This window comes from Streptomyces sp. NPDC016459 (assembly GCF_040632845.1).
Taxonomy (GTDB): Bacteria; Actinomycetota; Actinomycetes; order Streptomycetales; family Streptomycetaceae; genus Streptomyces.
Genome location: NZ_JBEYCR010000003.1, coordinates 54,603 through 110,750, shown reverse-complemented (window position 1 = coordinate 110,750; position 56,148 = coordinate 54,603). Strand labels below are relative to the sequence as shown.

The following is a 56,148-nucleotide window of genomic DNA, read 5'->3' as shown; positions in this document are numbered from 1 at the left end:
TGTTCGCGATGTTCGCCGGGTTCTACTTCTGGTGGCCGAAGATGACCGGCACGATGCTCGACGAGCGTCTCGGGAAAATCCATTTCTGGGCGCTGTTCGTCGGTTTCCACATGACGTTCCTCGTCCAGCACTGGCTGGGCGCCGAGGGAATGCCGCGGCGGTACGCGGACTATCTCGACGCCGACGGATTCACCGCCCTCAACACGATCTCGTCCATCGGCGCCTTCCTCCTGGGCATGTCCACCCTGCCGTTCTTCTACAACGTCTGGAAGACGGCCAGGACCGCCCCGCGCGTCACCGTCGACGACCCCTGGGGCTTCGGCCGCTCCCTCGAATGGGCCACCTCGTGTCCCCCGCCCCGGCACAACTTCGTCACTCTGCCGAAGATCCGCTCCGAGTCACCGGCCTTCGATCTCAACTACCCCGCCCTGGCCGCGCTGGACCCGGGCAAGTCGGGGCGCCGGGACGTGATCGACGAGCCCGGCGCGGACACCCATGGCGGCCCGGACGCCGGCCGGGAAGCATGACGACGCGGGGCGAAAGCCGCCATGGGTCCCAGGGATCCACGGAGATCGTGGCGGGGATCGCCCGGTTGGAGGGGTACCTGCTCGCCCAGCGGGCGAGGACGGAGGCCGCGGAGGCCGGCGAGGCCTTCGCCCGACGCTTCCCGTGGCTGGGCCCCCGGGAGGAGTCGGAGATCGCGCTGTCCTTCGCGCAGGAGCATCTCGCCGTGCGGCGCCGCATGCTCCAGGACGCCGTCGCGCGCGCGGACGAACTCCAACGCGAGTACAGCGACCGCTACGCACGCCTGCGCCGTCGCTCGGTCGCCACGGTCCTCGGCGTGACCGCCACGACGCTCATGGTGCTCCCGGTCGTGGTACGGGCCACCGGCTAGGACCTCGGCGCGGGCCGTCCGCTCGCGGGCGTGTCATGCCGGCGAGGCGTACAGGACCACGTTGCTGTCGTACGCCGCCGCGGCCGCGTCGTACGTCCCCGCGCAGGTGAGCAGGGCGAGGCGGTGCGGCCCCTCGCGGCTGAAGAGGTCGGTGGGCAGGGCGGTCCGGGCGTAGAGCCGACGGGCCGTGACCACGTACCGGTACACACGGCCGTTCGCCGCGCGCACCTCCACCCGGGAGCCCGGGCCCAGTCGGTGGAGGACGGCGAAGGCGCCGAGACCCGAGCGTCGGGAGTCGACGTGGCCGGCGAGCAGCGTCGTCCCGGCGCGGGAGCCGACCGGCGCCCCGAGCGCCCACCACCCTCCGAGGCGCACGTCCTCGGGGAGACCCAGGACGCCGTCCCGCCCGGCGGCGACCGGGACCAGGTCCGCGCGCAGGCCCAGGGGGCCGCGCAGTTCCCGCGGCACGGACGGATCGGCCGGGACCGGGGGCGGCGCGACCGGGACGACCGCCGCCGGTAGGGCTCCGAATCCCGGGGTGGTGGCCCTGCCGGCCGAAGGGCCGTCGAGGAGCAGCGCTCCGGCCGTGAGCAGGGTGACACCGAGCAGGATCGCGCCGCCGCCGGTGATCCGGCCTGCGGGAGGTGTCACCGAGGCTGGTTCCCCCGCCGTCGGCTGCGGATCAGCCAGACGGCACCGACGCCGGCCAGGAGCCCGCCGCCGACGAGACTCGCGATGCCGGCGGTGGTGAGCGCGTCGGTGTCCTGCGCCGCGAGGTGGCCGCCGCTTCCGGCCTTGACCATGTGCGCGTCCTTGCCCGCGTGACACGTGCCGCCCCGGACCATGTCGAGGTGCATGGCCACCACGGGGCGCGCGGCCCGGGCCGCGGCCATGACCTCGGCGTTCTTCCCGGTGTGCAGCTCGGTGTCGATCAGGGCGAGCGTCTTGGTGTGTGCCGCCTCCTGGCCCTTCAGCCAGGCGGCGTCGTACGCCGGCGTCCCGGCCTTCGCCCGCACCGCGGCGAGCTCGGCCTTCTGCTCGGCGGTCGGGGCGCCGGGCAGCGTGACGCCCAGTTTCGCCGCCAGCGCCTTCACGTCCGCGTCGAGCTTGCCGTGATCCCGTACGAGAACCCGCCCGACCTCTTTCACGCACGCGCTGGTGGCGTTGGCCTGCGCGTCCTGACCGGCCGCGATCTCGGCGAGATTCCCCTGGTGCGCCGCCTTCGTGAACGTCGTGTCCTGATCGCTCACGGGCGCCGCGACCGCGTACGGCCCCGCCGCCGCGGACACGGCTATGACCAGAGCGGCGACCGATGTCAGCCGGGTAACCCTCACAACGTCCTCCTCCATCCACCGTGCGGCCGGTCCGGCCGCACGGAGCGACGAGATGCCCGATAGCACCTCGACGGGAAGGAATCCCCCCGCCACGCCAGGAGCGGTCAGGAAGCGACGTCTTTCACCCGGAAGAGTTACCACTCGCCGTGGACCGGCCGCGGTACACCTCGCCGACGTCCTCGGGCCGCGTGGAGAGCCGCGGCTCCGGTGGGAGGCGTCGCGGATCGGGCGGGATGGTCCGGACGGACCCTAGGGGTTCGCCGCGAGGAGGACGTCGAGGTCGATCGTGTCGGCGATCGCTCGCATGCCGGCCGCGTTGGGGTGCAGATGGTCGCCGCTGTCGTAGGCGCTGTTCAGCATCGTGGTGTCGGTGCTGTCGGCGAGCGTCGTGGCCGTGTCGAAGTGCCCGTCGAAGTTGCCCGGCGTGCGGATCCAGGCGTTGACCTGTCGACGGATGGCTTCACCTGCCGTCGTGTAGTAGCCCGAGCCTCTGTACGGCAGGATCGTCGCGCCGAAGACCTTGATGCCCTTGGCGTGCGCGGCGGTGACGAGCGAGCGGTAGCCGTCGGTCAGGTGACGCGCGGTCAGGGGCGTGCCGTCGGGGCCGGCGAGGTTGCCGATGTCGTTGATCCCTTCGAGCAGGATCACGGCGCGGACACCCGGCTGGTCGAGTGCGTCGGCGTTGAAGCGCTTGACGCCGCTGACGCCCTGGACCGCCGAGGGCGAGTCGGTCACGACGCGGTTGCCGCCGATCCCCAGGTTGACCACGCCCCCGGCCCGATGGCCCTGTTCGCGGCGGAGTGCGGCGGCGAGGAGGTTCGGCCAGCGCTGGTTGCTTCCCGTCGGCGTGCTGGAGCCGTCCGTGATCGAGTCGCCGAAGGCGACGACCGTACCGTTCGCGGTGGTGGACACCACGTCCACGCCGGACAGGAAGTACCAGGAGGAGGCGGTGCTCGTGTAGTCCGTGCCGTCGTCGTCGGCGCTGTGGTCGCCGGTCCGTGAGATGTAGGTGGTCTCGTAGGCCAGGGCGTGCCAGGTCGAGGGGCCGGTCGTCCCGGGGAGGTACACGCTGACGAGCAGGTTCTGCCCGGCGGCCACCGGCAGGGGAAGCGGATCGGAGCGCAGTTCCGCGCCGGTGGCGACGGTGGTTCCGGTGGCGCCGCCGAAGGTGGCGGTGCGGTGCGAGCCGCCGACCGCGCGCGGTCCTGAGGACTGCACGGCGACGTCGACCGTGCCGATCGTCAGCGGACTGGTGCCGTACCGGTTGGACAGGGTGATCCGCGGCGCGGTGCCGGTCGCGTCCGCGTGCACGACCATGCGGATGGTCTGGCCGCTGAAGGAGCGGCCCTCTCCCACGACGGCGTTGGCCCAGGCGCCGACGCGTGGCGCGCGGTGATCGTGCCTCGGCCAGGGGATCACCGGCGGGCCCGGGGTGGGGGAAGCGTCGCTGATGTCGGTTTCGGCCTGGTCGGCCGTGTCGGTCGGTCGGTGGCCGCCGGGGTCGCCACCGGTTCCCGATCCGAGCGGCGGGCTCACGCACAGGACGGCGGCGACGGACACCATCGCCAGGCGAGCCGTCGCAGCTCTGCATCTGCGGAACACGAAGTCTCCTCGGGACACGCGTACAGGGGCCGGTACGTCGGGTCGGCCGTACGCGACCCGTCCTCACGGAGGCACGTTACGCGGACCGGCCGGCGCTCCCTGCACGCCGGTCCGGGCTCCGGCGGCGGAAGGTCACCCGGGAGACCCGCTCCCCTCCCCCAGTTCGGCCCAGACGGTCTTGCCCTCGTCGGTGTGGCGCACACCCCAGTTCTCCGCGAGGGTGGCGCAGATGAGCAGGCCGCGGCCGCCCTCGTCGACGGCCTTGGCGTGGCGGAGGTGGGGGGCGGCCTGGCCGGTGTCGCCCACCTCGCAGACCAGGGTGGTGGAGGTCCGGATGAGCCGGAGCGTGAGGGGCGGGGCGCCGTAGCGCACGGCGTTGGTGACGAGTTCGCTGGCGACGAGCGACACCGTGAACGGGTCGGCGGGGTGGTCCCACCGGCGGAGGCACTCCTCGACGTGGGCGCGTGCGGTGCCGACGGCGGCGAAGTCGAAGGGGACGTTCCACTGGGCGAGTTCGCTCGGCGGCAGGTGACGGGTCCGCGCGAGGAGGACCACACGGTCGCGGGCGAGGAGCCCTGCCACGGCGTCGGCCATCGCCTCCACGTCGCGGTCCGGGTGGCCGAGGGCGCCCAGGAGGTCCTCGGTCGGGGGGTCGGCGTCTCCCGAGGTGGCGGGTGAGGCCATGCAGAGGGTGCTGCCCTCGGGCAGGAGGTGCTCGGCGCAGGCGAAGGGCGGGCCTTCGGCGCCGAGGAGAGGGCCCTCGTCGACGGGTTTCATGTCGATCGCTCCGTCGGGCCGTACGACGGCGAGGAGCGAGGTGCCGGCGCGGGCGATGTCGAGGCGTCCGCCGACGGGGTCGTGGACGGCGACGGTGCAGCTCGCGGTCGGGCGGTCCTTCCCGGACGCGTCCGTGTGTTCGGCGGCGAGGCGGAGGGTGGTGTCGTGGAGGCGGGCGAGGAGTTCGTGGGGGTCGAGGTCGAGCGTGGTCAGGCTGTGGACGGCGGTCCGCAGTCGGCTCATGGTGGCGACGGCGCTGAGGCCCGCGTGCTCGACCTGGCCGACGACGAGCGCGACCCGCGCCCCGGGGAGCGGGACGACCTCGAACCAGGCTCCGGCGCCGCTGCCGCCGGGGCGGTGCCGCCGCGCCACCTCGACGGCACTCTGGGTGGCCTCCTCCTGGCGGAGCGGCCAGCTCTGCAGCGCGGTCATGATCACGTGTTCGCGGGTGAACCGCAGGGCGTTCTCCAGACACGTCGCCGTGCGGTCCGTCATGCCGTCGACGAGTTCGACGTCGTCCGGGCCGTAGGGTTCGGCGTCGGCCGTCCGCTGGAAGGCGACGACCCCGAAGATCTGCCCCCGTACGGTCAGCGGGGCGACCAGCCGGGTCGCGGCGGAACCGTCGTCCCCCTCGGACGGGAGCAGCACGGCCCGGGACGGCAGCGTGTCGCCGAAGATCCCCGGGAGGAGGGTGGCGCCCGGAGCCGGGACCGGCGGGCCGGTGCGGGTCCGGCCCGCCGCGGCGCAGCGCAGCAGGGGTGACGGGTTGCGGGACCGCAGGCCCGGTTCCCTCCCCCTGAGTACGGTGTCGGTGAGGGCTACCACGACGGAGTCGGCGAACCGCGGCAGCGTCAGGTCGACGAGCTCACGGGCCGTGCGTTCCACGTCGAGGCTGGAACCGATGCGCTCGTGGGCGTCCTGCAACAGCCGCAGCCGGGCCCGCGTGCGTTCGCGCGCGGTGACGTCCGTGCTCGTGATGACCAGGCCGAGCACGCGTCCGGTGGCGTCCTGGAGGCGGTAGACGGAGGCGGAGAAGACGTGCTCGGTGCGGGGGTCGGTGGGGGGCCGACCGGTGACGAGGTGGTCGAGTGCCGGGCGGCCGGTGGTGAGGACGGCGCGCAGGAGGTCCTCGTCGACGCTGACCCCGGCGAGGGCGTAGGCCTCGACCGCCGGCAGGCCGACGAGCCGTTCCGCCGGGATGCCGCGGATGCCGGCGGCGACGGTGTTGACGCGGACGACGCGCAGCTCCGTGTCCAGGACGTGCAGGCCGATGTCGGACTGGGTGAACACCGCGTCCAGGACCGCGTCGCCCCAGGGCCCCGGGGCCACCTGCTCCCGCGTCTCTTCGGGCTGCGTGTTCATTCGTGCCTCCCCCGCCTCAGGCGAAGGCGGTCTTCAGCGCGGACCAGGCGATCTTCGGATCGGAGAGGCCGTGGTACATGGCGGGGATCTCCCTGTCGACGCCGAAGTGGTGGTAGACGGCCAGCATGGCGGAGCGGACCGAGTATTCGACGGTGAAGACGACGTCGTCGGGGATCTCGACGAACTGTCCGAGGAAGGCGAAGTTCTGGGCGCCGTCCGGGACGACGAGGGGGCGGTCGGCGACGACGCGGCGCTGGAACTGGGCGTCGATGTAGGGCATCTGGACGGTGGTGACCTGGGTGGTGGCGCGTACCTCGTCGGCGATGTCGTCGAAGCCGAGGTGGCCGAGGAGCTCGTCGAGGATCTCGGCTCCGGTGCAGGCGTCCATCTTCTTGGGCACGTGGTCGCCGGGGACGTCGCCGAAGAGCGCGTACCCCCACAGCGTGTACGTGTCGTCCCGCTGCTCCCGGAAGTGGGGCTGGGCCGGCACCACGACCGACAGCAGCCAGCGGGAGTCCTTCCAGGTCATCAGGGCGCCCTCGCCGGGGACGTTGCCGGTGTACTCCTGGATGCGGTCCAGGAGGGTGCGGCCGGTCATGGTGAGGGTGAAGGACTCCCATTTGGTCTCGTCGATGTTGCCGCAGAAGGCGTTGGGGCGGCCGAAGTCCGGGGCGTTCTTGGCGATCGACTCCCACAGCCGCCAGGACCCGTCCCGCTTGTCGCGGATGAGCTCGGGGACGGTGGTGCTGTCGCCGTAGGCGGCGTCGGCGGTCATGGAGCCGATGGTCAGGAACGTGTAGTCGTCCTCCCCCAGCTCGATCGTGCCGTTCTCGGCGCCGTCCCGCTCCAGGTGGAGCCGGGAGATCCGGCGCGCGGCGGGGCCGGAGAAGTCGGCGTCGGCGACGGTCACCCCGAAGTCGGTCCGCACGCCCTGGGCGGTGAGCCATTCCTGGAGCGGGCGGATCACGGAGTCGTACTGGTTGTACCGGCTGCGCCGCACCCCGGAAAGGGTGTGGATGCGGTCGAATTCCTGGACGAAGGCGAGGAAGTACCGTTTCAGTTCGATCGCCGAGTGCCAGGTCTGGAAGGCGAACGTGGTCTGCCACATGCACCAGAAGTTGGTCGTGAAGAAGTGCGGCTGGAAGAAGTCGTCGATGCGCCGCGCCCCGATCACCCGCTCCGGCAGGGCGAGCAGACGGGTCAGGTCGGCACGGTCGCGCGTGTCCAGACCGAGCTGGGACGCGTCGGCGACGGTGCGGTCGCCGTTGATGATGCGGGCCCTGGCGTGGGTGGGGTGCTCGATGTTGAAGGCGAGCATCTCCTGCCGTACCGAGATCGCCGGGTCGTCCAGCGTGGGGACGGACTCCAGGAGGTTCCACAGGCACACGTAGTGCTCCTCCTCGAACATCCGGCCGCCCCGCGTGACGTACCCGCCTTCGCGGGTCGGTGCCGGGGCGCCGTCCATCGATCCGCCCGCGATCGGCAGCTGCTCCAGGATGTGGATGTTCCGCCCCGGCACGCCCGCGTCCCGTACGAGGAACGCGGCTGCCGCGAGCGAGGCGATACCACCGCCGACCAGGTGGACCTTGGAGTTCTTCGATGCCGGCACGGCGGGACCTCCGGTGGGGCGGGGCGGACGCGGAGCGGACGGTCGGGCAGGCGACGTGTCGACCCGACCGCCCAGCTGTACGAGCCTCACCCGGATCGGCTTGGGGCGCGAACGGAGCCCGCGCTCCGCTTGGACGATCCACGCAATGAATCCGGCCACGGATGCGTACCCCTGCGTGGAACTGCCCCTCAACGAACACCTATTGACATGTATCCGATCGCCCCGCCACAGTCGTCACGCGTCCGCTGCCGTACGCCTAGAGGAGCGATGAATCCATGACAGGAACCCCCGCAGTCTCACGCCGCCTGATCCTGGGAGGCGCCGTGGCCGCCACCGGGGCGTTGGCCGCCGGAGTCGGAGTCGCGGCCCCCGCCGCGGCCGCGACGGACGCGGCGGCGTCGACGCCGCGCCGGAAGGCGGGCCAGCGGTCGATGATCGACGTGCCCTACGAGGCCCACCGGACGGTCCGCGTCGGCGTCATCGGGCTGGGCAACCGCGGCTCCGGCATGACCACGGGCTGGGCCGTGGTGCCCGGCTGCACCGTGACCGCCGTCTGCGACATCCGGGCCGACCGCGCCAAGCAGGCCGCCGACCGGCTGGCCGCCGCCGGCAGGCCCCGCCCCGCCGAGTTCGGCGGCTCCGCCGACGCGTACGCCCAGATGCTGCGGCGCGACGACATCGACCTCGTCTACATCGCCACCCCCTGGGAGTTCCACTACGAGCAGGGGAAGGCCGCGCTCCTGGCCGGCAAGCACGTGATCGTCGAGCTGCCCGTCGCCACCGGCCTCGACGAGCTCTGGGACCTGGTCGACACCTCGGAGCTCACCCGGCGCCATCTGATGCTGGCGGAGAACTGCAGCTACGGCCGCAACGAGCTGGCCATGCTGAAGATGGCGCACGAGGGGCTCTTCGGCGACATCACCAACGGGCACGGCGGCTACCTCCACGACCTGCGCGCGCTGCTCTTCTCCGACACGTACTACACCGACGCGTGGCGCCGGATGTGGCACACCCGCAGTACCGCCTCCTTCTACGCCATGCACGGGCTCGCGCCGATCGCCGCCGCCATGGACATCAACCGGGGCGACCGCATGACCACGCTGCGCGCCACCGCGACCGCGCCGAAGGGTCTGGCCGACTACCGGGAGCGGTTCGTGCCGCGGAACCACCCCTCCTGGAGGGAGACGTACGTCAACGGCGACCTGGTCACGTGTCTGATCGACACGGCCAAGGGCCGGGTCATCCGCGCCGAGCACGACGTGAGCTCCCCCCGCCCTTACAGCCGCATCAACACGCTCGCCGGCAGCCGGGGGATCTTCGAGGACTACGCCGGGGTGCTGTCGGCCGGAGGCGGCCGGGTCTACGTCGAGCCGGACCACGGCGGACACGCCTGGCGGGACTTCGGCTCGTACCGCAAGGAGTTCGACCACTGGCTGTGGAAGAAGATCGGTGACGACGCGGCGAACAACGGCGGCCACGGCGGCATGGACTACGTCCTGCAGTGGCGGACGGTCCAGCTGATGCGGGCGGGCCTCGTCCCCGACATCGACGTCTACGACTCGGCGGCCTGGTGCGCCCCCGTCCCCCTGAGTGTCATGTCCCTGGCAAACAAGGGGCGTCCCGTGCAGATCCCCGACTTCACCCGGGGTGCCTGGGTCAACCTCCGCACGGGGCTCGACTCCCGCACCACCGAGATGCCTCCCGTCGTCTGACACCCACCGCCCCCTCCCCGCAGAGGAGCAGCACATGAGTTCAGCAGGACTGATCCGGTCACTCAGAGCGGTGGCCGTGGCAGGTGTGCTCGCCCTCCTCCCGCTCGCGGGGGCCGGGACGGCCGCCGCGGCGGAACAGGAGCCGGCGCCCGCCACCGCGCGGACGGCGGTCACGATCTCCCCCGTCGACCTGGCGGGCCCGGCCGTCTCCACGGTGAAGGTGACCGTCACCAACGCCGGGCCGGACCGGATGCGCTCACTCCAGGTGTCCTTCGGCGGCCCGACCGGCTGGGCCGTCCAGCCCTCGGTCGTCCGCGTCGACGGCTCCCTCACCAGAGGGACCTCCACCGCCGCCACCTTCCGCATCCAGGTGCCGGAGCAGCGCGCCGGCTTCACCGTCCGTACGTTCACCGCGACCGCGACCTACCAGGGGGGCGACGGGGCCGGGTCGGCCACGGCCACCAGGACCCAGCGCAGCGGCACGCCCCTCGCGAACCTGGCCGCCGCCTACAACAACGTGGGGGTGACCGACGAGAGCGACACGGGGCCCGGCGACTACGACGGCGAGGGCAACAGCTTCTCCGCCCAGAAGCTCGCCGACGTGGGACTGCGCCCCGGCGCGCCCGTGAGCGCCCTGGGCGCGGAGCTGCGCTGGCCGACCGTGCCGAGCGGCACCAGGGACAACGTCACCGCGGCGGGCCAGGCCGTCGCCCTGAGCGGCACCGGCGGCAAGCTCGTGTTCCTCGGTTCGGGCGTCACCAGCGGGGCGTCGGGTACGGCCACCGTGCACTACACGGACGGGACGAGCAGCACCGGCTCGTTCGGCTTCCCCAACTGGTCGTTCGACCCGGCGAACGCCCACGGGGCGACCCTGGTGGCGTCCAGTGACGGGCGCAACCGCCCGAGCGGGTACGGGAACGCCGGCATCGCGTACCGGGTCTTCGCCCACTCCATCCCCCTCGACAGGACCAAGCAGGTCGACTTCGTGGTGCTGCCGAGCAACGGCGGCATCCACCTCTTCGACATGGCCGTCGCTCCCTGAGCCCCCTCCTTGGCCACCGCCCGCCGCCTCGTCCTCGTGACGCGTCATCCCCCCGAGCACGGGGTCGAGCCCGTGCACGCCGAGGACGGCGATGTCGAGGACGACCTCCCTCAGCACCCTCTCCGCCGGAGAGCCCACCAGCTCGTATGACGTCCCCGTCGCCGACGGGTTCGACGACCGCGGCGGCGATGCGCTGTTACTCGGAGGTGCGCCGGAACGGGGGTCGGCCTTCCGCGCGACGTCACGGCCTGCCCCCTGGACCCCGAGCAGCCGTTCCGCCATACTTCCCGCATTAAATGTGCTTCTAGTTGATTGAAGCAAGCTCTTATCATGCGGTTTCACGCATCGCGTCCCGAAGTGCGTGGGCCTGTCCCCCGAAGGAGCCGTTTTCCATGACCACCACAGCGTCGTCCCGTACCTCGGTCGAGATCGCCTCGCAGCCCGGCACCTGGCTGCGGGTCCGGGAGTCGTCGGCCCGCTACGCCGACGTCCTGCCCCGCCGGGGCGAGCGCGTGGCCGTCGTCGGCTGCGGAACCTCCTGGTTCATGGCCCTGGCCTACGCCGAACTCCGCGAGCGCGGCGGTCACGGCGAGACCGACGCCTTCGCCGCGTCCGAGTTCCCCCACGGGCGCCGCTACGACCGCGTGCTCGCCATCAGCCGCTCCGGCACCACGACCGAAGTCCTGGACCTCCTGGCCCGGTTGAAGGGCACCACGCCGACCGGAGCGATCACCGCCGACCCCGAGACCCCCGTCATGCGGGTGGCCGACGCCGTCGCCGTGCTCGACTTCGCCGACGAGGAGTCCGTGGTGCAGACGCGCTTCGCCACCACGGTGCTCGCGCTGCTGCGCGCGCACCTGGAGACCGAGGGCGCGCTTCCGGCCGGCGTGCGGCCGCTCGACCGGGCGATCGCCGACGTGCGGCGGGCCCTCGCGCTGGACCTCGACGCCGACGTGTGCGCCGCCGAGCAGTTCACCTTCCTCGGCACCGGCTGGAGCTACGGACTCGCCCTCGAGGCAGGGCTGAAGATGCGTGAGGCCGCCGGCGCGTGGACCGAGGCGTACCCGGCCATGGAGTACCGGCACGGGCCGATCAGCATCACCGGTCCCGGCCGGGTGACCTGGGTCTTCGGCCCGACCCCGTCGGGTCTCGCCGACGACGTCGCCCGGGTCGGCGGCACCCTCGTCGCCGGGTCCGGCGACGAGTCCGGCGCTCTCGACCCGCTGGCGGACCTCGTCCTCGCCCAGCGGCTGGCCGTCCGGCTGGCAGAGGCCCAGGGCTTCGACCCCGACCGCCCGCGCAACCTCACCCGTTCGGTGATCCTCGACGGCCCCGCCGCCTGATACCGCGCGTCCGCACGACGCACCTCCCCGCCCCGTCCCGTACGTCTCCGTAGAGAGAAGCCATGCCCCTGTCAGCCACTGACGAGATCGTCGCTCCCGCGCACGCGCGGGCGTCCGGTGTCGGCGCGTTCAACGTCGTCCAGATCGAGCACGCCGAGGCGATCGTCGCGGGAGCCGAGAGCGCCGGACTGCCGGTCATCCTCCAGGTCAGCGAGAACACCGCCCGCTACCACGGCTCGCTCGCGCCGATCGGCCTCGCGTCCCTCGCGCTCGCCCGCGCGGCGGGCGTCCCGGTGGCCGTCCACCTCGACCACGCCGAGTCGGCGGACCTCGTCCGCGAGGCCGTCGACCTCGGCTTCACCTCCGTCATGTTCGACGCCTCCAAGCTGCCGTACGCGCAGAACGTGGCGGCGACCCGGGAGGTCACCGACTACTGCCACCGCGCGGACGTGTGGGTCGAGGCGGAACTGGGCGAGGTCGGCGGCAAGGACGGCGCCCACGCCCCCGGGGTCCGTACCGATCCGGACGAGGCCGTCGCGTTCGTCACGGCGACCGCCGTGGACGCCCTCGCCGTCGCCGTGGGCAGTTCGCACGCCATGCTCACCCGTGACGCCGTCCTCGACTTCGGACTCATCGCACGACTGCGAGCCGCCGTGGGCGTGCCGCTGGTCCTGCACGGCTCTTCCGGGGTCGCCGAAGACGACCTCACCAAGGCGGTCACGGCCGGCATGACCAAGGTGAACGTCTCCACCCACCTCAACAAGACGTTCACCCGGACCGTCCGCGACCACCTCGACGCCCACCCCGACACCGCCGACCCCCGGAAGTACCTCGGCCCGGCGCGCGACGCCGTCGCGGCGGAGGTGGCACGGCTCCTGCGCGTGCTCGCCGTCAGCTGACCCGTACGGGCCGACCGGGCACGCGCCGGGCGACACCCCGCCATTCGGGCCACGACCGCGTGCCGTGGAGCGGGCGCACGGGCAGAGTGACGATGAGCCGTGGTCCTCGCCGGTGACCAGGCGTGGAACGGAGCGTGCACCCGGATGGCCCACACGAACGACGACCCCCTCGACGCCGGGCACGCGGCCGGGCTCGTGGTGGACGCCGAGGGGACCGTCCTGAGCTGCACCCCCGCCGCGGAGACGCTCCTGAACCGCACGGCGCGTGAGCTGCGCGGCCTGCGGATCCGTGACCTGCTCGCGGACCCCGACACCTGGGGGGCGGTCATGGCGCAGCGGGACCGTCCCATCTGGGAGGGCCGGGCCGCGCTCGCGCCGGGCGGCGGTGGCGACGTGCTGTTCCGCGTCCTGCCGCTCGACGAGGGACAGGGCATCGCGGGGGCGCACCAGTTCCTGGTCCTCGCCGCCCCGCTCGCCCTGGTCGCGCAGTGGCGCCAGGGCCATGCGTTCATGCGGGAGCTGTTCCTCCAGGAGCGTGTCGGTCTCGCCGTCCTGGACAAGGAACTGCGGCTCGTACGGACGAACACCCCCCTCCTTCCCTATACGGGTGTTCCGGCCGATCTGTACGGGGCCCGGCTCGCGGACTTCCTCCGGGAGTCGGACGCCAGGGTGATCGACGCGCGGCTGCGCGAGGTGCTGACGACCGGGGTCCCGCTGGTCGCGGTGGACGTGGAGGTCCACACCCAGGTCGACCCGGGGACGGGACGCGTCCTGGCGCTGTCCGCGTTCCGCTTGCAAGGGACGAACGGGGAGGTCGCGGGGGTCACGGCCCTCTTCCTCGACGTCACGGAGGAACGGTTGTCTCAGCGCCGACTCGACCTGCTGCACCGGGCGACGACGGTGCTGAACGCCCATTTCTCCGCGGAGGAGACCACCCGGGATCTGGCCGGGGTGCTCGTCCCCGGGCTCGCCGACGTGGCAGTCGTCGACGTCGCGGAGGCCGTCTTCACCAGCGAGGAACCGGCCGCCGAGCACGACCTCGCCGACTCACTGCGCCGGGTGGCCGTGGCCGGGGGCTCCCCCGGAATGCTCGACGCCGGCCCCGAAGTCGACCCGGTGGCCTCCCCGTACGGTATGAGCGCGTGGCTCCGGGCCCGGGGGCTGCTCCTCGGCCGGATCCAGGTCGGGCGGGGCGAGGGCCGACCGCCGTTCGCCCCGGAGGACCTCGCCCTGCTCGACGAGATCGCCTCGCGGGCCGCCCTGGTCGTGGACAACGCCCGCCGGTACAACCGGGAGAGAAGCGCCGCGATCAGTCTGCAGCGCAGTCTGCTGCCGTCACCGACGACCGACACCGTCGCGGTGCACACCGCGAGCGTGTACCTGCCGACCGACACGGCGAGCGGGGTCAGCGGGGACTGGTTCGACGTCATCCCCCTGTCGTCCGCGCGGGTCGCGCTCGTCGTCGGCGACGTCGTCGGGCACGGACTCCAGGCGACCGCGACGATGGCGCGCCTGCGCACCGCCGTACGGACCCTCGCGGACCTCGACCTCGAACCCGACGAGCTCCTGACGCATCTGGACGACCTGGTGTCGCAGTTCGTGATCGAGGCCGGCGAGGCGACCCGCACGCCCGGGGCGGAGACCGCGTACGGCTCGTTCGGTGCCACGTGCCTGTACGTGACGTACGACCCGGTGACCCGGCGGTGTCTCGCGGCCAGCGCCGGGCATCCGCCGCCGGCGCTGGTCACCCCGGACGGCGCCGTCACCTACCTGGACGTCAGTCCGGGGCCGCCGCTGGGCGTCGGGGGGCTGCCCTTCGAGCCGGTCGAGACGGAAGTGCCGGACGGGAGCGTCCTCGCGCTCTACACCGACGGTCTGATCGAGCGGCGCCATGCCGACCTCGACGTGGGGATGACGGCCCTCGGGAACGCGCTGTCCTCGGTGGTCACCCCCGGCCGGCCGCTGGAGGAGGCCGGCCCCGCGGTGGTGGCGGAGCTCGTTCCGGGTCCGCTGTCGGACGACGTGACGCTGCTGCTCGCGCGGACCCGGGCGGTGCCCGAGCGGTCCACCGCCGCCTGGACCTTCGCGGCGGATCCGTCGGTGGTGGCGGAGGCCCGGGAGCGGGTGCTCGACCAGCTGTCGCGGTGGGACCTGGACGAACTGGCCTTCACCACCGAGCTGGTGGCCAGCGAGCTGGTCACCAACGCCATCCGCTACGCGGGCGGTCCGCTCGAACTCCGCCTGATCCGCGCGGCGTCGCTGATCTGCGAGGTCTCCGACCGCAGCAGCACCCAGCCCCGTATGCGCCGCGCTCAGGCCTCGGAGGAGGGAGGCAGGGGCCTCTTCCTGATCGCGCAGCTCACCGACCGGTGGGGCAGCCGGTACACACGGCACGGGAAGACGATCTGGACGGAGCAGTCCCTGCCCCCGCCCGGCTGAGCGCCGCCCGGTCCGGGGACCGGCGCCACGCGTGGAGCGCCGCCGCGGCGCCGCCCGTGCCCGTGACGGGCGCCGTCGGCTGCGGAGCGGGCAGGGCCTCGTGTACGGCGGTCGCCAGGGCCATCGGGTCGCCCGAGGCGTGGACGGGGTACGCGGCGCGCTCCAGGTTCCAGGCGTTCTCGACGGCGAACCAGTCGATGGCGACCGGCGCCCGGCCGGTGACGAGGGCGGTGTCGAGGGAGTCGAGGTACTTCGTCCAGCGCATGGCGTAGAAGTCGGAGACGAGCCCGGACCATTCCCTGTTGGCGTAGTCGTGCAGGCCGCCCGCGTCGCTGCCGGAGCGGTCGCCCCAGGTGGTGAGGACGGAGCGGGCGTCGAACTCGGCCGCCGCCCTCTCCTCCTCGGTGGCGCCCCAGGACGTGGCGTCCTCGAGCCAGGGTCCGAGGAGGAAACGGGTGTCCGTGGCGAGGAGTTCGTCGAGGAGGGCGAGGTGGCTCTTCCACTCGGCGGCCCGCTGCCGGAACGCGGCGAGGTCCTTGGCGTCGTAGGCGGCCTTGATCCGCGGGAGCAGGGTCCGGCTGTGGTCGGCGAGGGCCTGCCGTGCGACGTCGACCAGGTCGAAGCGGTAGGCGTCGGTGGTCCGCAGCCCGGGGGCGACCCGCAGGAGTTCCGCCAGTGCCCGCCGTACCGTGCTCGCGTCGTAGCGCATGGCGCCCGGTCCCCAACTGGCCGCCTTGGTCGCGGTGAGTCGGGGCCGCGCGGTGAACAGGCTGTCCTGGGACTCGCTCCACGTACCGGACGGGGTGCTGTACGGGCCGGTGCGCAGCAGTTCCCACGCCGCGGCGGCGTGCGGGTCGGCGCCGCCGTAGCGCCGCTCCGCGTACGCGGCGAACCATGCCCGGTGGTCCAGCGGGCCGGTGCGCCAGGCGAGTTCGGTGAACAGTTCGTAGGCGGCGGGGTTGGTTCCGGTGCCCTCCGGCAGATAGGCGATGCCCTTCAGGGCGCTGCCCTCCTTGGTGCGCCACTGGTCGAAGCGGGCGGCCCAGACGGCGGTGTTCGCGCCGATGGTGGTGTGGCCGCCGAAGTTGGGGATCGTGCCGAACGCGTAGGGCGCGCCGTGCCAGGTGGTCTCCCGGTCCAGGCCGTCGTAGCGGTCCGAGAGGCCGTCGACGATGAGGAGTCTGCTCTTGTCGACGGCGTCGACGAGCTGCGCGGAGGGGTTCTTCTGCCAGCCGAGGAGGACCCAGACGGCGCCGGGGCGGGCGGTCTGCAACGCGTTCATGACGGCCTCGGCGGCGTCTCCCAGGGGGACGTCCCCCGGTCGTCCGCCTTCGTGGAGCAGGTCCATCTTGTACATCGTGGAGTCGCCGAGGAGGTCGCGCTGGTGGCGGTAGAACGAGGCGGCGACCTCCGTGTACGCGGGGCTGCGCGGGTCGAGCCAGTCGGGCCGGTCGAAGCCGACCCAGCGGCCCTGCGGGACGACGGGTCCGGTGGGGTTCCTGGCCGTGAAACCCGGGGGCACGGTGCCGAAGTAGCCGGGCAGCACCGGGGTCATGCCGAGCTGGCGCAGTCGGTCGGCGATCCTGCGGCCGAGGGCGGCGCGGTCGTCGAGCAGCCGCTGGGAGACGGGGGAACCGAAGCCCGACATGTTCTGCATCAGCCACCACGGCTGGTGTGCGGGGCCGGGGATCCAGGACGCGAGTTCGTCCCTGGAGTAGCCGAACTCCTGGAACGTCCGGTGGTAGACGGCGTCCGCGCCCATCTGGACGAAGACCTCGTTCGCGCCGTGGAGGGCGAGGAGGTCGATCTGCCTCTCGTAGGAGGCCCAGTCGCGGTAGGCGCCGGAGTAGCCGTCGTCGGTGTCGTTGAGCGCGAAGCGGTGGGGCACCGACGCGTCCCCGCGGACGGTGCCGGCGGGGGCGGGAAGGATCCGGGGCAGCTTCGCCGTGCTGTCGCCGGGCCATCCGATGTCGACCTTCGCGGTGTACTTCAGGTACTGGTTGACGCCGCTGAGGATGACGGCGGGGCTGGTGCCCTCGACCCGCAGGCGGCCCGCGTAGCCGGACACGGTGAAGTAGTCACCGGACGCGGGGCGGCTCACCGGGACGAGGGTGAACTGGGAGGCGTGGCGGGGCAGCAGCCGGGCGAGCGCGGCCCTGGCCGGCCCCTCGGCGAAGGCGGTCCGGCCGGCGGCCACCCCGACGGCCCCGGTCCCGGTCTCCGTCACCGCTGCGGACGTTCCCGCCGCCGCGGCGGGAACGGCGAGGGCCAGGGCCACGAACGCGGAGGCCCAGGAGCACAGTCTTCTCACGGAGGCTACCCATCGGAGCAGGGGTGATGGAGCCTCCGATCATTTCAGGGGCTGGTCGTCGAGACCGTGTGGACGCGCGGGAACGCCGGGTCGGTGAGGTCGACGGTGATGTCGGTGGTCGGGCGCGGTTCCTCACGCCTCACCGTGGTGCCCGCCCAGGTCATGCCGTCGGCGAAGCTCCAGTCGGCGATGTCGGCGTCACGCTCGCCGATGGTGATCCGGCCCGGGGTGAGCGCGGCGCGGCTGGTGCCGGACTCGGCCAGGTAGGTGTCGAGGCCGGTCGCGGTCGTCGTGAACTGGACGTACAGCCGGCTCGTCTTCCAGTTGCTGGTCTCGTAGTAGGCGACGGCCCAGGACCCGGCGGGGACGGGGACCTCGAAGACCCGGCGCTTCATCAGCGAGGGCCAGTTGTCCTGGAGGCCGGCCGCCGAGGACTCGCGTTCCTTGTCGCGGCCGCTGTCCCGGCTCTGGCCCGCGGAGATGACGAGGTAGCCGGCCGGGATGCCGACGAGCAGCACGATGATGACGGCGGTCAGCCAGCGGCGGCGGATCATGTGCCGGCGGTCCTCGGGCAGCTTCTCCCGGGGGTCGCGTGGAGGGAGGGACTGGCGGGGCAGGGTCATGAGGGCGGATCCTCGGGGGTACGGGGGGCCAGGGCCGAGGTCCCGCTGCGCAGGGCCTGGGCGTAGCGCTCGTACCGTTCGTACCGCTCGACCCGGCGCCGGTTGGCGCGGCGGAAGCGGCGGGCGACGAGCCGGGCGAGGTCGGCGGCGCCGACCATGCCGGCCTCGGGGCCGAGCTGGGCGCGGACGATGCGGGCCTCGGGGCGGTAGCCGCGGCCGGTGAGGTGGCGGCGGAAGGCGTCCCTTGCGGGGCCGATGAGCAGGTCGTCGGCGGCCGAGACGCCACCGCCGATGACGAAGCAGGAGGGGTCGAGGGCGGCGGCGAGGTTGGCGATGCCGACGCCGAGCCACTGGCCGATGTCCTGGAACAGCTCCACGCACATGGCGTCGCCCTCGCGGGCGAGTTCGGTGATGAGCGGTCCGGTGATGTCTGGGATGTTCCCCTTGACCCGCTCGATGATGTTGTAGGCGACCGGGGAGTCGGCGGCGGCCAGCTCGCGGGCCTCGCGGACCAGGGCGTTCCCGGAGCTGTACTGCTCCCAGCAGCCGCGGTTGCCGCAGGGGCAGCGGTGTCCGCCGGGGACGACCTGCATGTGGCCGAACTCGCCGGCGACCCCGTACCTGCCGCGCTTGACCTGGCCGCCCTCCAGGATGGCGCCGCCGATGCCGGTGCCGAGGGTGATCATGACGAGGTGGTCCTCGTCACGGCCCGCGCCGAAGCGCCACTCGGCCCAGGCGGCGGTGTTGGCGTCGTTGTCGACCATGACGGGGACGGCCAGGCGGCCCTGGAGCGCGTCGCGGAGGGGCTCGTTGCGCCAGGCGAGGTGCGGGGCGAAGAGCACCGTGGCACGCTCGGCGTCGACCCAGCCGGCCGCGCCGATGCCGACGGCGTGCACGTCGTGCCGGTCGGAGAGGTCGAGGACCAGTTCGACGATGGTGTCCTCGACGACCTTGGCGCTCTTGGACTTGTCCGGGGTCTCCGTGCGGAGCTTCTCCAGGATGTTGCCGTCGGCGTCGACGACCCCGGCCATCACCTTCGTACCGCCGATGTCGATGCCGACGGTCGGCACCCGGGGCGCCGTCAGGTGGGAGCGCCGCTCCCGGGTGCCGACGGTCCGCAGCACGGTGCCCCGGGCGGACCCGCGGTGGGCGAGGTCACGGTAGGTACTCATCGGCTCCGATTCTGCCAGGTGGGGGGTGAAGGGCCCGTCACATCGGGACGGGCTCCGTCACGTCGCGGTGGGCCTCTCCAGCTCGTGGCGGAGGTCCTCGAGCTCGGTGCCGCCGGCCATCTGCCGGGTCAACTCGTCGAGGGTCACGGAGCCCTTGGTGTGGCTGCCGGCCGTCACGCCCCGCTTGAGGAGGACGAAACGGTCGCCGACGAGGTAGGCGTGGTGCGGGTTGTGCGTGATGAGGACCACGCCGAGGCCCTGGTCACGGGCGGCGGCGACGTACTTGAGGACCACTCCGGACTGCTTGACGCCGAGGGCGGCGGTCGGCTCGTCGAGGACGAGGACCTTGGCGCCGAAGTGGACGGCGCGGGCGATGGCCACGCACTGGCGCTCGCCGCCGGAGAGGGTGCCGATGGGCTGGTCGACGTCGCGCAGGTCGATGCCCATGCGGAGCAGCGCTTCGCGGGTGGTGGCCCGCATCAGGCCGACGTCGAGCCGCTTGAAGGGGCCGGAGCCCTTGGTGGGCTCGGAGCCGAGGAAGAAGTTCCGCCAGACCGGCATGAGGGGGACGACGGCCAGGTCCTGGTAGACGGTGGCGATGCCCCGGTCGAGGGCGTCGCGCGGGTTGGCGAGGGTGACGTCCTCGCCCTCGATGCGGAAGACTCCGGTGTCGTGCCGGTGCAGACCGGCGACGATCTTGATGAGGGTGGACTTGCCGGCGCCGTTGTCGCCGAGGACGCAGGTGATCTCGCCGGAGCGGACCTCCAGGGAGACCCCTTCGAGGGCGCGGATGTTGCCGTAGTACTTGCTGACGTCGTCGAGCTCGACGAGGGGAGCCGACCCGGTCTTCATGGCCGTCGTCACTTGGTGGCCTCCACGCGCTTGCGGATCCAGGCGTTGAGCAGGGTCGCCAGGAGGAGCATCGCTCCCAGGAAGAACTTGAACCAGTCCGGGTTCCACTCGGCGTACACGATGCCCTTGCTGGTCATGCCGAAGATGAGGGCGCCGACCGCGGAGCCGATGGCGGAGCCGTATCCGCCGGTGATCAGACAGCCGCCGATGACGGCCGCGATGATGTAGATGAGCTCGTTGCCGACGCCTTCGCCCGACTGGACGACGTCGAAGGAGAAGAGCAGGTGCTGGCCCGAGACCCAGGCGCAGAAGGCCACGCCCAGGTAGAGGCCGATCTTCGTCCGGTAGACGGGGACGCCGACCGCGCGGGCCGCGTCGGCGCCGCCGCCGACCGCGAAGATCCAGTTGCCGAAGCGGGTGCGGAGCAGGATCCAGGTGGCGAGCGCGACGAGGGCGAGCCACCACAGGACGGTCACCTTGAACTCGACGCCGCCGACGGTCAGCTGCGAGGCGAAGAGCTTGCGGGCGGAGGAGAAGCCCTCCATGTCGGCGATGGTCTTGGTGGAGACGGTGCCGCTGATCAGCTTGGTGAGGCCCAGGTTCAGACCGGTCAGCATGAGGAAGGTGCCGAGCGTGATGATGAAGCTGGGCAGCTTCGTACGGGTCAGCATGAAGCCGTTGAAGGCGCCGAGCGCCAGGGTGACGAGCAGCGAGACGCCGACGCCGACCCAGACGTTCGCCGTCATCTGGTAGCTGAACATCGACGAGATCAGGGCCGCGCTGGTGACCATGACGCCGGCGGACAGGTCGAACTCGCCGCCGATCATGAGCAGCGCGACGGGGACCGCCATGATGCCGATGGTGGAGGCCGCGTAGAGCACGGTCCCCAGGCTGGACGGGCGCAGGAAGCTGTCGGCGACCACCGAGAAGAAGACGAAGACGGCGATCGCGCCGACGACCGAGCCGAGCTCGGGGCGGGCGAGGAGCTTCTTGAGGGGGGAGGTGCGGAGCAGCCGTTCGTCGACGTGGTCGATGCCGTCGGACGGCGGGGCGGTGGAACTCATCGGGTGCCCCGCTCCGCGTACTCGACGAGCTTCCCGGCGTCGTCCTTCGTGATGATCTGGGGGCCGGTGAGGACCGGCTTCCCGCCGCCGAGGACGTCGGCGTTGTAGCGGTACAGCCAGAGCAGGTCGACGGCCTGGTAGCCCTGGAGGTAGGGCTGCTGGTCGACGGCGAAGCCGAGGGTGCCGGTCTTGAGGGCGGTGGCGACCTTGGCGTTGAGGTCGAAGGTGTCGACCTCGGCCTTGCTCCCGGCGCTCCGGGCGGCCTGGACGGCGGTGTCGGCGAAGGGGGCGCCGAGGGTGACGACGGCGTCGACGTCCTTGTCGGACTGGAGCTTGGCCTCGATGGAGGCCTTGACGTCGGGCATGTTGGTGCCGTCGACGTACAGGTTGACCAGTTCGCCGCCGAAGGTCTTCTTCGTTCCGGCGCAGCGCTGCTCGTGGCCCACGTTGCCCTGCTCGTGCAGGACGCAGAGCGCCTTCTTCCTGCCGCGCTTGTCGAGTTCCTCGCCGACGGCCTCGCCGGCGACGGTCTCGTCCTGCCCGATGTGGGTGAGCGCCCCGTAGGCCGCGGACTGCTCGGCGCCGGAGTTCACGGTGATCACCGGGATGCCCGCCTTGACGGCCTTCGCCACGGCGGCCTTCATGGCGTCTGGCTTGGCGAGGGTCACGATCAGTCCGTCGACGCCCTTGGCGACGTACGAGTCGATCAGCTGCGCCTGCTGCTGTGCCTCGTCGTTGTGGGCGTAGAGGAAGTTGATGTTGTCCTTGGCCGCGGCCTGCTTGGCGCCCTTCTGGACGATGTCCCAGAAGGTGTCGCCGTCACCCGAGTGGGTCACCATGGCGAAGGTCCAGCGGGGGGTGTCCACGGCCGCCCTGCCCTGGGCCTCGGCCGCCTTGCGTGCGTCCTCCGCCCGCTTGCCGCCGGTGCTGCTGCATCCGGCCAGCGCTCCTGTGAGCGCGAGCGCGAGCACGGCGCCGACTGCGGCGCGTACCCCTCCGGTCCGAAGCCTGGTCACGAGGCCGTGCCCTCCTTTGTGTCCTTCTGCGTGCATTGCAGTATCGGTCATGCGGGTCGAGGCCCTCGTCAGGGGGGCCTTCCAAGGCTAGGGACGGACCATCAGCTGGAACTCGAAGGAGTAGCGGGTGGCCCGGTAGAGGTGGGAGCCGTACTCGACGGCACGGCCGGTGTCGTCGAAGGTGACGCGCTCCATGGTCAGCAGTGGGGCGCCCTCCGGCTCGTCGAGGAGTGCCGCCTCGGCGGCGGTCGCGGCGCGGGCGCCGACGGCCTGCCGGGCGCTGTGCAGGGTGAGCGCGGCGGCCCGGAGCATCCGGTAGAGGCCGGTGCCCTCCAGGCGCTCGGTGTCCGCTTCGACGAGCCCGGCCGGGAGGTGGTTGCGGAGGTACGCCATGGGCTCGCCGTGCGCGGTGCGGAGCCGTTCCAGGTAGAGGACCTCGCTGCCCTCGGGTACGCGGAGGGCGGCCGCGACCGGGGCGGCCGCGGGTTCGACGCGGTGGACGAGGACCCGGGTGGCGGGGAGCTGTCCCGCCGCGTCGAGGTCGTCGTACAGGCTGCTCAGCTCCAGCGGGCGCCGGACCGTGCTGTGCACGACCTGGGTGCCGATGCCCCGGCGGCGGACGAGGAGGCCCTTGTCGACGAGGGTCTGGATGGCCTGGCGGACGGTGGGGCGGGAGAGGCCGAGGCGGGTGGCGAGGTCGATCTCGTTGCCCAGGAGGGTGCCCGGGGTGAGCGTCCCGTTCGCCACGGCGTCCTCCAGCTGCCCGGCCAGCTGGAAGTAGAGCGGGACCGGGCTGCTGCGGTCCACGGCGAGCGGGGGCAGGGAGGAGCCGGACTGCTTGGACACGGGGGGAGCGTAGCCCGGGGCGCTGATGACGGGAAGTCGTGACGTCCGGTTGTCCTGACAAATCCTTGACACCGTGGACGAGCGCATCCACCGTGGGGCCATGCGCATCGGACTCATCGGTACGGGACGGATCGGGAGCTTCCACGCGGGAGTGCTGGCCCGCCACCCGGAGGTCGGGGCGCTGGTCCTCGCGGACGCGGACGCCGGCCGGGCGGCCGGGGTCGCGGGGGCTCTCGGGGCGGAGGCGGCACCGGACGTGACGGCGCTGTTCGGGCACGCCCTGGACGCGGTGGTGATCGCCTCGGCGACGGCCGCGCACGCGGAGCTGATCGCCCGCGCGGCGGGCGCCGGGATCCCCGCGTTCTGCGAGAAGCCGATCGCCCTGGACGTGCCGGGGACGAGGACCGCCCTGGCGGCGGTGGCGGAGGCGGGGACCGAGCTCCAGCTGGGGTTCATGCGGCGCTTCGACGCCGGGTACCGGGCGGCGCGGCAGGCGGTGCGCTCGGGGCGGCTCGGTCGGCTGCACACCGTACGGGCGGCGACCTCCGACCCGGAGCCGCCGCCCGCCGCGTATCTGCCGCTCTCCGGCGGACTGTTCCGGGACTGTCTGGTGCACGACTTCGACATGGTCCGCTGGGTGACCGGCCGGGAGGTCGTGGAGGTGTACGCGACGGGCTCGGACGCGGGTCCCGCGATGTTCCGGGAGGCGGGGGACGTGTCGACGGCGGCCGCGCTCCTGACCCTGGACGACGGGACGCTGGTGACGGCGACCGCGACCCGCCGCAACGGCGCCGGGTACGACGTCCGGATGGAGCTGGCGGGCGACCGGGACCAGATCGCGGTGGGCCTGGACGACCGCACCCCCCTCACCTCGGTGGAGTCACGGGGGCCGGCCGCGCCGGGGAAGCCGTGGCCGGGGTTCCTGGAGCGGTTCGCCCCCGCGTACGAGGCTGAGCTCGACGCGTTCGTCCGGCTGGTGCGCGGCGAGGCGGCCAATCCGTGCGACGGGCGGGAGGCCCTTGAGGCGCTGCGGATCGCCGAGGCCTGCGAGCGCTCGCGCCGGGAGCGGCGACCGGTGCGGGTGGAGGAGAGCGGCGCGGTGTAGACGCGGCCGGACGCGCCGGGCCGGGGAGGGCGGGCGGTGTCACCACCGGACCGGGAGGTGTCGGACGCCGCGCATGAGGAGGCCGGGGAGCCACTCCCAGGGCGCGCCCTCGGGGTCGAGTTCCAGGCGGGGGAAGCGGTCCAGGAGCGTCCGGAGCGCGATCCGGCCTTCGAGCCGGGCGAGGGGGGCGCCCAGGCAGTAGTGGATGCCGTGGCCGAAGGCGAGGTGGCCGCGGGTGTCCCTGCGGATGTCGAAGCGGTCGGGGTCGGGGAAGCGGGCCGGATCGCGGTCGAGCGCACCGATGGCCACCAGCACGCTCGCACCTGCCGGGATGTCGGTGCCGCCGAGGGTGACGGCCTCCCTGGCGAAGCGGAAGGTGCTCGTCTCCACCGGCCCGTCGTACCGCAGGGACTCCTCGATCGTCCCGTCGAGGAGGGCGGGGTCGGCGCGCAGGGCGGAGAGTTCCTCGGGGTGGGTGAGGAGGTTGCGGACGGTGTTGGAGATGAGGTTGACGGTGGTCTCGTGGCCGGCGATGAGCAGCAGATAGGCCATGGCCCGGAGTTCGGGCCCGGAGAGCCGGTCGCCGTCCTCCGCGCGGGCGGCGATCAGACCGGAGAGCAGGTCGTCGGCGGGGCCCTCGGCCCGCTTGTCCTCGATGAGCTCGTCGAGGTAGCCGGCGAAGCCCTCCATGGCCCCGGCGAAGGCTGCGTCGTCGCTGGGCGTGACCAGCTCGGTCGACCAGCGGCGGAAGGTGTCGCGGTGCGCGGCGGGCACCCCGAGGAGTTCGCAGATGACGGTGATCGGCAGCGGGTACGCGTAGGCGTCGACGAGGTCGGCGCGGCCCGCGGGTTCCATCACGTCGACGAGTTCGGTGGCGAGCCGCTCGACCCGGGGACGCAGGCTCTCCACCCGGCGGCCGGTGAACTCGCCCGTGACGAGGCGGCGCAGCCGGGTGTGGTCGGGGGCGTCCGCCGCGAGGAGGTGGACGCCGATGATGTCCTCCTCGGGCGGTCGTACGCCGATCACGGAGGGGGACTTGGCGAGCCGGGGGTCGGCGAGTGCCGCGCGCCCCTCCTCGTGGCCGACGACCAGCCAGAACTCGTATCCGTCGGGGAGCCGCACCGGGTGGACGGGGCCGGCGGCGCGGAGCTTCGCGTAGAAGGGGTACGGGTCGGCGGTGAAGTCCGCGCCGTACTCCCCCAGTTCGATGACGGACATCCACGGAGCGTATCCGACGGGCCCAGGTGTGCCGTGTGCTTTTCAGGCGGGGTCGTTCTCGTCGAGGAGACCCGCGTCGTGGACGAGCAGGGCGATCTGGACGCGGTTGTCGAGGCCGAGTTTGGCGAGTGCGCGGCTGACGTGGGCCTTGACCGTCGGGACGCTCATGTACAGCTGGGCGGCGATCTCGGCGTTGGAGAGGCCGTGGCCGACGGCGACGGCCACCTCCCGTTCGCGGGCGGCGAGTGCGGCGAGCCGGTCGGCGGCCGCGGCGCGCCGGGGTCGTGGGGGCTGTCCCGCGACATGGGTCATGAGCTGGCGGGTGACGGCCGGGGAGAGCACCGGGTCCCCGGTGGCGACCCGTCGGACGGCGGCGACGATCTCGGCGGGCGGGGTGTCCTTGAGGACGAAGCCCGCGGCGCCGGCCCGCAGGGCGCGCAGTACCTGCTCGTCGGCGTGGAAGGTGGTGAGGACGACGACCTCGGGGGCGCCGGGCCGGGCACGGAGACGTTCGGTGGCGGTGAGGCCGTCCACCTGGGGCATGCGGAGGTCCATGAGGACGACGTCGGGGGCGTGGCGGGCGACGAGTTCGGGGACCTCGCCGCCGTCGGCGCCCTCGCCGACGATCTCCAGGTCCTCGGCGCCGCCGAGCATGAGGGTGAGGCCCGCGCGGACGAGGGGGTCGTCGTCGACGATCAGCAGCCGGATGGTCATGGGGGCCACGGTAGCCAGGCGCGCAGGGTGAACCCGCCGTCGGGGCCGGGCCCGTGGTCGAGGCGGCCGCCGGCGAGGGCGGCGCGTTCGGCGAGTCCGATGAGGCCCTGGCCTGAGCCGGGGACGTGCGGGACGGGTCCCGCGGGTGCGGGGTTGTGGACGCCGACGGTGAGGCCCTCGCCGGGGCGGCCCCGCACGGTGACGGTGACCATCGTGCCGGGGGCGTGCTTACGGGCGTTGGTGAGGGCCTCCTGGGCGATGCGGTAGACGGTGCGGCCGGTGGCGGCGGGCACGGCCGCGGGGTCCTCCACGGTGGTGTCGAGGACGACCTCCGCGCCGGCCGCGCGGGATTCGGCGATCAGGGCGCCGAGGGTGGCGAGGGTGGGCTGCGGCCGGTTGCCGCCGTCGCCGTTCTCGCCGGGGGCGCGCAGGACTCCGATGATCTCGCGGAGGTCCTGGAGGGCGTCGTGGGCGCTGTCGCGGATGACACCGGCGGCACGGGCCACCTGCTCGGGAGGGGCGTCGGGGCGGAACTCCAGGGCTCCGGCGTGGACGCTGAGCAGGGTGAGCCGGTGGGCGAGTACGTCGTGCATCTCGCGGGCGATGGACTCGCGGGCGAGCCGCTGGGCCTGGGCGACACGCAGTTCGGCCTCGGCCTCGGCGCGGCGGGCGCGTTCCCTGAGGGCCTCGACGAGCTGGCGACGGGAACGGACGAGCATGCCCCAGGCGGTGACGAGGAGCACGAGGACCAGACTCAGGGCGACGTTGAGCCCGGTCGGGGTCTCGGGGTCGGGGCGGACGAACACCGACACGACCGAGCCGACGGCGCCGAAGGTCGCGATCCAGGCGACCTCGCGGAAGGGCCGGCGTACGGCGAGGCTGAAGAGGCTCCCCAGGAGGGCGCCGCCGGCGACGGGGACCACGGCGCTCACCAGGCACAGTGCGACCGCGAGCGTGGTGGGCCAACGGCGGCGCAGCCACAGGGCGCAGCAGGCGGCGGCGCCGATCAGCTGGTCGGCGAGAGCGACGGCCTCGCTGGTGTACTTGGCGCTGGTCTCCGCCGCGAGCAGGCCGACGAGGGCCGCGAGGAAGAAGAGCGAGGTGTCCACGATCCAGTCGCGGACGGTACGGCGGGGCCGGGGCGCCCCGCTCCCGCCCGGTTCGACCAGGTGGGAGGGGAGCAGCCAGCGCTGCCGGTCCGTGCGAGTCATATCCGCAATGTACGCAGGCGGGGGCGGTTCAGGGGGGCGTGCGGGCGGTCGGTCCACCGGAGTCGCGCGGGTCGATACTTTCGTATCGGTCGCCGTAGACGAGCGGCGGGCGCGGCGGGCCGCCGCTGCCCGCCATGATCGGGTCATGAAGGGTTTTCTGGAGGGCCTGGGTGCCCTGGTGTTCGTGGCGGGTGTCTGCGGAGTGATCCGCGAGTTGACGGACGGCTGGTTCAGACTGGTGGGTCTGACCCGGTTCCTCACGGAGAACGTGGGGTTCCTGGAGGGCCGGGCGCTGTTCGCGAACATCGTGATCGCGGTTCTCGGCATGACCCTCGCGATATCGGCGAGCCGCTTGGTGAAGTCCTGACCGGCCGTCCCGGGGCCGGGCGCCCGCGCTGTCGACACGCGTGACCCCGGCGTGACGCTCGGCCATGCGGCGGGGGGGCCGCCGGCGTCGAAGAACCTATCCGGCGGTGTCGCCTGCGGCCCTGCGGCCCCAACTGGTGCCCGCGAGCACCAGGACCGCGCCCGCGAGGCCGAGGACGCCGGGGCGGTCGCCGGCGAGGGCGATGCCCGCGGCGGCGGCCCAGAGCGGTTCCGTGCCGAGGAGCAGGCTGACCCGGGACGGGGAGGTCCGGCGGACCGCCCACATCTGCACGAAGAACGCGAAGAGCGTGCAGAAGACGGAGAGGAAGAGCAGTCCGGCCCACTCGCGGGGCCCGAAGTCGAGGGCCACCGTCCAGGGCGGGGCGCCGGTGCCGGGGAAGGCCGCGATGACGGCGAAGACGGCTACGGCGGTGCCGAGTTGGACGGTGGTGAGGGAGAGCGAGTCGGCATCCTGGACCGCCGTGGTCCGGGACATGGCCAGGACGTGGACGGTACGGGCGACGGCGGCGAGCAGCATGAGGAGGTCGCCGAGTGAGGGGGTGGTGAAGCCGCCGCCCTGGGTGAGGAGGACGACACCGGTGACGGAGAGCACGGCGGCCGCGAGGAAGGCGCGGGGCGGTCTGACCCTGGTGACGGCGGCCTCGGCGAGCGGGGTGAGGATCATGGTGAGGCTGATGATCAGGCCCGCGTTGGTGGCGGAGGTGTGGACGACGCCGTAGGTCTCCAGGAGGAAGATGCCGCTGAGGATGAGCCCGAGGGTCGCGGCGCCGCGCCACTGGGCCGCGCTCAGGGCCCGGAGCCTGGTCCAGCCGGCGATGACGAGGACGGGCAGCACCACCGCGAACCGCAGCACGAGGACCGCGATGACGGTGTGGGTGGTGGTGATGCCCTTGGCCGCGAGATAGCTGGCGCCCCAGACGACGGCGACGAGCAGGACGGGTAGATCGGTGAGCCAGGCGCGGGGCGGGGCGCCGAGGGACAGGGGTGGGGCGAGGGGGGTCGAGGCTGCCATGGCGGGCCGGTCTCCACGTCTCTGGGTGGGGTGGAGACTTCGACGGCTCGCACACGGAGCGATCACCGTACCCGGACCGGCCCGTGGTGGCTACACCTTTCCGGGGGCGTCGTATCAGTAGCTGCCGTACGCGGGCCGGCCCGCCAGCTCGTACGTGTGGATGGCGATGCCGGAGCCGGTGGTCCGCGCGGCGGCGTGCCGGAAGGCGGCGGGGTGGACGCCGTCGGAGAAGAGGCGGCGACCGGTGCCGAGGATGACGGGGAACACGAGCAGGTGCAGGGTGTCGATCAGGTCGTGGTCGAGGAGCGTCCGGGCGAGACCGGCGCTGCCGTGCATCTGGATCTCGCCGTCGGTGCGCTCCTTGAGGGCGGCGACCTCCTTGACGACGTCCCCGCGGAGGAGGGTGGTCCCCGCCCAGTCGGCGGAGTCGAGGGTGGAGGTGGCGACGTACTTGGGGAGGGCGTTGAGCTTGCTCGCGACCGGGTCGGCGGGGTCGGTCTGCTTCGGCCAGTAGCCGGCGAAGATCTCGTACGTACGGCGGCCGAGGAGGAAGGCCGCCGGCCGGACGAAGACCTCCTCGACGAACCGCCCGAAGTCCTCGTCGCCGTACGGCACGGACCAGCCGCCGTGCTCGAAGCCGCCGCTGGGGTCCTCGTCCGGGCCGCCGGGGGCCTGGTGGACGCCGTCGAGGGTGAGGAACTGGGTGAGGCTGAGCGTGGCCATGGGGGTGCCCTTTCGTCTCCGGTCCATCGTGTCTCACCGGTACAGACGGCACCGCACGGCGAAAGTCATCGGTGGCAGGGTCGGGGTCCGATTCCCGCCGGTGCCCGGGCCCTCGGCCGACTTTCATTGAACCCGCAACCACTCAGGTCTTTCGCACGGAGGTTTCGGGATGTCCACGATGAACGGCACGGCGGTTCTGGTGACGGGCGGTAGCAGGGGGATCGGTGCGGCGACGGCCCTCCGCCTCGCTCGGGAGGGCGCCGACGTGGCCTTCACCTACGTCCAGGACGAGGCGCGGGCCGGGGAGGTGGCCGCGCGGATCGAGGCGACCGGGCGCAAGGCGCTCCCCCTGCGGGCCGACGCGGCCGACGCCGGGGACGCGGCGGGTGCGGTGGATTGGGCGGCGGACGCCCTGGGACGGCTCGACGTCCTGGTGAACAACGCGGGCGTCGGGGTGCTCGGCCCCCTGGAGACGCTGGCTCTCACGGACGTGGACCGGGTCCTCTCGGTGAACGTCCGGGCGGCTTTCCTCGCCTCGCAGGCGGCGGCCACGCGGCTGCCGGAGGGCGGCCGGATCATCACGATCGGCAGCTGCATGGCGCAGCGGGTGCCGGGCCCCGGCGGGACGCTCTACGCGTTGAGCAAGACGGCCCTGATCGGCCTGACGAAGGGACTCGCCCGGGACCTCGGCGGCCGTGGCATCACGGCGAACCTCGTCCATCCGGGCCCCGTCGACACCGACATGAACCCGGCGGACGGCCCGTACGCACAGGGCCAGGCGACCTTGACGGCCCTCGGCCGCTTCGGCACCGCGGACGAGGTGGCCGCGCTGGTCGCGTTCCTGGCGGGACCGGAGGGGCGGTACGTGACGGGCGCGGAGTTCGCGGTGGACGGCGGGCACGCGGCGTGACCCGGGCAGGACGGCGTCACCCGTGGGACGCCGACGGCCGGACGCCGCCCGTCGGACGCCGGCCGTCGGACGCCGGCCGTCACCCTCGACCGCCGGCCGTCACCCCTCGACCGCCGGACCTCGCACCTCGGGCTCTGGACCCCGGAACCTTGACCTCGGGCCTCGGGCCCCGGAGTGCGGGCCTCGGGCCCCGGGCCTCGGGCTTCGGGTAGCGGGCCTCGGATTGCGGGCCTCGGGCCTCGGGCCTCGGATTGCGGGCCTCGGGCCTCAGGCCCCGGCGAGTGAACCGAAGGGGCGCGCCGGGGGAACGGCCCCGAGCGCGCGGAGCCTCCTGAGGGACGAAGGAGGCGAGCACGGTCGGGGCCGTGAGCCCGGCTCTGGCGCCCCGGAGGCGAACCGAGCCCCGAAAAAAGGGGGGAGGGCGCACCGGTGCTGTCGGGCCGGTGCGCCCTCGCGGGCCGGGCGGGGTGTCGTACCCGCCCGGATTCAGGGTGCTACCCGCCCAGCTCCTGGTGGCGGGCGGTCAGCCGTGCCGTGCCGGCCTCCGTGAGGGAGCCGTAGAGGCGGAGGCGAGAGATGCCGCCGTCGGGGTAGATGTCGACCCGGACACGGGAGCCGACCGCCGGGGTGCCCAGCACGAAGCGGTGGTTGGTGTCGGGCTGGAGGCGGGTCCGGGGCAGGATCTCGGTCCACTCCTCGGAGCCCTCGGCGGCGACGGAGAGGGCCGCCCAGCCGGCGCTGTTGCCCTTGAGGTAAGCGGTGTCGATCTCGACGGCGCGGATCTCGGACTCGGCGGCGAGCTGGTAGCGGATCCAGTCGTTGCCCTTGTCGCGGCGGCGGCGGGTCTCCCAGCCGTCGTCCATCTTGCGGGAGCGGCCCGGCTGGATGGTGTTGGTCGCCGGGGAGTAGAAGCGGTCGGAGGCGTCCTCGACCTGGCCGCCGTTCTCCAGGGCAGCGAGGTCGAAGGTGCCGAGGACGCCGAGCCATGCCGGGTCCGGGGCGACCTCGCCGTACACGCGGAGGCGGGCGATGCCGCCGTCGGGGTGCTGGTTGACGCGCAGGTGGGTGAAGCGCTGCTCGATGTCGACGGCGAAGCCGTTGGCGGCGTGGCCGCCGACGGCGGTGCGCGGGACGAGCGTCGTCCACTTGACGTCGCCGGCGAGGAGTTCCTCGGGCGAGGGCGAGCCGGCGACGGAGACGGCCTCGACGGAGACGGCCTGCGGGTAGTTGCCGCGGAAGTGGGCCGTGTCGACGATGATGCCCCGGATGACACCGGGCGCGCCGAGCCGCACGAGGGCCCAGTCGTGGTCGTCCTCGGTGGGGTGGGGCTGCTGGGCGGAGATCCCGCGACGGCGGCGGGTCTCCCAGCCGTCCATGATCTTGCCCTTGTGGCCGAAGTGTTCGGGGTCGAACTCGGCGGCCTCGGGCTTGAGCAGGTTCTCGCGCTCGGCGAAGAACTCGTCGTTGGCGGCGATGACACCCGCGCCGAGGCGCCGGTCGGCGAGGTCCGCGTACCGGGTGAAGGCGAAGTCGGCCGTTCGGTAGTCGGCGTACGGGTCGCCGCCGCCGTAGGGGCTGGCGTCACCGGTGAAGGAGGGTATGCCGCTGCTCACGGGTCAGTTGTTCCTTTCGAGGAGGCGGCCGGAGGGCTCGGCGAGGACGCCGTGATCGGCGATCCGCTCTCCGCGCAGCCAGGTGGAGGTGACGACACCGCTGAGGGTCTTGCCCGCGTAGGCGGTGATCCGGTTGCGGTGCTGGAGCTCCGCCGGGTCGACGGTGAAGGTGGCGTCCGGGGCGAGGACGGCGAAGTCGGCGTCGCGGCCGGCTTCGATGGCGCCCTTGCGGGTGAGACCGGCGAGCCGGGCCGGCCCCTCGGACATCCAGCGGACGACGTCCTCCAGGGTGTGGCCGCGTCGGCGGGCCTCGGTCCAGATGGCGGGCAGACCGAGCTGGAGGGAGGAGATGCCGCCCCAGGCGGACAGGAAGTCGGGGGTCTTGAGGTCGGCCGTGGACGGCGAGTGGTCGGAGACGACGCAGTCGATCGTGCCGTCCGCGAGCCCCTGCCACAGCGCGTCCTGGTTGGCGGCCTCGCGGATGGGCGGGCAGCACTTGAACTCGGTGGCGCCGTCCGGGATCTCCTCGGCGGTGAGTGTGAGGAAGTGCGGGCAGGACTCGACGGTGATCTTGACGCCCTCGGCCTTGGCGGCGGCGATGAGCGGCAGCGCGTCGGAGGAGGAGAGGTGCAGGACGTGGACGCGGGCGTCGAGCCGACGGGCCTGGTTGACCAGGTTCTCGATCGCGGTGTTCTCGGCGTCCCGGGGGCGGGAGGCGAGGAAGTCGGCGTACGCGCCGCCCGGACGCTGGGGCGCGGCGGCGAGGTGGTGGGGGTCCTCCGCGTGGACGATCATCAGGCCGCCGAAGCCGGAGATCTCGGCGAGCGAGGTCGCCAGCTGCTCCTGGTCGAGTTCGGGGAACTCGTCGACGCCGGAGGGCGAGAGGAAGCACTTGAAGCCGAAGACGCCGGCGTCGTGGAGCGACCGCAGGTCCTTGACGTTGTCGGGCAGGGCGCCGCCCCAGAAACCGACGTCGATGTGGGCCTTGCTGCGGGCGACCTCCTGCTTGACGCGCAGGTTCTCCACGGTGGTGGTCGGGGGCAGCGAGTTGAGGGGCATGTCGAGCAGGGTGGTGATGCCGCCGGCGGCGGCCGCGCGGGTGGCGGTCCAGAAGCCCTCCCACTCGGTGCGGCCGGGGTCGTTCACGTGCACATGGGTGTCGACGAGTCCGGGCAGGACGACGTCGTCGCCGACGTCCTCGAGCCGGGCGCCGTCGGGTACCTCGGCGTCGTACGGCAGCACGGCCGTGATCGTCCCTCCGGAGACGGCGATCGACGCCGGGCGTGTCCCCTCGGGGGTGATGACACGCGTCGAGCGCAGGACCAGGTTGACGTCCACCCGTACCCCTCTCTTCAAGTGACTCGCAGAGCAAACTGAGAATTTCAACGAACTGTTGAAAAGGAGTCTTCACTTCCGGGCGACATGTCGTCAAGGGCACACTTCCAGCATCGGCCACCGGCGAACCCGTCTTGGATGTTTCCACAAAGTGGAATCGGAATTCCGTACAGTAGAACGTAGCTCCCCACAGGCAGAGCGGAGCCGGACCCCGCCGAGCCCTCCCCGACACCGGACAAACACCCCCCTGACCGGCCCGTACACCGGCACCGGGGCCGCATGCCCCGGCCGGTGGCCCGGTAGGCTGCTGCCTTGCCCGCCCGCCTCGAAAGGACCGTTGACGTGCCGACGTCCAGCGCCAGCACCACCGACGCCGCCAAGCCCGCCGCGAGCGGAGGCGTCCAGTCCCTTGAGCGTGCCTTCGACCTCCTGGAGCGGATGGCCGACGCCGGGGGCGAGGTCGGGCTGAGCGAGCTCTCCGCCAGCAGCGGACTCCCCCTCCCCACCATCCACCGCCTGATGCGCACCCTGGTCGCCTGCGGCTACGTGCGCCAGCAGCCCAACCGGCGGTACGCGCTCGGCCCCCGGCTCATCCGGCTCGGCGAGTCCGCCTCCCGCCTCCTCGGCACCTGGGCCCGCCCGTACCTCGCCCGGCTCGTCGAGGAGACCGGCGAGACGGCGAACATGGCGCTGCTCGACGGCGACGAGATCGTGTACGTGGCACAGGTGCCGTCCAAGCACTCCATGCGCATGTTCACCGAGGTCGGCCGACGGGTGCTGCCCCACTCGACCGGCGTCGGCAAGGCGCTGCTCGCGCACACCCCGGCGGAGGAGGTACGCGCGCTGCTCGCCCGTACCGGCATGCCGGCCGCGACCGAGAAGACGATCACCACGCCGGACGGCTTCCTCGACGCGCTCGTCGCGGTCCGCGAGACGGGGTACGCGGTCGACGACAACGAGCAGGAGATAGGAGTCCGCTGCCTCGCGGTGTCGGTGCCCAACTCCCCCACCGCCGCGGCCATCTCCATCTCGGGCCCGGCGGGCCGGGTCACCGAGGCGGCCACGGAGAAGATCGTCCCGATCCTCCAGCAGGTCGCCCGCGAACTGTCCGCGGCACTGGCGAACACGGCGGGCAACGGGACGGCGTAGCCGTCTACGGCCATGACGAAGGGCCGGACCTCGACCGACGGCGGCGCAGCCCACCGCCCGGGGACCTCGACCGACGGCGACCCAGCCGCCCGGGATCCCGCCGACCGACGGTGGCGCAGTAGCCCGGGATCCCACCGACGGGCGGCGGCGGCTCAGCCCGTGCGCCCCGGCTCCGCCGACAGGCGGCGGCCCAGCCCGTCCGCCCGGGGCTTCGCCCGGCGGGCAGTGACCTGGCGAAGGCCCCGCCGTCCCTGCCTCCCGAGCCGAATCGGATACCTCAGCCCGTCTCCACCGGCTCCGTGAGCCGGCCGTCGTGGACCGTCACCGTGCGATCCGCCCTGGCGAGGTGGGTCCTGTCATGGGTCACGAGCACCGTGGCCGTCCCCCGCTCCTCCGTCAGCCCGGCCAGCAGGTCCATGACCGTCGCCCCCCGCTCCTGGTCGAGCGCGCTGGTCGGCTCGTCGACCAGGAGGACGGAGGGCTCGTTCATCAGCGCCCGCGCGATGTTCACGCGCTGCCGCTGACCGCCGGAGAGCTGGTGCGGCCTGCGGTGGGCCAGGTCCGCGAGGCCCACCGCGCCGAGGAGTTCCAGGGCCCGGCCCCGTACCGCCTTCGGCGTCCGGCCCGACAGGTGCGCCATCACCTGGAGCTGCTCCGCAGCGGTCAGCGAGGGCAGCAGGTTGGGCTGCTGGAAGACGATCCCGATGTGTTCGCGGCGCAGCTCGGCGCGGGTGGCGGGGGTGAGCGGCCCCGTGTCCGTACCGGCGACGACGACCCGTCCCCGGTCCGGGGTGACGAGGGTGGCGGCGACCGCGAGCAGACTGGACTTGCCGGAGCCTGAGGGGCCGACGACGGCCGTGAGCGTACCGGCGGGGACGACGAGGGAGACGTCGTCGAGGGCGGTGAGACGCCCGTCCCCGTCGGGGTAGGTGAGGGTGACGGCATCGAGGACGAGGCTCATCGGGTGCTCCTGGCAGGGGTGAGGACGGGGCTCGTCGTGCGCTCCGGGAGTGCGTCGGGACCGGGATTCGCCAGGCGCTCCCGAAGCGCGTCGGGACAGGGGCTCATCGGGCGCTCCCGAGGGCGGTCAGCGGGTCGACGGCGGTGATCCGCCGGATGGACAGGGCCGCGCCGAGGACACCGAGCACGATGATCACGGCGGCCGGTCCGAGGACGGTGAGGGGTTCCAGGACGAAGGGCACGTTCCCGCCGCTGACCAGCGCGCCGATGGCGACCGCGAGCGCGGTGCCGAGCAGCGTGCCCGCGGCGAGCATGAGGACGGCCTGGCCGAGGGCGTCCCCGAGGAGGTACGGGGTCGAGGCGCCGAGCGCCTTGAGGACGGCGACGTCGCCGCCGCGCTGGATGGTCCAGACGGTGAAGAAGGCCCCTATGACCAGCGCGGAGATGGCGAAGAGGAACCCGCGCATGAGCTGGAGCGAGCCGTTCTCGGCCTGGTAGGACCCCAGGGCGGTGAGTGCCTCGTCGACGGTCCGCGCCTCGGTGCCGACGGCCGTGTCGCCGGCCGCCCAGTCGGCCCCGTCGCCCCCGCGCAGCGCGATGACGGTGGCCTGTTCCCGCGTGTCCGTGCCGTCGTGGCCGATCCGCTGCCAGTCGTTGAGGGAGGTCCACACGACGGGGGTGTGGCTGTACGAGGCGTCGCCGGCGACCGCCGCGACGGTGAGCTCGAGGGGCCCGAGGCGGACGGCGTCGCCCGTGGAGACGTCCAGTTCCTCGGCGGCCGACGCGGAGAGGACGGCTTTCGCCGGCGCGGGGGCCACGGGTGCGAGCCCGCCCTCGGGTTCCGTACCGAAGGCGGACACGGCGGCGGTACGGTCCCCGGCGGCGCCGTTGAGCGTACGGATACCGAGCGGCGCCGCGGCCGTCACACCGGGCCGCCCCGACCAGCGGCGCCACTGCTCCTCGGTCACCGTCGAGCTGGTGAAGGAGACCGGCTGCCCCGACGGCGGCGCCGCGAAGGCGAGCCGGTCGGCGGGCAGTCCGGTGATCGCGGAGATGTTCTCCCGCGCGAGCCCGGCGGTCAGCCCTGACAGCAGCCCGACGAGCAGGGTGATCAGCACGATCACGGTGCCCATGAGGGCGAATCGCCCCTTGGCGAATCTGAGGTCTCTCCATGCCACGAACATGCTGACCAGAGTGGTCCGACCGGTACCCGGCGGGCATCGCGCCACGGATGGCTCCGCGATCAAACTTTCGGTTGAGTCCGGATTGTCGGCCGATGTCTACGCTGGAGGGATCATGGATCCGCTTCCCTCCCCCCACCCCGTACCGCGCCCCTCCCTCCACCCCGCCCCGCGCGCGCTGCACCTCTGTCTGCACCTGCTGACGGCGGGGCTGCTCGCCCTTGCCGCGGTACGGGCGGACTCGGCCGCGGGGACGGTGATCGCGGTGGTGACGGGCGCCGTCTACGCGGCCGGTTCGTACCTGCCGTCCGTGCGGAGTTCCCGGCGGGCGGCCGCCGTGTGGCTCGGGGTGCTGTGCGCGTCCTGGTTCGCGCTGCTCTGGCTGACCCCGGAAGCGCTCTGGGTGGCCTTCCCGCTCTACTTCGTCCAGCTGCACCTGCTGCCCGCGCGCTGGTCGCTGCCGGTGGTGGTGCTGACGGCGGGCGCGGCGATCCTCTCGTACGTGGGGCACGGCGCCCCGCTCAACCCGGGGGTCTTCGTCGGGCCCCTGCTCGGGGCGGCGGTCGCGGTGGCGACGGTTCTGGGCTATCAGGCCCTGTACCGGGAGAGCGAGCGGCGGCGGCGACTCATCGAGGAGCTGATCGCGGCCCGGGAGGAGCTGGCGGCGGCCGAGCGGCACGCGGGGACGCTCGCCGAGCGGGAGCGGCTCGCGCGGGAGATCCACGACACGCTCGCGCAGGGCCTGTCGTCGATCCAGCTGCTGCTTCGGGCCGCCGAGCGGGCACTGCCCCCGGACTCCCCGGCCGCGGGTCACATCGACCGGGCCCGGCGGGCGGCGCAGGACAACCTGGCGGAGGCACGACGCTTCGTGCGGGCCCTGTCCCCACCTGACCTCGAACACGGCTCCCTGGCGGCGGCCCTGGAGCGACTGTGCCGGCCGGGGGCGGGCGAGGGCCTGTACGCGCCGGAGACCCGGCCCGAGCCGAACCCGCCGGAGACCTGGCCCGAGCCGAACCCGCCGGAGGCCCGGCCGGAGCCGTACGGGTCGAAGGCCGCCACCGGGGCGCACGAACCGCAGGCCTCGTCGGAGCCGTACGCGTCGGCGGCCGGGCCGCGGGTTCGCTTCTCCGTCAGCGGTGCACCGGTCGAGCTGCCGACCCCGTACGAGGTGGCGCTGCTGCGGATCGCCCAGTCGGCGCTCGCGAACACGGTGCGGCACGCGGGCGCCTCGCGGGCGGAGATCACGCTGTCGTTCATGGACGCCTCGGTCACCCTGGACATGGTCGACGACGGCCGGGGCTTCGAGCCCGCCTCCGTGCGCCGCCCTTCGTCCGACGGCGGTTTCGGGCTTCCGGCGATGCGCTCGCGGGCGGAGTCGCTCGGCGGCACGTTCACCGTGGAGTCCGCGCCCGGTCAGGGCACGGCCGTCGCCGTCTCCCTCCCCCTCCCGGCTGGAGTCTGAACCATGGCCATCCGTCTTCTTCTCGCCGACGACCACCCGGTGGTACGGGCGGGCCTGCGCGCGGTCCTCGACACGGAGCCGGACTTCGCGGTCGTCGCGGAGGCCGCCACCGCCGAGCGCGCGGTGGAGCTGGCCGCCGCGGGGGGTGTGGACGTCATCCTGATGGACCTGCAGTTCGGGTCGGGGATGCACGGCTCGGAGGCGACGGCGGCGATCACGGCGGCGCCCGGCGGGGTGAAGGTGCTGGTCCTGACGACGTACGACACGGACGCGGACATCCTGGCGGCGGTGGAGGCCGGCGCCTCCGGCTACCTCCTGAAGGACGCGCCGCCGGAGGAGCTCGCGGCGGCGGTACGGACGGCGGCGGCCGGGCAGTCGGCGCTCGCGCCGGCGGTGGCGCACCGGCTGATGGACCGGATGCGGACCCCGGTGGAGGCGCTGACCAGGCGGGAGCTCGAAGTGCTCCAGCTGGTCGGCGAGGGTCTGTCGAACCAGCAGATCAGCAAGGTGCTCTTCCTGAGCCAGGCGACGGTGAAGTCGCACCTGGTGCATGTCTTCGCGAAGCTGGGCGTGGACTCGCGCACGGCCGCCGTGGCGGCGGCGACGGCACGTCGGCTGATCAGGCGGTAGGTCCGGGGTCCTGGGCGGGCGGGGGTCCGAAGAGTTCGACGGCGCGGCGGACCCCGGCGAGGCCTGCGGCGAGCGCGCTGACGGAGCCGACGGCGCCGGCGACGAGCAGCAGCGAGCGGCGCAGCCGCCGTACCTCCGGGGCGCCGCTGAGCGCCATCGCGTCCAGGGCGGCGAGCTCGTCCTCGGCGATGCCACGGTCGGTGAACTCGACGCGGTGGGCGGCCAGTTCCCGCCGGAGCCGGGACACGGCGGACCGCAGTTCGGCCACCCTGGGGTCCACGCCCTCGCCGGTCACTCGCCTCTGCCCCACGCTTCGCAACATGGTTCTCCCCCTCGCACGACACTGTGCGCAGTACGACTTGCCCCCGGACTCACCACACACACCTCGGGCAGACCCTGAAGGGGTCGGCGCCGTGAGCCGCGGGCCAGTTAACTCCTTCGCCACCCCGGCGCGCCACCCTTGGTGGGCGGAATTCAGGCGACCGTGTCATTCCGCCTGATGCGGTATGCACTCCCCATGACATCTGTGAATGAACGAACGCCCGTCGTGGCCGGTCTGCTGCTCGCCGGCGGGGGCGGGCGGCGACTCGGGGGCCGCCCCAAGGCGCTGCTGTCACACCGGGGGCGGCCGCTAGTCGAGCACGCGGTGGGGGTGCTGCGCGCGGCGGGCTGCGGGGTGGTGCACGTGGTCCTCGGGGCGTCGTCCGATGCCGTTCGGGAGCGGGCGGAGCTGCCCGGTTGTGTGCTGGTGGACAACCCGGGGTGGGCGGAGGGGATGGGTTCCTCGCTGCGGGCCGGGCTCGCCTCGCTGGCGGCCGATCCGCGCGGGGTGGACGCGGCCCTCGTCCTCCTGGTCGACCAGCCGGGGATCGGAGCGGAGGCGGTGTCCCGGGTGCTGGGGGCGTACGGCTCGCGGGACACGCTGGCGGCCGCTTCGTACGACGGGGAGCGCGGCCATCCGGTGCTGTTCGGCGCCGGGCACTGGGCGGGCATCGGCGCGTCGGCGGTCGGCGACCGGGGGGCTCGGGACTATCTGGCGGCACACCGGGATGCGATCACCCCGGTGGACTGTTCGGATGTGGCGGAGCCCTATGACATCGACACGGAGGCGGATCTGACTCATCTGGAGTGAGGGGCGCGCGCGGGGCGTGAGCCGGGCGTACACGGCATGGCACCGAGCGCCATGTTCTGTCGATCCGGAGAATCTCGACATCAACAAACCATTGAACTTCCACCATGAGGAAACTAGTATCCACTGTTCAGAAGCGCCTGCTCGTACAGAAGGCGCTTGCGGCCGTATCTCGGCGCCTGCGGCACTCCGTGCCGTCCCGCGACGCCCGGCGGCCGTCTGGCACCGCCCGTGAAGTCCGCTGAAGGAAGTGACAGTTCATGTCCGCACCAGCGCCGTCCCCCCTGGCCGTCGTCGATGCCGAGCCCCTGCCGCGTCAGGAAGAGGTGCTCACCGAGGCCGCCCTGGCCTTCGTCGCCGAACTGCACCGGCGGTTCACACCGCGCCGGGACGAACTCCTCGCCCGCCGGGCGGAGCGCCGCGCCGAGATCGCCCGTACGTCCACCCTGGACTTCCTGCCGGAGACGGCGGCCGTCCGCGCCGACGAATCCTGGAAGGTCGCACCGGCCCCGGCGGCCCTGAACGACCGCCGTGTCGAGATCACCGGCCCGACCGACCGCAAGATGACGATCAACGCCCTGAACTCCGGCGCGAGGGTCTGGCTGGCCGACTTCGAGGACGCCTCGGCGCCGACCTGGGAGAACGTCGTCCTGGGTCAGCTCAACCTGATCGACGCGTACACCCGGAAGATCGACTTCACCGACGCGCGCTCGGGCAAGTCGTACGCCCTGGGGCCCGCCGACCAGCTCGCCACGGTCGTCATGCGGCCCCGCGGCTGGCACCTGGAGGAGCGTCACCTCACCTTCGACGGACGCCCGGTGCCCGGCGCGCTCGTCGATTTCGGGCTGTACTTCTTCCACAACGCCCAGCGGCTCATCGACCTCGGCAAGGGCCCGTACTTCTACCTGCCGAAGACGGAGTCACACCTGGAGGCCCGCCTCTGGAACGAGATCTTCGTCTTCGCCCAGGACTACGTCGGCATCCCGCAGGGCACCGTCCGCGCCACGGTCCTCATCGAGACCATCACGGCCGCGTACGAGATGGAGGAGATCCTCTACGAACTCCGCGACCACGCCGCCGGGTTGAACGCGGGACGCTGGGACTACCTCTTCTCCATCGTCAAGAACTTCCGTGACGGCGGAGCCAAGTTCGTCCTGCCGGACCGCAACGCGGTCACGATGACGGCCCCGTTCATGCGCGCGTACACCGAACTCCTCGTGCGCACCTGCCACAAGCGCGGCGCGCACGCGATCGGCGGCATGGCCGCGTTCATCCCGTCCCGCAAGGACGCCGAGGTGAACAAGGTCGCCTTCGAGAAGGTCAAGGCCGACAAGGACCGTGAGGCCGGCGACGGCTTCGACGGCTCCTGGGTCGCCCACCCCGACCTGGTGCCGATCGCGATGGCCTCCTTCGACGCCGTGCTCGGCGAGAGGCCGAACCAGAAGGACCGCCTCCGCGAGGACGTCTCCGTGGCGGCCGGCGACCTGATCGCCATCGACTCGCTGGACGCGAAGCCCACGTACGACGGTCTGGTCAGCGCCGTGCAGGTCGGCATCCGCTACATCGAGGCGTGGCTGCGCGGCCTCGGCGCCGTCGCGATCTTCAACCTGATGGAGGACGCGGCCACCGCCGAGATCTCGCGCTCGCAGATCTGGCAGTGGATCAACGCCGGCGTCGTCTTCGAGAACGGCGAGACGGCCACTCCCGAACTGGCCCGCAAGGTCGCCGCCGAGGAGCTGGCCGCGATCCGCGCCGAGATCGGCGAGGAGGCCTTCGCGGCCGGCCGGTGGCAGCAGGCCCACGACCTGCTCCTCCACGTCTCCCTCGACGCCGACTACGCGGACTTCCTGACGCTGCCCGCGTACGAGCAGCTGGTCGGCTGACCGCACAGCGGCCGAACAGCACACCGAACACAGGACTCTGCCCCCGATGCCCGCACAGGCATCGGGGGCAGAGCCCTGCCGTATGCCCAGTCACGGGCCCTGCACCTGTTGATCCACAGGGGCCGTGACTGAACCGAGATATGCAGCTACCTAGCGGTAACAAGCCGGGGCGTGCGAGATTCCGCCATGCCACCGGCCGGCGGCTGTCCCCCACGTCACTGCGTACCGCAGGAGCACAGCCATGCCTTCGACCCCCCACCGTGCGCTGCGCGCACTCCTGGCACTGTGTACCGCCGCCGGGCTCGCCTCCGTCGCCGCCCCTCCCGCCCAGGCGTCACCCGGCACCGGCCCCACCGCCGTCGTCGCCATGGGCGACAGCTACATCTCCGGCGAGGCCGGCCGCTGGCTCGGCAACAGCCTCACCGACTCCGGCAGCCGCAACGGCACGGACCGCGCCTGGACGGGCAGCGGATACGCCCCCTCCCGGGTGTACGGGACCACCGCCGGCGGCTGTCACCGCTCGGACACCGCCGAGGTGCTCAGCGCGGGACCGATCGCGAGCTCCCTGATCAACCTGGCCTGCTCGGGCGCGACCACGAAGAACGTCATCCGCGCCTCCGAGGGCGGCCAGGCCTACAAGGGCGAGGCCCCGCAGGCCGACCGGCTCGCGGCCGTCGCCGCCTCGCACGACGTGAAGCTGATCGCGCTCTCCGTCGGCGGCAACGACCTCGGCTTCGCCGACATCATCACCAACTGCGCCACCGACTACATCGTCTGGTACTCGTACTGCCACGACGACCAGCAGGCCGAGGTCGACGCGCGGATCGACGCCGTGATGGCGGACGTCGGCCGCTCTGTCGACGAGATCCGGGCCGTGATGGCGGGCGCGGGGTACTCCTCGTCGGACTACCGGATCGTCCTCCAGTCGTACCCGTCCCCCATCCCGCGCGCCGCCGAGAACCGGTACGGCGAGAGCGGCTGGGCCCGTACGAACACCGGCGGCTGCCCCTTCTGGAACGCCGACTCCGACTGGGCCCGCGACTCCCTCGTCCCGCAGCTCGCCAACCGGCTGAAGGGCGTGGCCACCGCCAAGGGCGTGCAGTTCATGGACCTGCGGGACGCACTCCAGGGGCGCGAGGTCTGCGCGAGGTCGAGCCGTCAGGTGACCTCGACCTCGCCCGCCTCCGGGACGACGAGCGAGTGGGCGCGGTGGATCGACAGCCAGAGCACCCAGGGCCTCGTCCAGGAGTCCATGCACCCCAACGCCTACGGCCAGCAGGCCCTCGGCCGCTGCCTTGCCCTGATCCACGCCCGTCCCACCGGCCACCACAGCTGCCGCAACACGGCGGGGTCGGGGACGTCCGGGATGTACCTCACGGCGGGGTGAGCGCGGGGCTCGTCACGGGTTGAGACCGAGAGGGCCCAGGACCCGCTCCGTCTCGTGGTGGTCCGCCTCCCTCATCGCCCGCACCAGGGCCGCGGACCCGCCCGGCCAGGCGGCGGCCGCCGTGTCGAACGCGGTACGGCGCGCTTCCAGGGGGCCCTTCTTCGCGGGCAGCGCGTCGAGGACGTAGAGCGCCCGCGCCGAGGTGCCGACCTGGACCAGGTCGGACGGTTCGCCCCGCAGACGCAGGGCCTGGTGGGCGTACGCGCCGATCACCGGGTCCCTGAGGGCGCCGCGCAGGGCGTCGGGCGGTGCGGAGGCGGTGTCGAGGGCGCCGAAGAGCTCGCGGACGGCGGCCGCGTCGGAGCTGCCGGCGTGGACCGTACCGAGGGCGGAGAGCAGCTGGGACCAGGCATCGGCGGTGTCCCCGCGCGCGTGGAGCCAGTCGGCGAGCACGCGCGCGGAGACGCTCAGCGGCCAGCCCGCCGCGGCGGCGACCAGCTCGGGCGCCGCCCATCGCCTGGCATCGGCGGCGCGGGGCGCGGCGATCCCGCGCACCCCGAGCAGGTACCGCACGGCGCCCGCGCCGCGCGGGGTGAGTCCGAAGGCGTCGCCGGCGCGGAAGACGAGGCCGGTGGCGGCGAGCCGGTCGAGGACGGCGGCGAGTTCGCGGGCCGGCCCATCGAGCCCGGCCCGGTCCGCCTCGGTCAGCCCCGTCGCGCCGAGGAGCCGGACGAGTTCGGGCAGCGGTGGCAGAGCGTACGCGTCGGGCGCGTCGGCCGGGACCGGTACGGGCCCGTCCTCCAGATCCGGGTCGACGGACCAGTCCTCGTACTCGGCGGCCTTGCGGGCGACGGACTCCGCCGAGCAGCCGCGCCGGTAGGCCACGTACAGGAGATGGGGAGCCTCCCCGCCGTACGGTTCGAACTCCTCCTCCGCCAGCTCCTCGACCGCGGCGATGAGGGTGTCCGCGTCCGCCTCGACGGGCCCGGCCTCGATCACGGGCGGCGGGGGTACGGGGCAGGCGACGTCGCCGTAGTGGTCGAGGTGCTCGTCGAGGAGGGCGTCGGCGAGGACCAGGTGGGGGAAGGCGTCGGGGCCCGGCGCGAACCGCGCGTACGGTCCGGCGAGCTGTTCGGCGAGACCGGCGGCGGTCCAGCGGTCCTGGAGCGCTGCGGCCACCCGCCCGATGCCCGTCGCGACGGCGTGGTCGGTGAGCAGGGGGCCGGTGGCGGGCGGTTCCTCGGCGTCCCGGACGTACGCGCGCGTGAGGGCCTCGGCGAGGAGGACGTCCGCGAGGGCCGTACGCCCCATGAGATCGGCCCGGTGCACCCCGTCGGGGAGCGGCGCCCCGTCGAGGGCGGTGAGCCGACGCCGTACGTCCTCGGGGTCGCCCAGGTCCGCGCCGCAGGCCCGCAGGAGGGAGGCGTACCAGCGGTGCCAGGTGAGGTTCCCGGGGTCCGTCATGGCCCGCTCGAAGTCGGGCCCTGCTTCGGCCACGACGGCGGCGACCCGCTCGCGCAGATCCCCGTCGAACCCCGCGGCGAGCTTCCCGAGGACCGCCGGGTAGACCGGGAGCTCCCCGGGCGCCGCGTACACGAAGATGGGCAGGTCCTCGACGAGCAGCTGCCGGACGAGCGCCGGCGTCGGCTCCGGCAATCCGCTCCCCCGGTCGGCTCCCCTGAGGGCGAGCAGTCCCAGGACCGCCTCGGCGGCACGGACGAAGACAGGATCGCGGCGCTCGGGCGCTCCGTCGAGGAAGCTGTCGAGCCCGGTGTTGGTGAGAACGGTCTCGGCCACGCTCCCAGGGTAGATCGGCGGGGACGAATCGGGCGGGCGACGCAGGCGGGAGGGACGCCGGGAATCACGGGTCGGCGAGGGTGACGCCCGTCAGCGCACCACCACCGTCCGGGGGGCCGAGAAGTCGCCCCAGGTGCCGTCGGGGAGCCGGGCGCGGAGGGTGACCGTGTACCGGGTGCCCGGTGGGTCCTGGACCGGGAAGGTGTAGGTGGCGCGGTCGGGGGGTGGGGCGGTGCCCCAGATGATGGTGGTGGTGAAGCGGCCGTCGAGGTGGAGTTCGTGATGGGTCACCGGGGCGCCCGTGTCCGGTGGGGTCCAGGTGACGGTGATCTCGCGCTTGGCCGAGGTGACTGCGAGGCGGGTGGGGGCGGTGTTCGGGGGCGCGCCCGGGGACGGGGCGGTGGTGAGGTCGGCGGTGGCGCTGTCCGGAGAGGAGTTCTCGGCGGCGTCGCGGGCGCGGACGGTGAACGCGTAGGCGGTGCCTGGGCGCAGCCCGCCGACGTGGGCGCTTGTGGCGGTGCCGGGGACGCTGTGGATGCGGGTGTCGGCCCGGTAGACGTCGTACGCGGTGACCCCGGTGTCGTCCCTGGCCGGGGACCAGCGGAGGGTGACGGCCCGGCCGCCGTCGGGCGTGGCGCGGAGGCCGGTCGGGGCGGTCGGGGGCGTGCGGTCCTCCGCGGTGGCCCGGAGCGTGGTCGCGGTGACGGTGGCGCTGGGGGGTGAGACGTTGCCGGCGGCGTCGCGGGCGCGGACCGCGAAGCGGTGGGGGGTGGCGGGGGCGAGCCCGACGACGTCGGTCATCAGGGTGGCGGCGGGCAGGTCCTTGATCCTGCGGCCCTCGCTGTAGACCGTGTAGCCGGTGACGGCCCGGTCGTCGGTGGCCGCGCTCCACATGACGTGGACGGTGCTCGCGCTGCCGGCGGTCGCGGTGACTCCGGAGGGGGCGGCGGGCGCGCGGGTGTCCTCGACCTCGGGCGCGGCGGCGCCGGAGCACCCCGCGAGGACGAGGGCGCCGGTGAGCGCGAGGGGCGTCAACAGGCGTGCGACGAGCGGACGTTGCACGGGGCGGCCTCCGTCCGAAGCGGTCCGTCAAAAAGGTCCAGACCTATATCGCACAGCCGGGTCGACCTCTGCAAGAGGGGCGTTGTCAGTGGCGTGCGCTTCACTATGAACATCACTCTCCGTAGTCGATTCTGGGGGAATCATGACGGACCGTACGACCTACGTGACCTTCGCCGGGGTACGCCGACGGGGCTGGACCGACACGATGGTGCGCGACCTGCTCGGCACGCCCGACGTCCAGGGGCGGGATCCGCGCCGCTGGTCCCTCGCGCCGTTGCGGCTGTACCTCCTGGCCCGGGTCGAGACCGTGGAGCGGACCCCCGAGTTCGCCGAGACCTCGGCGTTCGGCCCCGCCCGCTCCTCGGCCGCCGCGGCCTACGCCGAACGGCGACGGGGCGCCGTACTCGCCGCGATCCGGGCGGAACCGATCGAGGTGCCCCGGCTCCCCGGGCCCGAACTGGAACGACGGGCGGTGCGCCACCGGCAACTGCTCGGCGCGCGCAGGCCGGGCGGAGCAGGAGACGGGCCGGGCGGCAGGCCGTCGGCCGGGACCGTTTCGGTGGCGCTCACCGGCGGGTCGGCCGGAACCGTCTCGGCGGCCCCGGGCGGCGGACCGCCGGCCGGGACCGTTTCGGCGGCGCTCACCGACGGGTCGGCCGGGCCGCCGGCGGGAGCCCTCGTGCGGTGGCAGGTGACCTACCTGCGGCATGTCCTGTCGCGGTACGAGGTGCTGCTCGACGGCCTGTACGGGGAGACCGGACGCGGCGAGGCCGAACGGCTGCTGCGGCGGCGACTGTACGAGGCGATCGGCACCGCGTACCCCAGGCTGGCCGCCGAGTGCCGCCGGCGGATCGCGGTGGAACGGTGAACGGCGTCGGTGCGTGGCTCCGTGGGCGTGTCGACCGCCTCGGGGGACGGCTGCCTGAGCGGGTCGGCCACGTCGATGCGTGGCTCCGTGAGCTTGTGGGCCGCGTCGGGGGACGGCTGCCTGAGGGGGTCGGCTGGGGTCGGCTGCCTGAGCGGGTCGGCTGGGGTCGGCTGCCTGAGCGGGTCGGCTGGGGTCGGCTGCCTGAGCGTCGGGCGGTCCGGCGTCGTGACGGCGACCGGGCCTCGCTGTCCGACGGTGTCCGAGCCCGGGTCCGGGTCCGTGACCGCGTCCCGGCCCGGCTCCGGAGCCGTCACACGGACAGCAGTCGGACGATCGCCCGGCAGGCCGCCGGGATCGGGGCCACGATCCTGACCGGGCAGCGTGACCGGAGGTCCTCGGCCGCCTCGCCCAGCGGGCCGCCGCCGATGACGACCGCCCGCGCCCCGTCCCTTTCCGCGCAGGCCCGGACCGCAAGCTCCAACCGGTCGAGGAGCAGGGCCGGATCGGCGGAGAGGTGTGCGGCGTCCCCGACGGTGAGGCGGATGCCGGTGAACCGGTCGGCGAGGCCGAGCGCCGACACGTGGTCGCTGACCGCGGCGGCCAGGAGCGGCGTCGTGGTGGCGACCCCGAAGGGCGTCCCGTCGGCGGCGGCCTCCCTGAGGGCCGCCTCGCCGATGCCCACGACGGGGACGTCCACCGCCGCGCGCAGCGCCGCCACGCCCGGGTCGCCGAACGCACCGACGACGAGCGCCGCGCAGCCGCCCGCGGCCGTGGCGCGGAGGCCCGCGGCGAGGACCTCGGGGCAGGCGGCGCGCAGGGCGGCCGGGTCGGTGAGCATGCCCGGGCCCCGGGCCACGGTGACGCCCCGGACGGGGAGCACGCGGCCCAGGGTGCGGCGGGCGATGGCGGTCATCATAGCGGTGGTGGCGGTGGAGGTGTTGGGGTTGACCAGCACCACGGCCCCGGGCCCCGCGGTGTGCGCGGGGACCGGGGCGGTCGGGGGGAGGACGGGCGGGTTCAGTGGACGTGCGCCGCCTTCGCCGTGTGGGTGCCGGAGATGTCCTCGCCCGGCTCCATGGGCGCGGTCACCTCGTCGTCGTCCCGGCCCCGGCCCAGGTGGTTGAAGACCACGTTGAGCAGGACCGCGGCCACACAGCCGGTCGAGATGCCGGAGTCCAGGATGATCTTCGCGGTCTCCGGGAAGGCGTGGTAGAACTCCGGCGCGGTGATCGGGATGATGCCGACGGCGAGGGAGACGGCCACGATCAGGACGTTGTTGTCCTTCTCCAGGCCGGCCTTCACCAGGGTCTGGATACCACTGGCGGCGACCGAGCCGAAGAGGACGACGCCCGCGCCGCCGAGGACCGGCCGGGGGACGACCGAGATGAGGGAGGCGGCGACCGGCGACAGACCCATCAGGACCAGGAACCCGCCGCCGCATGCGACGACGAAGCGGCTGCGGATCCGGGTCATGGCTACCAGACCGATGTTCTGCGCGAAGGCGCTGCACATGAAGCCGTTGAAGAGCGGGCTGATCGCGGAGCCGAGGGTGTCGGCGCGCAGTCCGGCCGCGATGGTCTTCTCGTCGGCCGGCCGGTCGACGATCTCGCCGAGCGCCAGCATGTCGGCGGTCGACTCGGTCATGGAGACCAGCATGACCACGCACATGGAGATGATCGCGGCGAGGGCGAACTGGGGGCCGCCGAAGTGGAAGGGCGACGGGAAGCCGACGATGTCCGCCTCGGTCACCGGGGAGAAGTCGGTGACGCCGAACGGGATGGCGATGACGGTGCCGATGACGAGGCCGACGAGGACGGCGATCTGCTTGAGGAAGCCGCGGGTGAAGCGGCGGAGCAGCAGGACGACGACGAGGGTCATGCCGGCCAGACAGAGGAACGTGGTCGAACCGTAGTCCGCGGCCTTGGGGTTGGGCCCCTGGGCCCAGCCGAACGCCACCGGGAGGAGGGAGACGCCTATGAGGGTGATCACGGTGCCGGTGACGACCGGCGGGAAGAACCGCACGAGCCGGGAGAACCAGGGCGCGGCGAGGAAGCCGAGGAGTCCGGCGACGATGATCGCGCCGAAGATCACGGGCAGCGCGTCGGCCTTGTCATCGGTGGTGTCGACGATGGCGAGCATCGGAGCGACCCCGGCGAAGGTGACGCCGTTGACGAACGGCAGCCGGGCACCGATCTTCCAGACGCCCAGCGTCTGGAGGAAGGTCGCGAGACCGGCGGTGAAGAGGCTGGCGCCGGTCAGGAAGGTGAGTTCGGTGCCGGAGAGGCCGACGGCCGCTCCGACGATCAAGGGCGGGGCGACGACCCCCGCGTACATGGCGGCCACGTGCTGGAGGCCGCTGGTGAGCATCTTCACTGGGGGCAGCGTCTCGTCGACCGGATGCGTCACCCGGTCTTCGGGGGCGGAGCCTGCGTCTTGTGCATTGCGAACCTGGGGCTTGGCGGCCACGGCGGTTCCTCCGGTCGGTTACACGTCGGCGGCGACGCGGGGTTCAGGGAGGTGGTGCGATGCGGTGCGAGGTGCAGGAGGTGCGGCTCGGTGCGGGGGTGGTGCGGTGCGCGCGCGGGGAGGCGGCGGCGCGGGGACGGGGTGCCCGATGGGGGTACGGGCGGATGTCACCGTCCCGGAAGGTGCCGTACGTCTTCTGCGTACGGCACCTCCCGGTCGGGCTGCCGCGGACCCCGCTCGGGTCCGCGGCGACCGACCGAGGGCCGTCCCCCTCGGTCGGACTCCATGGGGAGGGTCAGCCCTGGGCCGCGATGCGGGCCAGGCGCTGTGCCTCCGCGCGCGCTTCGCGCGCGATGGTGTCCTCGTCGACGGTGAGCAGGCGGTCGTTCTCGACGATCTGCCTGCCGTTGACGAAGGACGCCGTGACCGGGGCCGCCGCGCCGAAGACGATGGCGGTGACCGGGTCGGCGATGGTGGAGTGGCCGAGGCCGTCGATCTTCCAGAGGACGAAGTCGGCGAGCTTGCCGGCTTCGAGCGAGCCGATGTTGTCGGCGCGGCCGAGGACCTGGGCGCCGCCGTAGGTGCCGAGGCGCAGGGCCTGGCGGGCGTTGAGCGCGGCCTCGCGGTGGGCGCCGAGGCGGTTGATGAGGAGCGCGTTGCGCAGCTCGGTGTGGAGTTCGCCGGACTCGTTGGAGGCGGTGCCGTCGACGCCGAGGCCGACGGGCACACCGGCCTTGAGCATGTCGGGGACGCGGGCGATCCCGGCGGCGAGGCGCGCGTTGGAGGAGGGGCAGTGTGCCACGCCGGTCTTGGTGCGGGCGAAGGCGGCGATGTCGGAGTCGTTCATGTGAACGCAGTGCGCCATCCACACGTCCTCGCCGAGGAAGCCGGTGGACTCGAAGTAGTCCGTCGGCCCCATGCCGAAGAGCTCGTGGCAGAACTTCTCCTCCTCGACGGTCTCCGAGCCGTGGGTGTGCATGCGCACCCCGAGGCGGCGGCCGAGCGCCGCGCCCTCCCGGAGGAGTTCGGTGGAGATGGAGAAGGGGGAGCAGGGGGCGACGGCCACCTGGGTCATGGCGTCGAAGGAGGCGTCGTGGAACTTCTTCACCGTCTCCTCGGTCGCTGCGAGCGCGCCCTCGGTGGTCTCGACGGCGAAGTCCGGCGGCAGGCCGCCGTCCTTCTCGCTGCGGTCCATGGAGCCGCGGGCGAGCGTGAAGCGGACGCCCATGTCGGAGGCGGCGCCGATGATGGCGCCGGAGAGGTTACCGGAGCCCTGCGGGTACACGTAGTGGTGGTCCATGGCGGTGGTGACACCCCCGCGGGCCATCATCGCCAGCGAACCCCGGGCGGCGGCGCGCACCATCTGCTCGTCGATCCGCGCCCAGGTCGGGTAGAGCGCGACGAGCCAGTTGAAGAGGTTGTGGTCGGTCGCCAGACCCCGGGTGATCCACTGGTAGAAGTGGTGGTGGGTGTTGACGAGACCGGGCGTGATCAGGTGACCGGAGGCGTCGATCCTGCGGACCACGTTCTCCAGGCCCTCGGGAGCCCGGCCGGCACCGATGGACTCGATCTTGTTGTCGGCCACGACGAGGTAGCCGGAGGCGTATTCGGTGTCGTTCGCGTCGACCGTCGCGATCGCCGCGTTCTCGATGACGATGCGCTGGGCTGCCGAAGGTGCTGCCATGGCGGTGGTTCCTTCATTCCTCTGGGGTGGAGTGGGCACGGCAGGACCCTAGGAGGATTTGAGTGCCGGAGCCCTGTGGCGGCTCCGGGTGCCGAGGTGGTGGAAGAACGGGGTGCGCGGGACGGCGACGAGTGCGCCCGCGCCGACCGGGAGCCGGGGGCCGTCCGCGCCGGGGCCGGGGGGCCCGCCGGGGATCACGTCCGGTCCGGTGGACCGGCCCCGCCCGGCTGCGGGCCGGCGGGGCCGGTCGATCAGATGCCGCTCAGAGGTTGGTCATGTCGACCGGGATCTGCGCCGTGGCTCCGTCGCGCAGGACGGTGGCCTCGATGAGGCCGTACATGCGGTCGGCGGCGTAGTAGACCTCGTTGTCGTTCTTCAGGCCGAAGGGCTCGAGGTCGACCAGGAAGTGGTGCTTGTTCGGGAGCGAGAAGCGGACCTCGTCGATCTCCGAGCGGTGGTTGATGATCCGCGAGGCCATCTGGTACAGGGTCTGCTGGAGGGAGAGCGAGTAGGTCTCGGCGAAGGCCTGGAGCATGTGCTTCCGGGTCTCGGCGTAGGACCGCTCCCAGTTGGGCATGCGCTGCTCGTCGTCGGTCCAGTTGAACCGCCAGCGGCCGGACACCTGCGTCGCCAGGATGCGGTCGTACGCTTCCTGGAGCGTCGTGTACTTGTCCTTGATGTAGCCCCAGAACTCCGAGTTGGTGGAGTTCATGACGACGAGGTCCTTGAGGCCGGAGATGACCTCCCAGTTCGTCCCGTCGTAGGTGATCTGGGTGACGCGGGTCTCCTGGCCCTGGCGGACGAAGGAGTGGTTGACCTCGTCGGAGCCTATGAACTTGGAGTTGGCCTCGGAGGTGGCGATCCGGTCCCAGGCGTACTCCTCGATCCGGATGCGCGCCCGGTGGATCGGCTCCTGGCTCGTCACGAAGTGGCGGGCGAGGTGGATGCCGAACTGCTCGGCGGACTCGATGCCGTACTCCTTGGCGAACGCGAAGACGGTGTTCTTCGTCGTGTCGGTGGGGAGGCAGTGGGCGTTGGAGCCGGAGAGGTGGACGTCGTCGAGGTCACCGGAGAGGGCGACGGAGACGTTCAGGTCCTTGATGTGGTGGGTGTCGCCGTCCCGCGTGATCTTGACGACGCGGTTCTCTGCTTTGCCGTACTGGTTCTGGCCGAGAATCGTGGGCATGTCTGCTAGCTCCCTCGGTATACGGAGTAGCCGAACGGGTTGAGCAGCAGCGGTACGTGGTAGTGCTCGCCCGGCGTGACGGCGAACGTGATCGCCACCTCCGGGAAGAACGCACCGCTGTCCCTTACGCGGGGGGCGTCCTGCTGCGCCTCGGCTTGGTTCGTGGAACTCTGCTTGTTCACGCTGTGCTTGTTCGAGAAGTACGTCTCGACCTCGAAGTCGAGTCGTACGTGGGTGGTGCCCTCCGGCAGCGCCGGCAGGTCCTTGCAGCGTCCGTCCGCGTCGGTGGCCGAACCGCCGAGAGCCACCCATTCCGCGTCGGAGCCGCCGCGGGCCGCGAGCGTGATGGCGACGCCCTCGGCGGGGCGGCCGACGCTGGTGTCCAGGATGTGGGTGGACACCGAGGCGGTGGTGTCGGTGCTCATGCGGAGTTCTCCTCCTCGGAGGTCTCTACGAGTCGGGTCAGCCGGATGCGGTTGATCTTGCCCAGTTCGGTGCGGACAATCTCCCGCTCCTTCTCGGCCGGGTTGTCGATCCGCTGCCGGAGCGCGTCGCGCATCTGCTCGCCGGTCAGGCCGGTGGCGCAGATGAGGAAGACGTGTCCGAACGTGTCCTGGTAGGCCAGATTGAGTTCGAGCATCTCGGCCTTGAGCTCCGCGGAGGCGCCGGCCATCCCGCTCTGTTCGCGGGAGGAGGTCGGGTCCCCTGCCTTCGGACGACCGATCGGCGGGTGCCCCGCCATCGCCTCGGCCAGGTCCTCGGCGGTCAGCTCAGCCATGGCGGCGTCACTGGCGAGGAAGAGAGCTTCGGCGGTGGTGTACGGGCGCTGGGCGAGGATCCTGCTTCCCCACGCCGAACTGGAACACACCTCGTGGAGCGCGGCGTGGGCCTCGCTGTCCGCCGAGGTGTTGAACCGGGTGAGGCCCGGTGTCGTACCTGAAGTCACGGGAAGCCTCCGTGGCTGTTTTTCGCTGTGCGTCGGACGGGCTGCGGATAGCTAACGCCCTCCGCAACACAACGTCAACACTTTGTTGAAAACTCGGCCACGTAAAAGCCGTCGTCCCGACATCTGGACGACGGCTCGTGGCCACACATGATCGACTACTCGGCTTTGGGGGCCTTTTCCCTGTTCAGGGCGGTCTCCCGCTGAGCCGTCTCCCTGTTGAGGTAGTTGTACACGGTGAAGCGGCTGACACCCAGTGCCCCCGCCACCGTCTCCACCCCATGGCGTACCGAGAAAGCCCCCCGCGCCTCAAGCAGCCGGACGGCCTCCTGCTTGGACTTCCGGTCGAGCTCGGACAGCGGCATCCCGTGCCGCCGCTCCATCGCCGCCAGGATGTGGTCGAGGGAGTCGGAGAGCTGGGGCAGCCGTACGGCGATCACGTCCTCGCCCTCCCAGGACAGGACGACGTCGTCGGCTCCCGCCTGCGCGGGGACCAGGACCTCGGCGCCCATGGCGTCGACCAGGGGCTTGACCGCCGCGACCAAGGGGTGCTCGCTCACTTCTCGCCCTCCCCGATGACGTTGACCTGGAGCGAGACGCGGGTGGCACCGGCCTCCAGGGACGAGCGCAGCAGCGCGTCGACCGCGGTGAGAACCGCGTCGGCGCCACCCTCCGCCGTGTTGCCGAAGGGGCCGACGTCGACCGCGTCCAGCTCGGCCGACTGGATGACCTCACGGGCCACGACCGCGTGCGCCGGCGCCTCGTCGAGGTCGAACGGCTCGGTCGTGAACTCCACTCTCAAACGCACCATGGCCCCACGCTACGGCCCCGCTCGGCCCTACGGGAGCCCCGGACCTGCGGGGACCCCTTGACAAGCGCGCCGCCCGCCTTGCAACATTCCGTCAGACAGAAACTTACTTCCGCGATACGGAAGGAGCGCCTACCTCTCATGGGACTCATGGACCAGCGCTTCGATGTGAACCTGTCGATCCTCTTCACGGAACTCCCGCTCCTGGAGCGCCCCGCGGCCGCCGCCGCGGCGGGCTTCACGGCGGTCGAGCTGTGGTGGCCCTGGATCGACACCGCCACCCCCGAGCAGAGCGAGCTCGACGCCCTCAAGAAGGCCCTCGAGGACGCCGGCACCCAGCTGGTGGGCCTGAACTTCTACGCCGGACAGCTGCCAGGACCGGATCGCGGAGCCCTCTCCGTGCCCGGTGACGAGTCGGACCGCTTCCGCGCCAACATCGAGGTGGCGGCCGACTTCGCCGCCTCGGTCGGCTGCAAGGCGCTCAACGCGCTCTACGGCAACCGCGTCGACGGCGTCGACCCGCAGATCCAGGACACCCTCGCCCTGGAGAACCTGGTCCTGGCCGCCCGCGCGGCGGACCGGATCGGCGCGATCCTGCTGATCGAGACCCTCAACAAGCCGGAGTCGCCGCTCTACCCCCTGGTGAGCGCCCCCTCCGCCATCGAGGTCGTCGACAAGGTCAACGCGGCCACCGGGCTCGGCAACGCCAAGTTCCTCCTCGACATCTACCACCTGTCGATGAACGGCGAGGACGTCGGCCAGGTCATCGCGGAGTACGCCGCCAAGACCGGCCACGTCCAGATCGCGGACAACCCGGGCCGTGGCGCGCCGGGCACCGGCGACCTGCCGCTCGAGCTGCTGCTCGACGATCTGAAGAAGGCCGGTTACGACGGCTGGATCGGCCTGGAGTACAAGGCGGCCGACGCCGCCGCGTCCTTCGAGTGGCTCCCGGCCGAGGCCCGCCCGGCCCGCTGACCCGGGCTCCCGGCCGAGGCCCGCCCGGCTCGCCGACCCGCGACTCCTCCCCCGTACCACCCTGTTTCGAGAGGCACCCTCACCATGAGCAGCAACCTCCCCAAGATCGCATGGATCGGCCTCGGCATCATGGGCTCGCCCATGTCCGAGAACCTGCTGAAGGCCGGCTACACGGTCACCGGCTTCACGCTGGAGCAGGACAAGCTGGACCGGCTCGCGAAGGCCGGCGGCACCGCCGCCGCGTCGATCGCCGAGGCCGTGAAGGACGCCGACGTCATCATCACGATGGTGCCCGCCTCCCCGCAGGTCGAGGCCATCGCCTACGGCCCGGACGGCATCCTGGAGAACGCGAGGCAGGGCGCGCTGATCGTCGACATGTCGTCGATCACCCCGCAGACCTCGGTCGACCTGGCGTCGAAGGCCAAGGAGAAGGGCATCCGCGTCATCGACGCGCCCGTCTCCGGCGGCGAGGCCGGCGCGATCGAGGCCGTGCTCTCCATCATGGTCGGCGGCGAGCAGGCCGACTTCGACGAGGCCCTTCCGATCCTGGAGGCCCTCGGCAAGACCATCGTGCTGTGCGGGCCGCACGGCTCCGGCCAGACGGTGAAGGCCGCCAACCAGCTGATCGTCGCGGTCAACATCCAGGCGTGCGCCGAGGCCGTGGTCTTCCTGGAGAAGTCCGGCGTGAACCTCCAGGCCGCCCTGGACGTCCTCAACGGCGGTCTGGCCGGCTCCACGGTCCTGACCCGCAAGAAGGACAACTTCCTGAACCGCGACTTCAAGCCCGGTTTCCGGATCGACCTGCACCACAAGGACATGGGCATCGTCACCGACGCCGCCCGCAACGTCGGCGCGGCCCTCCCGGTCGGTGCGGTCGTCGCCCAGCTCGTCGCCTCGCTGCGCGCCCAGGGTGACGGCGGCCTGGACCACTCGGCCCTGCTCCGCGCCGTCGAGCGCCTCTCCGGCCAGCAGGTCTGATCCACCGCCCCGGTACGAAGGGGCCCCAGATCTCCGGTCGGCGGCGGCGCTGACAACTGTCCTGTCGCGCCCAGGCGCCGCCGCCGACCGGAACACCACACTTCCTTTTCAACAAACTGTTGACGTTATGTTCGAGCCGAATTTACTCTCCTCGCACCGTCTGCAGAGCTCCCGTACGGAAGGTCACGATGTCGAAGCGCGTGCTTACGACCGAGTCCGGCGCCCCCGTCGCCGACAACCAGAACTCCGCCACCGCCGGCGTCGGTGGCCCTCTCCTGCTCCAGGACCAGCACCTCCTGGAGAAGCTCGCGCGCTTCAACCGTGAGCGGATCCCGGAGCGCGTGGTGCACGCCCGGGGCTCCGGCGCGTACGGCTACTTCGAGGTGACCGACGACGTCACCGGCTTCACGAAGGCCTCGTTCCTCTCCCAGGTCGGCAAGAAGACGGACACGTTCATCCGCTTCTCCACGGTGG

52 protein-coding genes (2 of these 52 running past the window's edge) are annotated in these 56,148 nt (G+C 72.5%); 20 read left to right on the top strand and 32 right to left on the bottom strand.

Annotated elements, in window-relative coordinates; all coding sequences use genetic code 11:
• Both ctaD and ABZ567_RS10660 read left to right on the top strand, forming a co-directional pair.
• On the top strand, positions 1-527 hold the final stretch of the coding sequence (gene ctaD / locus ABZ567_RS10665; protein ID WP_360786728.1) for a cytochrome c oxidase subunit I. 1,201 nt of this gene lie to the left of the window's left edge; only the last 527 of its 1,728 coding nucleotides appear in the window; its start codon lies beyond the left edge, outside the window; the stop codon is at positions 525-527.
• A gap of 47 nt (positions 528-574) precedes the next feature.
• A complete protein-coding gene (locus ABZ567_RS10660) occupies positions 575-895 on the top strand; it encodes a hypothetical protein (RefSeq protein ID WP_360786727.1) in 321 nt (106 codons plus the stop codon).
• Between the two features lie 33 nt (positions 896-928).
• Here the strand turns inward: ABZ567_RS10660 and ABZ567_RS10655 are convergent, their stop codons facing one another.
• The 5 genes from ABZ567_RS10655 to ABZ567_RS10635 form a co-directional block, all read right to left on the bottom strand.
• Positions 929-1,546, bottom strand: a complete 618-nt coding sequence (locus ABZ567_RS10655; protein WP_360786725.1) for a class F sortase — start codon at positions 1,544-1,546, stop codon at positions 929-931.
• Positions 1,543-2,229 carry a DUF4142 domain-containing protein gene (locus ABZ567_RS10650; protein WP_360786723.1) on the bottom strand — a complete coding sequence of 229 codons (687 nt, stop codon included), beginning with the start codon at positions 2,227-2,229 and terminating at the stop codon, positions 1,543-1,545. The genes ABZ567_RS10655 and ABZ567_RS10650 overlap by 4 nt, the downstream gene beginning before the upstream one ends.
• 249 nt (positions 2,230-2,478) lie before the next feature.
• On the bottom strand, positions 2,479-3,831 hold the full coding sequence (locus tag ABZ567_RS10645) for an SGNH/GDSL hydrolase family protein (protein WP_360786721.1): 1,353 nt from the start codon (positions 3,829-3,831) through the stop codon (positions 2,479-2,481).
• Between the two features lie 132 nt (positions 3,832-3,963).
• The gene (locus ABZ567_RS10640) at positions 3,964-5,970 is read right to left on the bottom strand and encodes a SpoIIE family protein phosphatase (RefSeq protein WP_360786719.1); all 2,007 of its coding nucleotides are present in this window, start codon (positions 5,968-5,970) and stop codon (positions 3,964-3,966) included.
• 16 nt (positions 5,971-5,986) lie between these two features.
• Positions 5,987-7,579: an oleate hydratase gene (locus ABZ567_RS10635; RefSeq protein ID WP_360786717.1), complete on the bottom strand. Its 1,593-nt coding sequence runs from the start codon at positions 7,577-7,579 to the stop codon at positions 5,987-5,989.
• Between the two features lie 275 nt (positions 7,580-7,854).
• Between ABZ567_RS10635 and ABZ567_RS10630 the strand changes: the two genes are divergently transcribed.
• The 5 genes from ABZ567_RS10630 (at position 7,855) to ABZ567_RS10610 (ending at position 15,014) form a co-directional block, all read left to right on the top strand.
• Positions 7,855-9,291 carry a Gfo/Idh/MocA family oxidoreductase gene (locus ABZ567_RS10630; RefSeq protein WP_360786716.1) on the top strand — a complete coding sequence of 479 codons (1,437 nt, stop codon included), beginning with the start codon at positions 7,855-7,857 and terminating at the stop codon, positions 9,289-9,291.
• Positions 9,292-9,325: 34 nt separating this feature from the next.
• Complete coding sequence (locus ABZ567_RS10625; RefSeq protein ID WP_360786715.1) at positions 9,326-10,333, top strand: NEW3 domain-containing protein; 1,008 nt, start codon at positions 9,326-9,328, stop codon at positions 10,331-10,333.
• Between the two features lie 392 nt (positions 10,334-10,725).
• Positions 10,726-11,676 (top strand): sugar isomerase, encoded by a 951-nt coding sequence (locus ABZ567_RS10620; protein WP_360786713.1) that lies wholly within the window; start codon positions 10,726-10,728, stop codon positions 11,674-11,676.
• A gap of 62 nt (positions 11,677-11,738) precedes the next feature.
• A complete protein-coding gene (locus ABZ567_RS10615; RefSeq protein WP_360786711.1) occupies positions 11,739-12,575 on the top strand; it encodes a class II fructose-bisphosphate aldolase in 837 nt (278 codons plus the stop codon).
• Between the two features lie 144 nt (positions 12,576-12,719).
• Positions 12,720-15,014, top strand: coding sequence for a SpoIIE family protein phosphatase (locus ABZ567_RS10610; protein WP_360786709.1), 2,295 nt, complete (start codon positions 12,720-12,722; stop codon positions 15,012-15,014).
• On the opposite strand, the gene ABZ567_RS10605 is transcribed toward ABZ567_RS10610, so the two are convergent.
• The 7 genes from ABZ567_RS10605 to ABZ567_RS10575 form a co-directional block, all read right to left on the bottom strand.
• Entirely contained in the window at positions 14,935-17,325 is a 2,391-nt protein-coding gene (locus tag ABZ567_RS10605) for an alpha-N-acetylglucosaminidase (protein ID WP_360786708.1), read from the bottom strand. The genes ABZ567_RS10610 and ABZ567_RS10605 overlap by 80 nt on opposite strands.
• 44 nt (positions 17,326-17,369) lie before the next feature.
• On the bottom strand, positions 17,370-17,948 hold the full coding sequence (locus ABZ567_RS10600) for a hypothetical protein (RefSeq protein WP_360786706.1): 579 nt from the start codon (positions 17,946-17,948) through the stop codon (positions 17,370-17,372).
• On the bottom strand, positions 17,945-19,120 hold the full coding sequence (locus ABZ567_RS10595; protein ID WP_360786704.1) for an ROK family glucokinase: 1,176 nt from the start codon (positions 19,118-19,120) through the stop codon (positions 17,945-17,947). Before ABZ567_RS10595 ends, ABZ567_RS10600 begins: the two co-directional genes overlap by 4 nt.
• A 57-nt stretch (positions 19,121-19,177) precedes the next feature.
• The gene (locus tag ABZ567_RS10590; RefSeq protein WP_360787592.1) at positions 19,178-19,972 is read right to left on the bottom strand and encodes an ATP-binding cassette domain-containing protein; all 795 of its coding nucleotides are present in this window, start codon (positions 19,970-19,972) and stop codon (positions 19,178-19,180) included.
• Positions 19,973-19,980: 8 nt separating this feature from the next.
• On the bottom strand, positions 19,981-21,036 hold the full coding sequence (locus ABZ567_RS10585) for an ABC transporter permease (protein WP_360786702.1): 1,056 nt from the start codon (positions 21,034-21,036) through the stop codon (positions 19,981-19,983).
• Positions 21,033-22,052 carry a sugar ABC transporter substrate-binding protein gene (locus ABZ567_RS10580; RefSeq protein WP_360786700.1) on the bottom strand — a complete coding sequence of 340 codons (1,020 nt, stop codon included), beginning with the start codon at positions 22,050-22,052 and terminating at the stop codon, positions 21,033-21,035. The genes ABZ567_RS10585 and ABZ567_RS10580 overlap by 4 nt, the downstream gene beginning before the upstream one ends.
• A gap of 87 nt (positions 22,053-22,139) precedes the next feature.
• Positions 22,140-22,898 carry a GntR family transcriptional regulator gene (locus tag ABZ567_RS10575; RefSeq protein WP_360786698.1) on the bottom strand — a complete coding sequence of 253 codons (759 nt, stop codon included), beginning with the start codon at positions 22,896-22,898 and terminating at the stop codon, positions 22,140-22,142.
• A gap of 100 nt (positions 22,899-22,998) precedes the next feature.
• Between ABZ567_RS10575 and ABZ567_RS10570 the strand changes: the two genes are divergently transcribed.
• A complete protein-coding gene (locus ABZ567_RS10570) occupies positions 22,999-24,003 on the top strand; it encodes a Gfo/Idh/MocA family oxidoreductase (protein ID WP_360786696.1) in 1,005 nt (334 codons plus the stop codon).
• A gap of 39 nt (positions 24,004-24,042) precedes the next feature.
• Here ABZ567_RS10570 and ABZ567_RS10565 read toward each other — a convergent pair whose 3' ends face one another.
• Genes ABZ567_RS10565 through ABZ567_RS10555 form a run of 3 tightly spaced genes read right to left on the bottom strand, consistent with a single transcriptional unit; the run spans position 24,043 to position 27,146 of the window.
• The gene (locus ABZ567_RS10565; RefSeq protein WP_360786694.1) at positions 24,043-25,221 is read right to left on the bottom strand and encodes a cytochrome P450; all 1,179 of its coding nucleotides are present in this window, start codon (positions 25,219-25,221) and stop codon (positions 24,043-24,045) included.
• Between the two features lie 42 nt (positions 25,222-25,263).
• Entirely contained in the window at positions 25,264-25,935 is a 672-nt protein-coding gene (locus tag ABZ567_RS10560) for a response regulator transcription factor (protein WP_360786692.1), read from the bottom strand.
• Complete coding sequence (locus tag ABZ567_RS10555; RefSeq protein ID WP_360786690.1) at positions 25,932-27,146, bottom strand: histidine kinase; 1,215 nt, start codon at positions 27,144-27,146, stop codon at positions 25,932-25,934. The genes ABZ567_RS10560 and ABZ567_RS10555 overlap by 4 nt, the downstream gene beginning before the upstream one ends.
• A 145-nt stretch (positions 27,147-27,291) precedes the next feature.
• Between ABZ567_RS10555 and ABZ567_RS10550 the strand changes: the two genes are divergently transcribed.
• Complete coding sequence (locus ABZ567_RS10550; RefSeq protein ID WP_360786688.1) at positions 27,292-27,513, top strand: hypothetical protein; 222 nt, start codon at positions 27,292-27,294, stop codon at positions 27,511-27,513.
• Between the two features lie 96 nt (positions 27,514-27,609).
• Here the strand turns inward: ABZ567_RS10550 and ABZ567_RS10545 are convergent, their stop codons facing one another.
• The gene (locus tag ABZ567_RS10545) at positions 27,610-28,545 is read right to left on the bottom strand and encodes a DMT family transporter (protein ID WP_360786686.1); all 936 of its coding nucleotides are present in this window, start codon (positions 28,543-28,545) and stop codon (positions 27,610-27,612) included.
• A gap of 114 nt (positions 28,546-28,659) precedes the next feature.
• Positions 28,660-29,268 carry a dihydrofolate reductase family protein gene (locus tag ABZ567_RS10540; RefSeq protein WP_360786684.1) on the bottom strand — a complete coding sequence of 203 codons (609 nt, stop codon included), beginning with the start codon at positions 29,266-29,268 and terminating at the stop codon, positions 28,660-28,662.
• Positions 29,269-29,437: 169 nt separating this feature from the next.
• Here ABZ567_RS10540 and ABZ567_RS10535 point away from each other — a divergent pair, with 169 nt between their 5' ends.
• Positions 29,438-30,178, top strand: coding sequence for an SDR family oxidoreductase (locus ABZ567_RS10535; protein WP_360786682.1), 741 nt, complete (start codon positions 29,438-29,440; stop codon positions 30,176-30,178).
• A 494-nt stretch (positions 30,179-30,672) separates the two neighbouring features.
• Here ABZ567_RS10535 and alc read toward each other — a convergent pair whose 3' ends face one another.
• Both alc and allB read right to left on the bottom strand, forming a co-directional pair.
• Positions 30,673-31,791 (bottom strand): allantoicase, encoded by a 1,119-nt coding sequence (gene alc / locus ABZ567_RS10530; protein WP_360786680.1) that lies wholly within the window; start codon positions 31,789-31,791, stop codon positions 30,673-30,675.
• Between the two features lie 3 nt (positions 31,792-31,794).
• The gene (gene allB, locus ABZ567_RS10525; RefSeq protein ID WP_360786678.1) at positions 31,795-33,129 is read right to left on the bottom strand and encodes an allantoinase AllB; all 1,335 of its coding nucleotides are present in this window, start codon (positions 33,127-33,129) and stop codon (positions 31,795-31,797) included.
• A gap of 339 nt (positions 33,130-33,468) precedes the next feature.
• Between allB and ABZ567_RS10520 the strand changes: the two genes are divergently transcribed.
• Complete coding sequence (locus ABZ567_RS10520) at positions 33,469-34,275, top strand: IclR family transcriptional regulator (protein ID WP_360786676.1); 807 nt, start codon at positions 33,469-33,471, stop codon at positions 34,273-34,275.
• Between the two features lie 277 nt (positions 34,276-34,552).
• Here ABZ567_RS10520 and ABZ567_RS10515 read toward each other — a convergent pair whose 3' ends face one another.
• Together ABZ567_RS10515 and ABZ567_RS10510 are read right to left on the bottom strand one after the other, a co-directional pair.
• Entirely contained in the window at positions 34,553-35,236 is a 684-nt protein-coding gene (locus ABZ567_RS10515; protein WP_360786674.1) for an ABC transporter ATP-binding protein, read from the bottom strand.
• A gap of 103 nt (positions 35,237-35,339) precedes the next feature.
• On the bottom strand, positions 35,340-36,419 hold the full coding sequence (locus tag ABZ567_RS10510) for an ABC transporter permease (RefSeq protein WP_360786672.1): 1,080 nt from the start codon (positions 36,417-36,419) through the stop codon (positions 35,340-35,342).
• A gap of 112 nt (positions 36,420-36,531) precedes the next feature.
• Between ABZ567_RS10510 and ABZ567_RS10505 the strand changes: the two genes are divergently transcribed.
• Complete coding sequence (locus ABZ567_RS10505; RefSeq protein ID WP_360786670.1) at positions 36,532-37,878, top strand: sensor histidine kinase; 1,347 nt, start codon at positions 36,532-36,534, stop codon at positions 37,876-37,878.
• A gap of 3 nt (positions 37,879-37,881) precedes the next feature.
• Positions 37,882-38,508: a response regulator transcription factor gene (locus ABZ567_RS10500; RefSeq protein ID WP_360786668.1), complete on the top strand. Its 627-nt coding sequence runs from the start codon at positions 37,882-37,884 to the stop codon at positions 38,506-38,508.
• Here the strand turns inward: ABZ567_RS10500 and ABZ567_RS10495 are convergent.
• Positions 38,498-38,830: a DUF5955 family protein gene (locus ABZ567_RS10495; RefSeq protein ID WP_360786667.1), complete on the bottom strand. Its 333-nt coding sequence runs from the start codon at positions 38,828-38,830 to the stop codon at positions 38,498-38,500. The genes ABZ567_RS10500 and ABZ567_RS10495 overlap by 11 nt on opposite strands.
• A 195-nt stretch (positions 38,831-39,025) precedes the next feature.
• Here ABZ567_RS10495 and ABZ567_RS10490 point away from each other — a divergent pair, with 195 nt between their 5' ends.
• The 3 genes from ABZ567_RS10490 (at position 39,026) to ABZ567_RS10480 (ending at position 42,907) form a co-directional block, all read left to right on the top strand.
• Positions 39,026-39,640 (top strand): nucleotidyltransferase family protein, encoded by a 615-nt coding sequence (locus tag ABZ567_RS10490; protein WP_360786665.1) that lies wholly within the window; start codon positions 39,026-39,028, stop codon positions 39,638-39,640.
• A 257-nt stretch (positions 39,641-39,897) separates the two neighbouring features.
• Positions 39,898-41,520, top strand: a complete 1,623-nt coding sequence (aceB, locus tag ABZ567_RS10485) for a malate synthase A (protein WP_360786663.1) — start codon at positions 39,898-39,900, stop codon at positions 41,518-41,520.
• A 241-nt stretch (positions 41,521-41,761) separates the two neighbouring features.
• Entirely contained in the window at positions 41,762-42,907 is a 1,146-nt protein-coding gene (locus tag ABZ567_RS10480; RefSeq protein WP_360786661.1) for a GDSL-type esterase/lipase family protein, read from the top strand.
• Between the two features lie 12 nt (positions 42,908-42,919).
• Here ABZ567_RS10480 and ABZ567_RS10475 read toward each other — a convergent pair whose 3' ends face one another.
• Together ABZ567_RS10475 and ABZ567_RS10470 are read right to left on the bottom strand one after the other, a co-directional pair.
• On the bottom strand, positions 42,920-44,704 hold the full coding sequence (locus ABZ567_RS10475) for a hypothetical protein (RefSeq protein WP_360786660.1): 1,785 nt from the start codon (positions 44,702-44,704) through the stop codon (positions 42,920-42,922).
• 90 nt (positions 44,705-44,794) lie between these two features.
• A complete protein-coding gene (locus tag ABZ567_RS10470; RefSeq protein WP_360786658.1) occupies positions 44,795-45,766 on the bottom strand; it encodes a fibronectin type III domain-containing protein in 972 nt (323 codons plus the stop codon).
• 142 nt (positions 45,767-45,908) lie between these two features.
• Between ABZ567_RS10470 and ABZ567_RS10465 the strand changes: the two genes are divergently transcribed.
• Positions 45,909-46,634, top strand: coding sequence for a hypothetical protein (locus ABZ567_RS10465; protein ID WP_360786657.1), 726 nt, complete (start codon positions 45,909-45,911; stop codon positions 46,632-46,634).
• A gap of 310 nt (positions 46,635-46,944) precedes the next feature.
• On the opposite strand, the gene ABZ567_RS10460 is transcribed toward ABZ567_RS10465, so the two are convergent.
• The 8 genes from ABZ567_RS10460 to ABZ567_RS10425 all read right to left on the bottom strand — a co-directional run bounded on the left by ABZ567_RS10460 (position 46,945) and on the right by ABZ567_RS10425 (position 53,721).
• Positions 46,945-47,592: an aspartate/glutamate racemase family protein gene (locus tag ABZ567_RS10460; protein WP_360786655.1), complete on the bottom strand. Its 648-nt coding sequence runs from the start codon at positions 47,590-47,592 to the stop codon at positions 46,945-46,947.
• Between the two features lie 59 nt (positions 47,593-47,651).
• Positions 47,652-49,001 carry a nucleobase:cation symporter-2 family protein gene (locus tag ABZ567_RS10455; RefSeq protein ID WP_360787589.1) on the bottom strand — a complete coding sequence of 450 codons (1,350 nt, stop codon included), beginning with the start codon at positions 48,999-49,001 and terminating at the stop codon, positions 47,652-47,654.
• Between the two features lie 394 nt (positions 49,002-49,395).
• Positions 49,396-50,784 carry an 8-oxoguanine deaminase gene (locus ABZ567_RS10450; RefSeq protein ID WP_360786653.1) on the bottom strand — a complete coding sequence of 463 codons (1,389 nt, stop codon included), beginning with the start codon at positions 50,782-50,784 and terminating at the stop codon, positions 49,396-49,398.
• Between the two features lie 262 nt (positions 50,785-51,046).
• Positions 51,047-51,970, bottom strand: coding sequence for a factor-independent urate hydroxylase (pucL, locus tag ABZ567_RS10445; protein ID WP_360786651.1), 924 nt, complete (start codon positions 51,968-51,970; stop codon positions 51,047-51,049).
• 5 nt (positions 51,971-51,975) lie between these two features.
• Positions 51,976-52,395 (bottom strand): hydroxyisourate hydrolase, encoded by a 420-nt coding sequence (gene uraH / locus ABZ567_RS10440; protein ID WP_360786650.1) that lies wholly within the window; start codon positions 52,393-52,395, stop codon positions 51,976-51,978.
• Positions 52,392-52,916: a 2-oxo-4-hydroxy-4-carboxy-5-ureidoimidazoline decarboxylase gene (gene uraD, locus ABZ567_RS10435; protein ID WP_360786648.1), complete on the bottom strand. Its 525-nt coding sequence runs from the start codon at positions 52,914-52,916 to the stop codon at positions 52,392-52,394. Before uraD ends, uraH begins: the two co-directional genes overlap by 4 nt.
• Positions 52,917-53,071: 155 nt before the next feature.
• The gene (locus ABZ567_RS10430) at positions 53,072-53,425 is read right to left on the bottom strand and encodes a helix-turn-helix domain-containing protein (RefSeq protein WP_360787586.1); all 354 of its coding nucleotides are present in this window, start codon (positions 53,423-53,425) and stop codon (positions 53,072-53,074) included.
• Positions 53,426-53,469: 44 nt separating this feature from the next.
• Entirely contained in the window at positions 53,470-53,721 is a 252-nt protein-coding gene (locus ABZ567_RS10425) for a hypothetical protein (protein ID WP_360787583.1), read from the bottom strand.
• 141 nt (positions 53,722-53,862) lie between these two features.
• Between ABZ567_RS10425 and ABZ567_RS10420 the strand changes: the two genes are divergently transcribed.
• The 3 genes from ABZ567_RS10420 to ABZ567_RS10410 form a co-directional block, all read left to right on the top strand.
• Positions 53,863-54,696 carry a TIM barrel protein gene (locus ABZ567_RS10420; RefSeq protein ID WP_360786646.1) on the top strand — a complete coding sequence of 278 codons (834 nt, stop codon included), beginning with the start codon at positions 53,863-53,865 and terminating at the stop codon, positions 54,694-54,696.
• Positions 54,697-54,780: 84 nt separating this feature from the next.
• A complete protein-coding gene (locus ABZ567_RS10415; RefSeq protein WP_360786644.1) occupies positions 54,781-55,674 on the top strand; it encodes a 2-hydroxy-3-oxopropionate reductase in 894 nt (297 codons plus the stop codon).
• 188 nt (positions 55,675-55,862) lie between these two features.
• On the top strand, positions 55,863-56,148 hold the 5' portion of the coding sequence (locus tag ABZ567_RS10410; RefSeq protein ID WP_360786642.1) for a catalase. The gene runs 1,172 nt beyond the window's last position; only the first 286 of its 1,458 coding nucleotides appear in the window; the start codon lies at positions 55,863-55,865; the stop codon falls past the right edge of the window.

What these genes read in the sequence shown, in the direction of transcription:
- ABZ567_RS10600 (WP_360786706.1), bottom strand. Translation starts at nt 17,948, where the DNA reads ATGACCCTGCCCCGCCAGTCCCTCCCTCCACGCGACCCCCGGGAGAAG.
- ABZ567_RS10500 (WP_360786668.1), top strand. Translation starts at nt 37,882, where the DNA reads ATGGCCATCCGTCTTCTTCTCGCCGACGACCACCCGGTGGTACGGGCG.
- ABZ567_RS10415 (WP_360786644.1), top strand. Translation starts at nt 54,781, where the DNA reads ATGAGCAGCAACCTCCCCAAGATCGCATGGATCGGCCTCGGCATCATG.
- ABZ567_RS10560 (WP_360786692.1), bottom strand. Translation starts at nt 25,935, where the DNA reads ATGACCATCCGGCTGCTGATCGTCGACGACGACCCCCTCGTCCGCGCG.
- uraH (WP_360786650.1), bottom strand. Translation starts at nt 52,395, where the DNA reads ATGAGCACCGACACCACCGCCTCGGTGTCCACCCACATCCTGGACACC.
- ABZ567_RS10540 (WP_360786684.1), bottom strand. Translation starts at nt 29,268, where the DNA reads ATGGCCACGCTCAGCCTCACCCAGTTCCTCACCCTCGACGGCGTCCAC.
- ABZ567_RS10625 (WP_360786715.1), top strand. Translation starts at nt 9,326, where the DNA reads ATGAGTTCAGCAGGACTGATCCGGTCACTCAGAGCGGTGGCCGTGGCA.
- ABZ567_RS10585 (WP_360786702.1), bottom strand. Translation starts at nt 21,036, where the DNA reads ATGAGTTCCACCGCCCCGCCGTCCGACGGCATCGACCACGTCGACGAA.
- ABZ567_RS10535 (WP_360786682.1), top strand. Translation starts at nt 29,438, where the DNA reads ATGTCCACGATGAACGGCACGGCGGTTCTGGTGACGGGCGGTAGCAGG.
- ABZ567_RS10640 (WP_360786719.1), bottom strand. Translation starts at nt 5,970, where the DNA reads ATGAACACGCAGCCCGAAGAGACGCGGGAGCAGGTGGCCCCGGGGCCC.
- ABZ567_RS10595 (WP_360786704.1), bottom strand. Translation starts at nt 19,120, where the DNA reads ATGAGTACCTACCGTGACCTCGCCCACCGCGGGTCCGCCCGGGGCACC.
- ABZ567_RS10545 (WP_360786686.1), bottom strand. Translation starts at nt 28,545, where the DNA reads ATGGCAGCCTCGACCCCCCTCGCCCCACCCCTGTCCCTCGGCGCCCCG.
- pucL (WP_360786651.1), bottom strand. Translation starts at nt 51,970, where the DNA reads ATGCCCACGATTCTCGGCCAGAACCAGTACGGCAAAGCAGAGAACCGC.
- ABZ567_RS10590 (WP_360787592.1), bottom strand. Translation starts at nt 19,972, where the DNA reads ATGAAGACCGGGTCGGCTCCCCTCGTCGAGCTCGACGACGTCAGCAAG.
- ABZ567_RS10630 (WP_360786716.1), top strand. Translation starts at nt 7,855, where the DNA reads ATGACAGGAACCCCCGCAGTCTCACGCCGCCTGATCCTGGGAGGCGCC.
- ABZ567_RS10490 (WP_360786665.1), top strand. Translation starts at nt 39,026, where the DNA reads ATGACATCTGTGAATGAACGAACGCCCGTCGTGGCCGGTCTGCTGCTC.
- ABZ567_RS10515 (WP_360786674.1), bottom strand. Translation starts at nt 35,236, where the DNA reads ATGAGCCTCGTCCTCGATGCCGTCACCCTCACCTACCCCGACGGGGAC.
- ABZ567_RS10495 (WP_360786667.1), bottom strand. Translation starts at nt 38,830, where the DNA reads ATGTTGCGAAGCGTGGGGCAGAGGCGAGTGACCGGCGAGGGCGTGGAC.
- ABZ567_RS10610 (WP_360786709.1), top strand. Translation starts at nt 12,720, where the DNA reads ATGGCCCACACGAACGACGACCCCCTCGACGCCGGGCACGCGGCCGGG.
- ABZ567_RS10465 (WP_360786657.1), top strand. Translation starts at nt 45,909, where the DNA reads ATGACGGACCGTACGACCTACGTGACCTTCGCCGGGGTACGCCGACGG.
- ABZ567_RS10480 (WP_360786661.1), top strand. Translation starts at nt 41,762, where the DNA reads ATGCCTTCGACCCCCCACCGTGCGCTGCGCGCACTCCTGGCACTGTGT.
- ABZ567_RS10620 (WP_360786713.1), top strand. Translation starts at nt 10,726, where the DNA reads ATGACCACCACAGCGTCGTCCCGTACCTCGGTCGAGATCGCCTCGCAG.
- ABZ567_RS10450 (WP_360786653.1), bottom strand. Translation starts at nt 50,784, where the DNA reads ATGGCAGCACCTTCGGCAGCCCAGCGCATCGTCATCGAGAACGCGGCG.
- aceB (WP_360786663.1), top strand. Translation starts at nt 39,898, where the DNA reads ATGTCCGCACCAGCGCCGTCCCCCCTGGCCGTCGTCGATGCCGAGCCC.
- ABZ567_RS10420 (WP_360786646.1), top strand. Translation starts at nt 53,863, where the DNA reads ATGGGACTCATGGACCAGCGCTTCGATGTGAACCTGTCGATCCTCTTC.
- ABZ567_RS10510 (WP_360786672.1), bottom strand. Translation starts at nt 36,419, where the DNA reads ATGTTCGTGGCATGGAGAGACCTCAGATTCGCCAAGGGGCGATTCGCC.
- ABZ567_RS10430 (WP_360787586.1), bottom strand. Translation starts at nt 53,425, where the DNA reads ATGGGCGCCGAGGTCCTGGTCCCCGCGCAGGCGGGAGCCGACGACGTC.
- ABZ567_RS10555 (WP_360786690.1), bottom strand. Translation starts at nt 27,146, where the DNA reads ATGACTCGCACGGACCGGCAGCGCTGGCTGCTCCCCTCCCACCTGGTC.
- ABZ567_RS10615 (WP_360786711.1), top strand. Translation starts at nt 11,739, where the DNA reads ATGCCCCTGTCAGCCACTGACGAGATCGTCGCTCCCGCGCACGCGCGG.
- ABZ567_RS10455 (WP_360787589.1), bottom strand. Translation starts at nt 49,001, where the DNA reads ATGCTCACCAGCGGCCTCCAGCACGTGGCCGCCATGTACGCGGGGGTC.
- ABZ567_RS10505 (WP_360786670.1), top strand. Translation starts at nt 36,532, where the DNA reads ATGGATCCGCTTCCCTCCCCCCACCCCGTACCGCGCCCCTCCCTCCAC.
- ABZ567_RS10550 (WP_360786688.1), top strand. Translation starts at nt 27,292, where the DNA reads ATGAAGGGTTTTCTGGAGGGCCTGGGTGCCCTGGTGTTCGTGGCGGGT.
- ABZ567_RS10570 (WP_360786696.1), top strand. Translation starts at nt 22,999, where the DNA reads ATGCGCATCGGACTCATCGGTACGGGACGGATCGGGAGCTTCCACGCG.
- ABZ567_RS10565 (WP_360786694.1), bottom strand. Translation starts at nt 25,221, where the DNA reads ATGTCCGTCATCGAACTGGGGGAGTACGGCGCGGACTTCACCGCCGAC.